This is a genomic window from Streptomyces sp. NPDC048288 (assembly GCF_043201555.1).
GTDB lineage: Bacteria > Actinomycetota > Actinomycetes > Streptomycetales > Streptomycetaceae > Streptomyces.
In genome coordinates, this window is the sequence record NZ_JBICZD010000027.1 from 1 (window position 1) to 57,671 (window position 57,671).

Annotated in this window: 48 protein-coding genes and 2 pseudogenes (1 of these 50 running past the window's edge); 28 read left to right on the plus strand and 22 right to left on the minus strand. The window is 70.3% G+C overall.

All coding sequences use genetic code 11. The features are described 5' to 3' along the window. A pseudogene (locus tag ACGFZS_RS48510) lies at window positions 1-442 on the minus strand (hypothetical protein); the annotation flags it as partial. A 436-nt stretch (window positions 443-878) separates the two neighbouring features. Here ACGFZS_RS48510 and ACGFZS_RS48515 point away from each other — a divergent pair. The 4 genes from ACGFZS_RS48515 to ACGFZS_RS48530 all read left to right on the plus strand — a co-directional run bounded on the left by ACGFZS_RS48515 (window position 879) and on the right by ACGFZS_RS48530 (window position 6,808). Further along, window positions 879-2,618 carry a pyruvate dehydrogenase gene (locus ACGFZS_RS48515; protein WP_393800628.1) on the plus strand — a complete coding sequence of 580 codons (1,740 nt, stop codon included), beginning with the start codon at window positions 879-881 and terminating at the stop codon, window positions 2,616-2,618. A 160-nt stretch (window positions 2,619-2,778) separates the two neighbouring features. Further along, window positions 2,779-5,628, plus strand: coding sequence for an ATP-binding protein (locus ACGFZS_RS48520; protein WP_393800629.1), 2,850 nt, complete (start codon window positions 2,779-2,781; stop codon window positions 5,626-5,628). Between the two features lie 197 nt (window positions 5,629-5,825). Further along, window positions 5,826-6,215: an SsgA family sporulation/cell division regulator gene (locus ACGFZS_RS48525; protein ID WP_393800630.1), complete on the plus strand. Its 390-nt coding sequence runs from the start codon at window positions 5,826-5,828 to the stop codon at window positions 6,213-6,215. A 65-nt stretch (window positions 6,216-6,280) separates the two neighbouring features. Beyond that, on the plus strand, window positions 6,281-6,808 hold the full coding sequence (locus ACGFZS_RS48530; protein WP_393800691.1) for a hypothetical protein: 528 nt from the start codon (window positions 6,281-6,283) through the stop codon (window positions 6,806-6,808). A 52-nt stretch (window positions 6,809-6,860) separates the two neighbouring features. Here ACGFZS_RS48530 and ACGFZS_RS48535 read toward each other — a convergent pair whose 3' ends face one another. The 6 genes from ACGFZS_RS48535 to ACGFZS_RS48560 all read right to left on the minus strand — a co-directional run bounded on the left by ACGFZS_RS48535 (window position 6,861) and on the right by ACGFZS_RS48560 (window position 10,959). Continuing rightward, the gene (locus ACGFZS_RS48535; protein ID WP_393800631.1) at window positions 6,861-7,184 is read right to left on the minus strand and encodes a DoxX family protein; all 324 of its coding nucleotides are present in this window, start codon (window positions 7,182-7,184) and stop codon (window positions 6,861-6,863) included. Window positions 7,185-7,240: 56 nt separating this feature from the next. Continuing rightward, entirely contained in the window at window positions 7,241-7,954 is a 714-nt protein-coding gene (locus ACGFZS_RS48540; protein WP_393800632.1) for an NADPH-dependent F420 reductase, read from the minus strand. 22 nt (window positions 7,955-7,976) lie between these two features. Continuing rightward, window positions 7,977-9,002 (minus strand): LLM class flavin-dependent oxidoreductase, encoded by a 1,026-nt coding sequence (locus ACGFZS_RS48545; RefSeq protein ID WP_393800633.1) that lies wholly within the window; start codon window positions 9,000-9,002, stop codon window positions 7,977-7,979. Between the two features lie 99 nt (window positions 9,003-9,101). Further along, window positions 9,102-10,022 (minus strand): NADP-dependent oxidoreductase, encoded by a 921-nt coding sequence (locus ACGFZS_RS48550; RefSeq protein ID WP_393800634.1) that lies wholly within the window; start codon window positions 10,020-10,022, stop codon window positions 9,102-9,104. Between the two features lie 87 nt (window positions 10,023-10,109). Further along, window positions 10,110-10,529, minus strand: coding sequence for an SsgA family sporulation/cell division regulator (locus ACGFZS_RS48555; protein ID WP_393800635.1), 420 nt, complete (start codon window positions 10,527-10,529; stop codon window positions 10,110-10,112). A gap of 127 nt (window positions 10,530-10,656) precedes the next feature. Beyond that, window positions 10,657-10,959, minus strand: a complete 303-nt coding sequence (locus ACGFZS_RS48560) for a hypothetical protein (RefSeq protein WP_393800636.1) — start codon at window positions 10,957-10,959, stop codon at window positions 10,657-10,659. A gap of 388 nt (window positions 10,960-11,347) precedes the next feature. Between ACGFZS_RS48560 and ACGFZS_RS48565 the strand changes: the two genes are divergently transcribed. Continuing rightward, window positions 11,348-12,298: an NmrA/HSCARG family protein gene (locus tag ACGFZS_RS48565; protein ID WP_393800637.1), complete on the plus strand. Its 951-nt coding sequence runs from the start codon at window positions 11,348-11,350 to the stop codon at window positions 12,296-12,298. Window positions 12,299-12,587: 289 nt separating this feature from the next. On the opposite strand, the gene ACGFZS_RS48570 is transcribed toward ACGFZS_RS48565, so the two are convergent. After that, entirely contained in the window at window positions 12,588-13,313 is a 726-nt protein-coding gene (locus tag ACGFZS_RS48570) for a dienelactone hydrolase family protein (protein WP_393800638.1), read from the minus strand. 167 nt (window positions 13,314-13,480) lie between these two features. On the opposite strand from ACGFZS_RS48570, the gene ACGFZS_RS48575 reads away from it, so the two are divergent. Then, window positions 13,481-13,948 (plus strand): MarR family winged helix-turn-helix transcriptional regulator, encoded by a 468-nt coding sequence (locus tag ACGFZS_RS48575; protein ID WP_393800639.1) that lies wholly within the window; start codon window positions 13,481-13,483, stop codon window positions 13,946-13,948. Window positions 13,949-13,971: 23 nt separating this feature from the next. On the opposite strand, the gene ACGFZS_RS48580 is transcribed toward ACGFZS_RS48575, so the two are convergent. Then, a complete protein-coding gene (locus ACGFZS_RS48580) occupies window positions 13,972-14,463 on the minus strand; it encodes a carboxymuconolactone decarboxylase family protein (protein WP_393800640.1) in 492 nt (163 codons plus the stop codon). 122 nt (window positions 14,464-14,585) lie between these two features. On the opposite strand from ACGFZS_RS48580, the gene ACGFZS_RS48585 reads away from it, so the two are divergent. From ACGFZS_RS48585 to ACGFZS_RS48605, 5 genes are all read left to right on the plus strand, one after another. After that, a complete protein-coding gene (locus ACGFZS_RS48585; RefSeq protein WP_393800641.1) occupies window positions 14,586-15,575 on the plus strand; it encodes a pirin family protein in 990 nt (329 codons plus the stop codon). A 38-nt stretch (window positions 15,576-15,613) separates the two neighbouring features. Continuing rightward, window positions 15,614-15,952, plus strand: a complete 339-nt coding sequence (locus ACGFZS_RS48590) for a GNAT family N-acetyltransferase (RefSeq protein ID WP_393800642.1) — start codon at window positions 15,614-15,616, stop codon at window positions 15,950-15,952. Window positions 15,953-15,961: 9 nt separating this feature from the next. Beyond that, entirely contained in the window at window positions 15,962-16,429 is a 468-nt protein-coding gene (locus ACGFZS_RS48595) for a MarR family winged helix-turn-helix transcriptional regulator (RefSeq protein WP_393800643.1), read from the plus strand. A 97-nt stretch (window positions 16,430-16,526) separates the two neighbouring features. Continuing rightward, window positions 16,527-17,633 carry an LLM class flavin-dependent oxidoreductase gene (locus tag ACGFZS_RS48600; protein ID WP_393800644.1) on the plus strand — a complete coding sequence of 369 codons (1,107 nt, stop codon included), beginning with the start codon at window positions 16,527-16,529 and terminating at the stop codon, window positions 17,631-17,633. 39 nt (window positions 17,634-17,672) lie between these two features. Next, a complete protein-coding gene (locus ACGFZS_RS48605; protein ID WP_359221561.1) occupies window positions 17,673-18,122 on the plus strand; it encodes a tetratricopeptide repeat protein in 450 nt (149 codons plus the stop codon). Window positions 18,123-18,219: 97 nt separating this feature from the next. On the opposite strand, the gene ACGFZS_RS48610 is transcribed toward ACGFZS_RS48605, so the two are convergent. From ACGFZS_RS48610 to ACGFZS_RS48620, 3 genes are all read right to left on the minus strand, one after another. Further along, the gene (locus ACGFZS_RS48610) at window positions 18,220-19,098 is read right to left on the minus strand and encodes an HAD family hydrolase (RefSeq protein ID WP_393800645.1); all 879 of its coding nucleotides are present in this window, start codon (window positions 19,096-19,098) and stop codon (window positions 18,220-18,222) included. 192 nt (window positions 19,099-19,290) lie between these two features. Then, window positions 19,291-19,926, minus strand: a complete 636-nt coding sequence (locus ACGFZS_RS48615; protein WP_393800646.1) for an isochorismatase family protein — start codon at window positions 19,924-19,926, stop codon at window positions 19,291-19,293. A gap of 417 nt (window positions 19,927-20,343) precedes the next feature. Next, window positions 20,344-20,565, minus strand: a complete 222-nt coding sequence (locus ACGFZS_RS48620) for a hypothetical protein (RefSeq protein WP_393800647.1) — start codon at window positions 20,563-20,565, stop codon at window positions 20,344-20,346. A 174-nt stretch (window positions 20,566-20,739) separates the two neighbouring features. On the opposite strand from ACGFZS_RS48620, the gene ACGFZS_RS48625 reads away from it, so the two are divergent. After that, window positions 20,740-22,320 (plus strand): hypothetical protein, encoded by a 1,581-nt coding sequence (locus tag ACGFZS_RS48625; RefSeq protein ID WP_393800648.1) that lies wholly within the window; start codon window positions 20,740-20,742, stop codon window positions 22,318-22,320. Window positions 22,321-22,621: 301 nt separating this feature from the next. Further along, window positions 22,622-23,329: pseudogene (locus tag ACGFZS_RS48630) on the plus strand (IS5 family transposase); the annotation flags it as partial. Between the two features lie 21 nt (window positions 23,330-23,350). Here the strand turns inward: ACGFZS_RS48630 and ACGFZS_RS48635 are convergent. Continuing rightward, entirely contained in the window at window positions 23,351-24,235 is an 885-nt protein-coding gene (locus ACGFZS_RS48635) for an alpha/beta hydrolase (RefSeq protein WP_393800692.1), read from the minus strand. Window positions 24,236-25,220: 985 nt separating this feature from the next. On the opposite strand from ACGFZS_RS48635, the gene ACGFZS_RS48640 reads away from it, so the two are divergent. After that, window positions 25,221-31,301 carry a DNRLRE domain-containing protein gene (locus ACGFZS_RS48640; protein ID WP_393800693.1) on the plus strand — a complete coding sequence of 2,027 codons (6,081 nt, stop codon included), beginning with the start codon at window positions 25,221-25,223 and terminating at the stop codon, window positions 31,299-31,301. A gap of 119 nt (window positions 31,302-31,420) precedes the next feature. Next, on the plus strand, window positions 31,421-31,789 hold the full coding sequence (locus ACGFZS_RS48645; protein WP_393800649.1) for a hypothetical protein: 369 nt from the start codon (window positions 31,421-31,423) through the stop codon (window positions 31,787-31,789). A 164-nt stretch (window positions 31,790-31,953) separates the two neighbouring features. Here ACGFZS_RS48645 and ACGFZS_RS48650 read toward each other — a convergent pair whose 3' ends face one another. Then, on the minus strand, window positions 31,954-34,143 hold the full coding sequence (locus tag ACGFZS_RS48650) for a helix-turn-helix domain-containing protein (RefSeq protein ID WP_393800650.1): 2,190 nt from the start codon (window positions 34,141-34,143) through the stop codon (window positions 31,954-31,956). Window positions 34,144-34,284: 141 nt separating this feature from the next. Continuing rightward, window positions 34,285-35,232 (minus strand): helix-turn-helix domain-containing protein, encoded by a 948-nt coding sequence (locus tag ACGFZS_RS48655; protein WP_393800651.1) that lies wholly within the window; start codon window positions 35,230-35,232, stop codon window positions 34,285-34,287. 154 nt (window positions 35,233-35,386) lie between these two features. On the opposite strand from ACGFZS_RS48655, the gene ACGFZS_RS48660 reads away from it, so the two are divergent. After that, on the plus strand, window positions 35,387-36,085 hold the full coding sequence (locus tag ACGFZS_RS48660) for an alpha/beta hydrolase (RefSeq protein WP_393800652.1): 699 nt from the start codon (window positions 35,387-35,389) through the stop codon (window positions 36,083-36,085). 107 nt (window positions 36,086-36,192) lie between these two features. Beyond that, entirely contained in the window at window positions 36,193-37,038 is an 846-nt protein-coding gene (locus ACGFZS_RS48665; RefSeq protein ID WP_393800653.1) for an alpha/beta fold hydrolase, read from the plus strand. A gap of 55 nt (window positions 37,039-37,093) precedes the next feature. On the opposite strand, the gene ACGFZS_RS48670 is transcribed toward ACGFZS_RS48665, so the two are convergent. Beyond that, window positions 37,094-38,050, minus strand: coding sequence for an Lrp/AsnC family transcriptional regulator (locus ACGFZS_RS48670; protein ID WP_393800654.1), 957 nt, complete (start codon window positions 38,048-38,050; stop codon window positions 37,094-37,096). A 128-nt stretch (window positions 38,051-38,178) separates the two neighbouring features. Here ACGFZS_RS48670 and ACGFZS_RS48675 point away from each other — a divergent pair, with 128 nt between their 5' ends. The 6 genes from ACGFZS_RS48675 to ACGFZS_RS48700 all read left to right on the plus strand — a co-directional run bounded on the left by ACGFZS_RS48675 (window position 38,179) and on the right by ACGFZS_RS48700 (window position 44,652). Beyond that, window positions 38,179-39,540 (plus strand): carboxylesterase/lipase family protein, encoded by a 1,362-nt coding sequence (locus tag ACGFZS_RS48675; protein ID WP_393800655.1) that lies wholly within the window; start codon window positions 38,179-38,181, stop codon window positions 39,538-39,540. 155 nt (window positions 39,541-39,695) lie between these two features. Next, window positions 39,696-40,277: a hypothetical protein gene (locus tag ACGFZS_RS48680; protein ID WP_393800656.1), complete on the plus strand. Its 582-nt coding sequence runs from the start codon at window positions 39,696-39,698 to the stop codon at window positions 40,275-40,277. Between the two features lie 44 nt (window positions 40,278-40,321). Then, complete coding sequence (locus ACGFZS_RS48685; RefSeq protein WP_393800657.1) at window positions 40,322-41,020, plus strand: alpha/beta fold hydrolase; 699 nt, start codon at window positions 40,322-40,324, stop codon at window positions 41,018-41,020. Then, window positions 41,017-42,402 carry a carotenoid oxygenase family protein gene (locus tag ACGFZS_RS48690; protein WP_393800658.1) on the plus strand — a complete coding sequence of 462 codons (1,386 nt, stop codon included), beginning with the start codon at window positions 41,017-41,019 and terminating at the stop codon, window positions 42,400-42,402. The genes ACGFZS_RS48685 and ACGFZS_RS48690 overlap by 4 nt, the downstream gene beginning before the upstream one ends. A gap of 52 nt (window positions 42,403-42,454) precedes the next feature. Then, entirely contained in the window at window positions 42,455-43,423 is a 969-nt protein-coding gene (locus tag ACGFZS_RS48695; protein WP_393800659.1) for an RNA polymerase sigma factor, read from the plus strand. Between the two features lie 251 nt (window positions 43,424-43,674). Beyond that, window positions 43,675-44,652 carry a phosphotriesterase gene (locus ACGFZS_RS48700; RefSeq protein WP_393800660.1) on the plus strand — a complete coding sequence of 326 codons (978 nt, stop codon included), beginning with the start codon at window positions 43,675-43,677 and terminating at the stop codon, window positions 44,650-44,652. A gap of 20 nt (window positions 44,653-44,672) precedes the next feature. On the opposite strand, the gene ACGFZS_RS48705 is transcribed toward ACGFZS_RS48700, so the two are convergent. Together ACGFZS_RS48705 and ACGFZS_RS48710 are read right to left on the minus strand one after the other, a co-directional pair. Further along, complete coding sequence (locus tag ACGFZS_RS48705) at window positions 44,673-45,590, minus strand: AraC family transcriptional regulator (RefSeq protein WP_393800661.1); 918 nt, start codon at window positions 45,588-45,590, stop codon at window positions 44,673-44,675. Window positions 45,591-46,381: 791 nt separating this feature from the next. Then, window positions 46,382-47,002: a helix-turn-helix transcriptional regulator gene (locus ACGFZS_RS48710; protein WP_393800662.1), complete on the minus strand. Its 621-nt coding sequence runs from the start codon at window positions 47,000-47,002 to the stop codon at window positions 46,382-46,384. Window positions 47,003-47,099: 97 nt separating this feature from the next. Between ACGFZS_RS48710 and ACGFZS_RS48715 the strand changes: the two genes are divergently transcribed. The 4 genes from ACGFZS_RS48715 to ACGFZS_RS48730 all read left to right on the plus strand — a co-directional run bounded on the left by ACGFZS_RS48715 (window position 47,100) and on the right by ACGFZS_RS48730 (window position 52,364). Further along, a complete protein-coding gene (locus ACGFZS_RS48715; protein WP_393800663.1) occupies window positions 47,100-47,804 on the plus strand; it encodes an ABC transporter ATP-binding protein in 705 nt (234 codons plus the stop codon). A gap of 5 nt (window positions 47,805-47,809) precedes the next feature. Then, window positions 47,810-50,635 carry an FtsX-like permease family protein gene (locus ACGFZS_RS48720; RefSeq protein ID WP_393800664.1) on the plus strand — a complete coding sequence of 942 codons (2,826 nt, stop codon included), beginning with the start codon at window positions 47,810-47,812 and terminating at the stop codon, window positions 50,633-50,635. 317 nt (window positions 50,636-50,952) lie between these two features. Continuing rightward, window positions 50,953-51,855, plus strand: a complete 903-nt coding sequence (locus ACGFZS_RS48725; RefSeq protein ID WP_393800665.1) for a zinc metalloprotease — start codon at window positions 50,953-50,955, stop codon at window positions 51,853-51,855. 44 nt (window positions 51,856-51,899) lie between these two features. Next, the gene (locus ACGFZS_RS48730) at window positions 51,900-52,364 is read left to right on the plus strand and encodes an acyl-CoA thioesterase (protein WP_393800666.1); all 465 of its coding nucleotides are present in this window, start codon (window positions 51,900-51,902) and stop codon (window positions 52,362-52,364) included. A 384-nt stretch (window positions 52,365-52,748) separates the two neighbouring features. Here ACGFZS_RS48730 and ACGFZS_RS48735 read toward each other — a convergent pair whose 3' ends face one another. The 4 genes from ACGFZS_RS48735 to ACGFZS_RS48750 all read right to left on the minus strand — a co-directional run bounded on the left by ACGFZS_RS48735 (window position 52,749) and on the right by ACGFZS_RS48750 (window position 56,779). Then, window positions 52,749-53,306, minus strand: coding sequence for a YceI family protein (locus tag ACGFZS_RS48735; protein ID WP_393800667.1), 558 nt, complete (start codon window positions 53,304-53,306; stop codon window positions 52,749-52,751). Window positions 53,307-53,909: 603 nt separating this feature from the next. Further along, window positions 53,910-54,665: an MBL fold metallo-hydrolase gene (locus ACGFZS_RS48740; protein WP_393800668.1), complete on the minus strand. Its 756-nt coding sequence runs from the start codon at window positions 54,663-54,665 to the stop codon at window positions 53,910-53,912. Between the two features lie 113 nt (window positions 54,666-54,778). Next, a complete protein-coding gene (locus ACGFZS_RS48745) occupies window positions 54,779-55,825 on the minus strand; it encodes a nuclear transport factor 2 family protein (protein WP_393800669.1) in 1,047 nt (348 codons plus the stop codon). Window positions 55,826-55,978: 153 nt separating this feature from the next. After that, the gene (locus tag ACGFZS_RS48750; RefSeq protein ID WP_393800670.1) at window positions 55,979-56,779 is read right to left on the minus strand and encodes an alpha/beta fold hydrolase; all 801 of its coding nucleotides are present in this window, start codon (window positions 56,777-56,779) and stop codon (window positions 55,979-55,981) included. Window positions 56,780-57,068: 289 nt separating this feature from the next. Between ACGFZS_RS48750 and ACGFZS_RS48755 the strand changes: the two genes are divergently transcribed. Continuing rightward, window positions 57,069-57,671, plus strand: partial view of a GlxA family transcriptional regulator gene (locus ACGFZS_RS48755; RefSeq protein ID WP_393800671.1) — the 5' portion only. Its footprint extends 345 nt past the window's final position; 603 of the gene's 948 nt are visible here — the first part of the coding sequence; its start codon is at window positions 57,069-57,071; the stop codon falls past the right edge of the window.

The following is a 57,671-nucleotide window of genomic DNA, read 5'->3' on the forward strand; positions in this document are numbered from 1 at the left end:
AGGTGAGGGAGTCGATGAGGATGATTCCGCCGGAGGTGAGGATCGCCGTGGCGGACACCCAGCCGACGCTCAGCACCGCGACATCATCGAAGATCATCGTCGGATCCGGCGCATCAGGGTGCGGCGGGGTGAAGCCTGAGGTCAGCGCGGTGACGAGGTCCGTCAGGATCGGGTTGTCGCCGGCCAGTGCGGCGGCCTGGTCGAAGTAGTCCTGCGACGTCGTGCCGCTGCTGCTGGTGCTGGAGGGGGTGATCGAGGGAGTGCTGGACGGCCTGCCCGTGGGCCTGGCCGTCGCGGCCCCGGCAGCGTGCCCCGGAAGGAGGGTCGCCGCGCCGGCGGTGAGCGCGGCGGCGGCGCCGACCTGCCAGAAGCGGCGGCGGGTGAGGGGTTCGCGCTCCGGGGAGACCGCCGGGCGGTTGCTCTCGGCTTGCGGCTCGTTCATGCGTGCGGCTCCTTGCTGGTGAATGCGTCTTTGACTTCCTCGGGCTTGGATTTCCTCAGGCGGCGACGGCGGTCGGCCTGCCGTGCTGCTCGGGGGAGTCTGGCGGCAGGGTCGGCGAGGGCGGCCGGCGGACGATCAGGGGGTGTGGCTGGGCGCGATCCGGTCGATCCTGTGACGCGGCGGGGGTGGGGCATCGACGGAGGCGAGGCGCTGCCTTCGGTGTGCAGGAGCATGAGGGTGACGCCACTCGCGGGCCAATATCGATGGCCACAGCGAATGCGCTCCGGTGGTGTCTGATCCGACATTGCGTCAGGTGCCGCTGTTGGCGAAGGAGACGAGCCTTGGCATCCCACCCCCGCGGTGGACGTATCAACTATATTGAGGCTGTCGAGCGTCATATGAGACAGGTGTGCAGCCCGAGGGGAGAAGTCCGGCGATGCGGAATCTGACCGTGGCCCAGCAGATGGTGGACGTCCTGCGCCAGGCGGGAGTGGAGCGGATCTACGGCGTGGTGGGCGACAGCCTGAACGCGGTGGTCGACGCGGTGCGCCGTACCGACGGCATCGAGTGGGTGCACGTCCGGAACGAGGAGGCCGCCGCCTTCGCCGCCACGGCGGAGGCGCAGCTGACCGGCAGGCTCGCGGTGTGTGCCGGGAGCTGCGGCCCCGGAAACACGCATCTGATCCAGGGGCTGTACGACGCGCACCGCTCCGGTGCGCCCGTGCTGGCACTCGCCTCGCACATCCCGTCCCACCAGATCGGCACCGGCTTCTTCCAGGAGACCCACCCGGAACGGCTGTTCACGGAGTGCAGCGACTACTGCGAGATGATCAGCACCCCCGAGCAGATGCCCCGGGTCCTGCGGATCGCGATGCAGCGGGCTCTCGGCAACAGCGGGGTGTCGGTCCTGGTGATACCGGGCGATGTCGCGCACGGCGAGGCGGCCCACCCGACCGGAAGCAGTGACCTGGTCACCGAGCGCGGCCGGGTCGTCGCGCCGGACACGCGGGTTCGGGCGCTGGCCGAGAAGCTGAACGCGTCACGGAAGGTGATGCTGTTCTGCGGTGCGGGAGTGCGGGACGCGCACGCCGAGGTCATGGCGCTCGCGGAGAAGGCCGCCGCACCCGTCGGGCACACCCTGCGGGGCAAGGAGTGGATCCAGTTCGACAACCCGTACGACGTGGGCATGAGTGGCCTGCTCGGCTACGGCGCCTGCTTCGACGCGATGCACGAGTCCGACCTGGTCGTCCTGCTCGGCACCGACTTCCCGTACAACGACTTCCTGCCGCAGGCGCGCACCGTGCAGATCGACCACGACGCGGGCCGCCTGGGCCGTCGCACCGTGCTGGAACTCGGGGTCCACGGCGATGTCCGGGAGACGCTGCGGGCCGTGCTGCCGTTGGTCGAGGCGAAGCGGGACCGTACCTACCTGGACCGGATGCTGCACCGGCATGCCAAGTCGCTGGAGACGGTGGTCTCCGCCTACACCCGCGACGTCGAGCGGCACACCCCGATCCACCCCGAGTACGCGGCCTCGGTATTGGACGAACTCGCCGCTGACGACGCGGTGTTCACCGTCGACACCGGCATGTCCAACGTCTGGGCGGCGCGCTATCTCACCCCCAACGGGCGGCGCCGGGTGATCGGTTCGTTCCTGCACGGCACCATGGCCAACGCGCTGCCGCACGCCATCGGCGCGCAGTTCGCCTACCCCGGCCGCCAGGTGGTCTCGATGTCGGGTGACGGCGGACTGGGCATGCTGATGGGCGAGTTGCTCACGGTGAAGCTGCACGATCTGCCGGTGAAGACGATCGTCTTCAACAACTCCTCGCTGGGCATGGTGAAGCTGGAGATGCTGGTCGAGGGTCTGCCCGAGCACGAGACCGACCATGAGCCGGTGGACTACGCGGCGATCGCCCGCGGCGCGGGCATCGAGGCGATCCGCATCGAGCGCCCCGGGGATGTCGTCGAGGGGCTCAAGCGGGCGCTCGCCCACGACGGACCGTTCCTGGTCGATCTGGTGACCGACCCCAACGCGCTGTCGATCCCGCCGCACATCTCGGCCGGCCAGGTCAAGGGATTCGCCTTCGCCGCAGGCCGGACCGTGCTCGACGGGGGCGTCGGCAAGATGCTCGACCTGGCCCGCGCCAACCTGCGCAACATCCCCCGCCCCTGAGATCGTCCTCCGCTCCCCGGTTCCGGCGCTTTCCCAGGTGGGAAGGGCGCCGGTGGTCGCGCTCCTCTGCGACGACTACTTTGGGATGCACCTGAGGGGAGGTGTGCCATTCTGAGCCTCAGGTGAAGCGACTCGTTCGCTCCCGCCCCGAGGACCGCCAGTGAAGCCGACCCAGCCGCCGCCCCCGCCGTTCCCCGCCGGCGATGCGCGTCGCCCCCCGGTACGGGGCCGGCTGGAGGAAGGCGCCGTACTCGGCGCTCGGTTCGACGCGCTGGCCCAGGGCCGTGGCGGGGTCGTCTGCGTGCAGGGTCCGCCCGGCAGCGGCAAGACCCGGCTCCTGTCGGAAGCCTGCGCGATGGCAGGGCGCCGTGCGTTCACCGTGTTCCGGGGCGGCGCGGACCCCGACAGCCAGTTCGTGCCGCTGAGCCCGTTGCTGGAGGGCACGCAGACGGACGGGAAACCGCTCTTCGACACGGTCAGACTCCGTGCCCTGGCCACAGCACCCGAGCAGCGCTTCTGGCTCCTGCAGGAACTGCAGGACCAGCTGGAGCGGGCCGCTCTGGACTGTCCCCTGGTCGTGGTCCTGGACGATGTCCAGTGGTGCGACGACCTGACCCTCCTCGCCCTGCGCACGCTCTCGTCCCGGCTGTCCGCCCACGCCATCCTGTGGCTGCTGGCGATACGGGGCGGGAGCAGCGCTCCGGAGGTCCTCACCACACTGGACCGGATGGAACGGGACGGCGCACTCCGGCTCTGCCTCGGTCCGCTCTCCGACGCCGCCGTCGGCGAGGTCGCCCAGGACGTGCTCGGAGCTCCACCGGACACCGCTACCCTGGACGTCGTCCGGCGCGCGGAGGGCGTGCCCCTGCTCCTGGTGGAACTGCTGCACGGCATGACCGCCGAAGGCAGAGTGGTCGTCACCGACGGTGTGGCCCGTCTGGTCGGCCACCGCCTGCCGGCCCGTTTCCAGACCTCCATCCGGCAGCGCCTCTACAGCCTCTCCGAGCCCACCAGGGAGGTCGTCCGCGCGGCCTCCGCCATCGGACACACCCTCACCGTCGAGCTTCTCGCCGAACTCCTCGACCGGCCGGTCGGCGCGCTGGTCGCACCCGTACAGGAGGCCCTCGACTCCGACCTCTTCACCGAACGGGCCGGGAGGCTGGCCTTCCGCCACGACCTCATCCGCGAAGCCGTGGCGGACAGCCTTCCGGAGTCCGTGCGAAAAGCCCTGCGGCGCCATGCGGCAGAGGTCGTGCTGGCCCGTGGAGCATCGCTGAGCGAGGCGGCCTCCCTGGTGATGGACAGCGCGGAACCCGGTGACCAGGCCGCCGTGCGACTGCTGCGGGCCGCCGCCGCGGAGCTTTCGGAGACCGCTCCCTCGGCCGCCGGAGAACTGAGCCGCCAGGCGTTGAACCTCACCCCCGCGCAGGCGCCGGAACGGTCGACGATCATCGCGGAGACGATGGTGCTGCTCTGGCGGGCCGGACGCGCCACACAGGCGCGCGCACTGGGCGCGACGGCCCTGCCCGGCAGCCTGCCCTGCGAGGCCGAGGCGCGGGTGCGCCTCAGCCTCGCCCGCGTGTCCAGCCAGTACGACTTCACGGAGGGAGCGCGCCAGTCCGGCATCGGGGCGGCCCTGCCGGGGATCCCGGAGTGTCTGCGCGCACACCTTCTGGCCCTGTACTGCCTCGACCTGGGGCTAGTGGGCGACTACGGTGCGACGGCCCGGGCGGCGGTGGACGAGGCACTGCGATCCGCGCGGCAGGTGGGGGACAGGGCCGCGTCGGCCACCGCCATGACGGCCCACTCGGCCCTGCTCTACTACGACTACGACTGGGACCGGGCGTTCCAGCGCGCGGACGAGGCCGAGGACATCGCGTCCGAAGCAGGCTTCTCGCGCTCCCTCTGGGTGCCCGAGGCGCTGTGGAAGGCATTCATGCTCAACGCGGCAGGGCGTACGGCGGAGGCACTCGCCGAGTCGGAGAACGGCATCCGGGACACCCAGCGGCAAGGCCAGGCAGCCGCCATGCGTCTGTGGCTCATGAACCGCTCCCGCGTCCTGCTGGACGCGGGCCGGCTGTCGGACGCCAGAGCGGAGGCGGAGGCGGGCGCAGCCATGGCCGACGAACTGGGCATGGGCAACTTCGCCGACGCGACGCTCCTGTACACCCTGCTCCGGGTCGCCCTGCACACCGGCGGCCACGAGGCGGCGAAGGCCTACGCGGCGGAGGTCGGACGGATGGTCGGCGATCCGGCGATCCTCGTCCGCAACGCCGGGTCCTGGCTGCTGGCGCTCATGGCCGATGCGGAGGGCCGCCCGGACCGGGCCATGGCGCTCCTCGACGAGTCGTTCACCACGTTCGAGCAGGTGGGCCCCTCGCTGGCGAGCCCCGACGACCCGGCCGATCTCCCCGTCCTCGTGCGCATGGCGCTGCGGGCGGGTGCCCATGACCGTGCCGCGGCCGCGGTCGCCCAGGCCGAGCACCGGGCCGTCCGCAACCCCGGTTTCCCGATCCTCGCCGCGGCAGCCGCCCACGCCCGGGGCCTGCTCGACAACGACACCGCCCACCTTCTGCACGCCGTGGAGCTGTACGACGGGGTCGAACGGCTCCTGCCGCACGCTTCGGCCCTGGAGGACGCCGGGCGGAAACTGGCCGTGGCCCACCCCGCGGACGCCGTGCCCGTCCTCGGCGCGGCGCTCGACCGTTACAACGAGGCGGACGCCGAGTGCGACGCCGCCCGAGTCCGCCGCCGCCTAAGGGTGCTGGGCGCACCGCGCCGTCGTACGACACCCACCGAGACCGTGACCGCGTGGCCGGAACTGACGGCGTCGGAGGTCGCCGTCGTGCGACTGGTGGCGCAGGGCATGACCAACCGGCAGGTCGCCGAGCACCTCGTGAACTCGCCGCACACCGTCAGTTCCCACCTGCGGCACGCCTTCCTCAAACTCGGTCTGACCTCGCGTACCGAACTGGCGCGGCTGGCGCGCGAGCGCGAACACACGGAGTAACCGCTTCGTATCCCACATCCGCGTACGGAACCGCCGGCTGACATGCGATGACCGGATTCGCCCGATTATGTAACGCTCATCCGTGTAAGTCCCCTTTCACCTCGCGACGGTCGAACACCTCGCGGTGAATCAACTCGCGCCCCCACAGACGGAGGGGTGAAATGAGAAATTCCATTCACACGGTCGTGTACGAAACGATGGCACGAGTGCACGTCAGCGGGGAGCCCGAGGTTTCCCTCCTGGCGGAGCTGCGCTACAGAACCACCGATCCCTACGCTGTCTGCCTTTCACTCGGGACGCCCCTCGCGCCTCCGGTCGACTGGCTCTTCGCCCGCAGTCTGCTCACGGAGGGCCTGCATCTGTCGGCCGGCACGGGAGACGTGCGAGTGATCCCCCGGTGCCGCGGACACCAGGACCGCGTGCGCATCGTGCTCCGGTCGCGGGCCCAGGAGGCGGCCGTCGACGTCGAGACCTCCGTGGTGAGCGCGTTCCTGCTGCGGACCCTCGCACTGGTGCCCGAGGGCGAGGAGGGCGTCCATATCGACCTGGACCGCGCTGTGGCCGACCTTCTCGAAGACGCGGAATGACGTCACGAACGTCCCGGCCTTTCCCACGAGACACGAAAAAAGAACCCCTGGCTTTCGGAGATGCGATGCCGCTCGCGACACATGCCCCCACACGTTCGTACGACCTCGGCTACCTGAGGATCTATGTCCTTCACCCGGACGACCGGTCTGCCCCGGATCCCCCCTGGGCGTCGGACCCGAACGCCGGTGATGCCCTGTACGCGGCGATACACGGGCACGGTTCAGCCGCCTCGATCCAGGAGCGGCAGACCTGCGTGCACGCCGGCGACCTGGTCTTCTGCGATCCGCAGCGGCCGGAATCCACCCGTTGCGGTCGCGCGTGCGCCATGACGGTCCTCCGCGTGCCCCGGCGCAGCCTGGGCATCGCCGAATCCGACCTGCGTCGCATCCACGGGGTGCGTCTGGCCTGCACGGACGGAACACGTGCGCGGGTGACCCACTTCCTCACCGCGCTCGTCTCGGAGGCAGAGTGCCATCGGACGCGGATCGGTGACCGGCTCGCCCGCAGTGCTGTGGACCTGCTGACCGTACTGGTCACGGAGTGGGCACTGACGCGACGGGCTGAGGCGGAGAACGTCGGGGCACAGATGTGATCCCGCCCGGCGAGGAGCCGGACCCGGCGCCGTCGAGCAGGGTCCGCGTCGGTCAGAAGGAGTGCGGTCCGAACCGGCCCCAGGCCACGAAGGCGGCCAGGACCAGCAGGACCAGGTTGACGACGGTCGACTGGAACTCCTTGCGCCGGCCGTGCTCGATCACCGCGCCGATCATGACGAGTGCCAGGCCGGATGCGGACAGAGGCACGAGGATCGTCGCGACGTCCACCGCCGGGGGCAGCACCAACCCGATCCCCCAGGCCATGGTCGGGCCCGAGGCCAGGAACTGCTCCTTCGACTTGGTCAGCTTCACGGTACCGGCGCGGAGAAAAACCAGAGCCAACAAGGCCGCGACGACCCACAACGTGATGTTCACAGAGACCTCTTGTGGCTACCCGCCGGCCGACCTTGTCGGATCGGGCGCTCAGACGCTCAGGCCACGTGCTCCGCGGACTCCGCGGCGGCCCGTGCGCCGAGTACGACCCTTCCGCGCTCCGAGTCCGGAAAGCGCAGGAGCATCGCACGGAGTTCTTCGGCGCCCACGTTGGCACCGAACGGCTCGGTGCCCGGTTCCAGCCGTACCCCTTCGGCCAGGGGGCCGGCGATGACGGGGTCGAAGCCGACCGCGTCGACCATGCGCGCGACGGTGGTGAGGTCGTCCGGATCGTCACCGGCGATCGCGATGGCCTTGCGGCCCCGCGTTCCCGCGCGCTGGGCTCCGTCCTCCAGGTCGTGGTAGCCCATGTGGTTGAACGCCTTGACCACCCGTGAATCCGCCAGGTAGCCCTGAACGATCTCACTGGAGGTGGTGAGCGGGTCGGTCAAGTCCTCGCGGATGCCGTCGACTTCCCACCAGTAGTTCATGGCGTCGATCACGAGCTTGCCGCGCAGTGCGTCGAGGGGAAGGGCGCGGTACTTGCCGAGCGGAAGCGCCAGGACGACGACGTCCGCCGCGCCGGCGGCTTGAGCCGCGGTGACCGGGGACGCGCCCGGGGTGAGGACCTCGACGGTGAGCGCGATCCTGGCGGGATCGCCGGAGCCCGCGATGAGCACCCGGTAGCCGGCGGCCAGGGCCAGCCGCCCCAGCGCCGTGCCGACCTTGCCCGCGCCCAGGATGCCTACGGTGTTCACGGCCGTGGTGGGCATGTCCGTCTCTCCGTTCACGGTGTCAGCTCGCGAGGAGTTCGCGGACCATCGGGATCACCTTGGTGCCGTACAGCTCGACGGCGCGCAGGCGGGCGCTGATCGACTGGTTGCCGTAGATGAGGTCGAAGCGGCCGACGCCGAGTGCCTTGATGGCGTGGGCCATCTTGCGGGCGACCGTCTCCGGGGACCCGACGTAGAGGGAGCCGTGCGCGATCTCCGCGTCGTACTCCTCCTTGCGGAGCGCCGGCCAGCCCCGCAGCGCGCCGATGCGGTCCCGGACTTCCTTGTATCGCGGCCAGTGCAGTTCCCGGGCCTGCTCGTCCGTGTCGGCGATGAAGCCGGGCGAGTGCATGCCGACCGGGTGGGCGGTGGTGCCGAACTGGTCGGTGGCGCGCCGGTAGAGGTCGATGAAGGGGGCGAAGCGTTCCGGGGTGCCGCCGATGATGGCGATCATGAGTGGGAAGCCGTAGTGCGCGGTGCGGATGACCGACTGGGGAGAACCACCGACGCCCACCCAGGTGGTCAGGCGCCCCGACTCGGTCTTGGGAAAGACGTCGGCGTTCTCCAGCGGAGCGCGTTTGGTGCCGCTCCAGGTGACGGGTTTCTCCTCCAGCAGCTTGGCGAAGAGCTCGATCTTCTCCTCGAACAGCACGTCGTAGTCGGCGAGGTCGTAGCCGAAGAGCGGGAACGACTCGGTGAACGAGCCGCGGCCGAGGATGACTTCGGCGCGGCCGTCGGAGAGCGCGTCCACGGTGGCGAAGCGCTGGAAGACCCGGACCGGGTCGTCGGAGCTGAGCACGGTCACGCCGGAGCTCAGCCGGATCCGGCTGGTGCGCGTGGCGATCCCGGCGAGCACGGTCTCCGGCGTGGTGATCGCGTACTCCGGGCGGTGGTGTTCGCCGAGTGCGATGACGTCCACGCCCGTCTCCTCCGCGAGTACGGCCTCCTGGACTACTTGGCGGATGGCCTTCGCGTAGGACACCGGGGCGCCGAGGTCGTCATCCGGTACGTCTCCGAATGTGTCCAGACCGAAGACGAGATCAGACATGGTGTGCTCCTGTGGAAGCCGATCGTTGATCTGTCAATCATCTGCGCATGTGATTGATGTGTCAACTAACGGATGGCGGAGCCAAGCGCCGGACGACCGCTACTCCGTCAACAGGACGATCTTGCCGCTCACATGGCCGCCCCGGCTCGCCTCCAGCGCGGCGGCCGCTTCCGTGAGGTCGTAGGTGCGCGCGACCACTACGCGCAGCCGGCCCTCCTGGATCAGGCCCAGGATCTCGCTCAGAGCGCGAGCGCCCTGCCCGGCCGCGCCGCCCGCATGGATCTGGACACCGGTCCCGGCGGCATCGAAGGCCACCAGTGTGAGAACACGCTCCGGACCTCCCGCCAGCTCGATCGAGTCCGGGATCTCGCCGCGGCCGGACGCGTCGATGACGGCGTCGACGCCGTGGGGCGCAATGGCCCGGACCCGCTCCACCAGCCCGGGCCCGTAGGCGACCGGCAGGGCGCCGAGATCACGCAGCAGCCCATGATTGCGCTCGCCCGCCGTCCCGATGACGCGGGCGCCGCGGGCAACGGCCAGTTGCACCACGAAGGTGCCGACGCCGCCGGCTGCGGCATGGAGCAGCACGGTCTCGCCCTCGGTCACCTTCAGCCGCTCCAGGACCGCCCATGCGGTGCCGCCCGCGCCGGCGAGGGCGCCCGCCGCATGCCACGGCACCGTGCCGGGCCTGGCGATCAGCGCGGCGGGATCGGCCAGTGCGAACTGGGCGTAGGAGGGGGTGAGCGAGGTGCCGAGCACCTCGTCGCCGACCTTCGTCCCGGTCACACCCTCGCCGATGGCGTCGACCACGCCGGCCACGTCGGACCCGAGGCCGGCGGGCAGGGTGAGCGGGATCTGCTCGCGCATCGCTCCCTGGAGAATCTTCCAGTCGACGGGATTGACGCCGGCCGCGCGCACGGCCAGCCGTACCTGGCCCGGCCCGGGATCCGGCGGCGTCACGTCGACGACGCGGAGTTGTTCCGTGGTGCCGTACTCGGAGAACTGCACTGCGAGGGACATGTCCTGGCTCCGACTTCTTCAGTGGATGTACGCGTTCCGACGCCAACAAGAAGATGATGCATCAATCATCTGTCGACGCTGAGGGTCTCAGGCTGCGCCGCGCAGCAGCCGGGAGAGTTCGGCGTCCACGTCCAGTCCCTGGGCTTCCTGGCCGGACGGCACCAACTCGTATGTCCGTCCGAGCCATTGAGCGATCACCCCGAGCGGACCGGCGAGTTGCGCCGTCCCGTGCGGGGAGGACAGGGTCAGCTCGACCTCGGCACCGGGGCCGGATCCGGTCGGCCAAAGGCGTACGTCCCCGTGCCCGGTGGGTCGGCGGAGCCCCTTGGCCACCATGTCTCGGTCCAGGACCCAGCGGACTTGATGGTCGGCGCCGGTGTGGAAAACGAAGACGACGGCAAAGGGGTCCTGTGCGCTGTAGTGCAGAAGGGCCGGCACGGCGAGACGCTCGCCGGACGGGAGGACGAGTTCCATGTGCAGCATCTGATCTATTACATGGTCGGGCATGGCTCGGATCGCTTCCAGAACGTCTGCGCTGCCCGGGAACCCCCGCGCCCCCGTCTGCGGTTCGTGCCCGGGTCCTTGAGGGCGGCTCGGTCGGCACGCGATGCACCTGCCGGGCCATCCTGCGGGGTCAGTCGAAGGTGCGGTGGTCGAAGGTGCGGGAGTCGGTGCTCATGATGCGCCAATCGCCGCGGCCGGTCCGCTCCCACCTGCGGTGACCGTCCCGGTGACTGTCACGGCGGTCGTCTCGGTTGTCGTCGCGCTGATTGCCGTACTCGGTCCGGTCCGAGGAGTGGTGCGCGGTGACCGCGATCTGATCGGTAGCCGAGCTCGGCTCGGCCGAGGCGGTGCCGCCCACGGCCAGCAGGGTGCCGGCGGCAACGGCGAGCGCCGCTGCCGTGGTGGCCGCACGCCGCGTGAAGTGGTGCTTCATGGTGGTTCTCCTTGTTGTTTCCGGAACCTCGGATGGGGGTTCCGCTTGATGGGTGGGGGCCTCGAACGCCTCAGGTGAGAACGTATGTGCATGTAGGTGACGTGTCAAGTAAAAAGGGGCAAAGCGAACCAAGGCGACAATCGACCCGAGGGGTCGCGCTGCAGCACTGGGCGTGTCGGCGGTCGTGACGACCCTGGACGTTGTGCGTGCGCGGATCAGGGCAAGTCGTTCCGGGCTCGGCCGGGTTGGGTGTCCGGTCGGTCGCGATACGCCGTACGGGCGAATCTCGCGGCGGCCATGGCTCAATCTCGCGCCAAAAAGTTGATCCATCAACCGGAATGTGCTTCGGTTGATGCATCAACAATCTCTCGTCGGCAGGGGTAGTGACATGAGTGAGAAGAAGGTCATCGCGGTCGCCGGAGCCACCGGTGCGCAGGGCGGCGGCACCGCGCGGGCGATCCTCGCCGATCCGGACTCGGGGTTCACGGTGCGTGCGCTGACCCGGAACCCCGACTCACCCGCGGCCAAGGAACTCGCCGAGCTCGGTGCGGAGGTCGTGCGGGCGGACTTCCATGACGAGCCGACCGTGCACAAGGCGTTCGAGGGTGCCTACGGCGCCTTCCTCGTCACCAACTTCTGGGCGCACGGTTCGGCGGCCAAGGAGACGGAGGAGATCGAGGTTCTGGCGCGGGCCGCCAAGGATGCCGGACTGCGGCACGTGGTGTGGTCGACGCTCGAGGACACCCGCGAACTGCTGCCGCTGCAGGACGAGCGGATGCCCGTTCTCCAGGAGAAGTACAACGTCCCGCACTTCGACGCCAAGGGCGAGGGCAACGAGCTGTTCCGGCAGGCCGGGGTGCCGACCACCTTCCTGAACACCACCTTCTTCTTCCAGGGCTTCCTGTCGGTGATGGGCCCCCAGCGTGCCGAGGACGGCGTGCTGACGCTGACCCTGCCGCTCGAGGACGGCAAACTGCTGGCCGGCGTGGATGTGAACGACATCGGCCGCACAGCCCTCGCCATCCTCAAGGGCGGCGAGCGGTTCGTCGGCCAGACCGTCGGCCTCGCCGGCGACCACCTGACCGGCGCCCAGTACGCGCAGAAGCTGGGCGCAGCCATCGGCGAGCCGGTGCGCTTCCAGTCGGTGCCGTACGACGTCTTCCGCTCCCTGGGTGTACCGGCGGGCGACGAGATCGCCAACATGTTCCAGTACTACGGCGACTTCGACCAGGAGTTCACCGGCGCCCGCGACCTGGACCTCCTGCGGGAGATCAACCCGGCACTCAAGAGCTTCGACGACTGGCTCGCCGAGAACGCCGCGAACATCCAGGTGGGCTGACTCGCTACCGCCGGCACACCATGCCCGGGGGTTCCGTCCGGCCGACGGACACCCCCGGGCATGCCGGTCGTCACGCGCCTCAGTGGTCGGCTCCGCAACTCCTTCGGGGGTTGATCACGCTGCCGGTGCGGCGGAGGATTCCTCGTGGTGATCGGGGGTGTGCCGGTCGAGTCTGGGCGGCAGATCGTCCGGGTCGCAGGTGGTGAACCTCCAGCCTGCCTCGCCTGCCTTGGCAGTGGAGCCCAGGCATCGCGGCGGTCAGCGGGCGCCCGAGCTTGCACTGACCAGATCACTCCGTCACAGGCAGGCACTCGGCGAGCAGGTCGACGACGTCGCGCCAGGCTCGCTGCGCGTGCCGAGGGTGGTAGCCGACGCCGGGGACCGTGGGGTGGTCGACCGGCGGGTGGTGGAAGGCGTGCAGGGCGCCGCCGTAGACCGTGAGGCGCCAGTCGACGCCCGCGGCCTGCATCTCGGCGGTGAACGCGTCCCGTTGCGCGGGCGGCATGATCGGGTCCTCCGACCCGACCCCGGCCCACACCGGGCAGCGGATGCGCGCCGCCTCGCCCGGTCGGCCCGTGGTCAGCGCGTTGACTGTCCCGATCGCGCGCAGGTCGACGCCGTCGCGCCCGAGTTCCAGCCCGACGGCGCCTCCGGTGCCGTAACCGACGGCGGCGATCCGGTCGGGGTCGGTCCGGGGTTCGGCGCGCAGCACGTCGAGCGCCGCGTGGCCGATGCCCCGCATCCGGTCGGGGTCGGCGAGCAGCGGCAGGCAACGGGCCAGCATCTCCTCGGGGTCACCCAGATAGCGCCCGCCGTGGAGGTCGAAGGCCAGCGCCACGTATCCCAGCTCGGCGAGCGCATCGGCCCGGCGGCGCTCGACGTCGCTGAGCCCCATGCCCTCCGGCCCGAGCAGCACCGCGGGCCGGCGGTCGACACCGGCCGGGAGCGCGAGATGCCCGATCATCGTCAGACCGTCGGCCGGGTACTGGACCGTGCGCTTCGTCATTGTCGTCATGAGACGGGACGGTAGTGATCGTCGAGCCCGGGCGGGCCGGGGTTCTGCCGCCGGCAGAACAGCGCGGATGCCCCTCTGACCTGCCCCGGCCACGGTGCTGGTAGACCGACCTCGTAGGTGCCGTGGCGCCTATTCGGTGAACTGTCAACTACGTTTACACTTGCTCCATGGAGCAGACGGTGCGTTGGTTGACGGAGGAGGAGCAGCATGCGTGGCGGAGCTTCGTCCGCATGCATGAGAGGCTCATGGGCCGCCTGTCTCGCTTGCTGCAGGCAGAGTCCAACGTGTCGCCTGCGGACTTCGCCGTACTGGTCGAGCTGACGGACGTACCGGACGGGCGGCGACGCTTTCTGGACCTCGCCAGGGCGCTGGAGTGGGAGAAGAGCCGGATGTCCCACCACATCGCCCGGATGGTGAAGCGCGGGCTGGTGGTGCGGGACGAGTGTCCCGAGGACGGCCGTGGCGCGTTCGTGGTGATCACGGACGAGGGGCGGGCGATGATCGAGGCCGCCGCCCCGCGCCATGTGGAGGCCGTGCGTGAACTCTTCCTCGACAACGTCACGCCGTCCGAGCTGCGGTTGCTGGCCCGTATCTCCGAGCGCGTGGTGGAGAAGCTGGACGAGGAACCGGCCTGACCTGAAGGGGCCGCCCACCGCCGCTACTCGTCGTGAGGCGGCGGTACCGGGTGCTCGCTCATGATCGACACGCGGTTGAACGCGTCGATGGTGACCGCCACCCAGATCGCGGCTGAGATCTGGTCCTCGGAGAGCACCTCCCGGGCGGCCTCGTAGGCGGATGTCCGGGCCGTGGCGTTCACCGGATCGGCCGTGGCCTCGGCCAGCGCCAGGGCGGCGCGCTCCGCGGGACTGAACAGGCCGGTGTCCCGCCACGCACCCAGGACGCCGAGTCTCCGCGGCGATTCGCCGGCGCGCAGGGCCGCTCCGGTGTGCACATCGAGGCAGTAGGCGCAGCCGTTGATCTGCGACACGCGGAGGTTGATCAGTTCCACGGTGGTGCGGTCGAGCCCGGCCTCGGAAGCTGTCGCTCGCACCACTTCCGACACCTGCACCAGGGCACGGAAGGCCTTGGGGCTCTGTTTGTCGATGAAGATGCTGCGGGCCGGGGAGCCGTGTGCGGTGCGGTTGGTCACGTAGAGCCCTCCTTCGGGCCACGCTCGGGGTGATCTGTGTACGGGCGGGCGCCGTGGCCATCGGCCCACCTCCATGGCATCATAGTTGATGTGACAACCAGATCGTGTGGGAGGTGCTCTCGGTGAGCAACGTGGAAACCGACGCCGCTGTGCTGCGTTGCGGCACGCTCGTCGAGGACGACCGGCCGATCTCCGCGCCCCGGGTCGACGTCCTGCCGCCGCGTGAGGTCCCCCTGGGCGGTCCACGTGCGATGCACGTACGGCGGACGCTGCCCCAGCGGGAGCGCACACTCATCGGCGCCTGGTGCTTCGCCGACCACTACGGCCCGCACCAGGTCACCGCGGCGGGCGGCATGGACCTGCCCCCGCATCCGCACACCGGACTGCAGACGGTGAGCTGGCTGTTCAGCGGTGAGGTCGAACATCGCGACACGCTCGGTACCCACGCCCTGGTCCGGCCCGGCGAGATGAACCTGATGACCGGCGGATACGGCATCGCCCACTCGGAGGTCTCCACCCCGAACACCACCGTCATCCACGGCGTCCAGCTGTGGGTCGCGCTTCCCGAGGAACACCGCGACACGGCCCGGGACTTCCAGCACTACGTACCCGAAGCCGCGCGGGTCGACGGGGCCGAGATCAAGGTCTTTCTGGGCTCGCTCGCCGGCCGGACCTCCCCGGTCCGGGCCTTCACGCCGCTGCTCGGCGCCGAGATCGTCCTCGAGCCCCACGCGACGCTCACCCTCGCCGTGGACGCGGCCTTCGAGCACGGCCTCCTCGTGGACAGCGGGGACGTCCGCCTGATCGACACCGTGCTGCGGCCCGCCGAACTCGCCTACGTCCCTCGCGGCGCGGACACCCTGACGGTGGTGAACGAGACCGACGCCCCGGCGCGGACCGTCCTCCTCGGCGGACCTCCCTTCGGGGAGGAGATCGTCATGTGGTGGAACTTCGTCGGCCGCAGCCACGAGGACATCGTGAAAGCCCGCGAGGACTGGGAGGCCTCCTCCGACCGCTTCGGCGTGATCGAGGACTTTCCCGGCGGCCGCCTTCCCGCACCGGCCCTGCCGAACGCCGTCATCACACCGCGCCGGAACCCACCGTCCCGCTGACCTCCCCCTCTGGCCTCCCCCCTGACGAAAGGCACACCATGACCGAGTCCTCCACCACCACGGCCGTCGAGCGTGTGGACGCCGGCCGCCGGTACGACATCCTGGTCGACGGCCAACGCGCCGGCCTGACCGCGTACCGCGACCGGGGCGCGCAGCGTGTCTTCTTCCACACCGAGATCGACGAGGCTTTCGCGGGCCAGGGGCTGGGCGCACAGCTGGTCCAGCAGGCACTCGACGACGTACGCGCGTCCGGCATGCGGATCGTCCCGGTCTGCCCCTACGTCGCCAAGTTCCTCAAGCGGCACGACGAGTTCGCGGACATCACCGACCCGGTCACCCCCGACGTCCTGCGGTGGCTGGAGGCACAGCTTGGCTGAGTGGTCCGTGTGAACGAGACGCCGGGACGGCTCAGTCCCGCGGAGGGTGACGCCTGGCGCTGTCTGGTCCGCATGCAGGAGAGGCTGCACGGCCGAGTGGCTCGCCGCCTGCAGGCGGACTCCGGCCTGTCCGCCGCCGACTACATCGTCCTCGTTCATCTTACCGAGGCACCCGGCGCCCGTATGCGCTCCGCGGACCTGGCCAAGGCGGTGGAGTGGGAGAAGAGCCGGATGTCGCACCAGATCTCCCGCATGGTGAAGCGCGGGCTGGCCGTCCGGTCGGAGTGCCCCGAGGACGGCCGCGGCGCGTTCGTGGTCGTCACCCCGCTGGGACGGGAGGCGATCGCGGCGGCCGCGCCCGGCCATGTGGCCACGGTCCGCGATCTCTTCGTCGACCTGCTCACGACGGAGGAACTCGGCACGCTCGCCCGGGTCGCGGGCCGCGTCGTCGAGCAGCTGGACAAGCGGTCCGGGTAACCCCGCGCCCGGCGGAAGCGGAATAGCCATCGCTGCGCCCGCGTTCCCACCAGCAGCTGGTAGTTGATGCATCAACCATATGGAAAGGCTGAAGACGATGCAGTTCGGCATCTTCACCGTCGGAGATGTGGCCACCGACCCGAACACGGGTCGTACGCCGACCGAGCACGAACGGATCAAGGCGATGGTCGCCATCGCGCAGAAGGCCGAAGAGGTGGGGCTGGACGTCTTCGCGACCGGGGAGCACCACAACAGGCCGTTCGTGCCGTCCTCCCCGACCACGATGCTGGGCTGGATCGCCGCGCGTACCGAGCGGATCATCCTGTCCACCTCGACCACGCTGATCACCACCAACGACCCGGTGAAGATCGCCGAGGACTACGCGATGCTCCAGCATCTGGCCGACGGCCGCGTCGACCTGATGATGGGCCGGGGCAACACGGGCCCGGTCTACCCGTGGTTCGGCAAGGACATCCGGCAGGGCATCAACCTCGCCGTCGAGAACTACGCGCTGCTGCGCCGGCTGTGGCGGGAGGACGTCGTCGACTGGGAGGGGAAGTTCCGTACCCCGCTGCAGGGCTTCACCTCCACTCCGCGCCCGCTCGACGGTGTCCCGCCGTTCGTGTGGCACGGCTCGATCCGCTCGCCCGAGATGGCCGAGCAGGCCGCCTTCTACGGTGACGGCTTCTTCCACAACAACATCTTCTGGCCCAGGGAACACACGGAGAAGCTGATCGACGTCTACCGGCAGCGCTACGCGCACTACGGCCACGGCAGCCCCGAGCAGGCGATCGTCGGCCTCGGCGGCCATGTCTTCATGCGCCGCAACTCCCAGGACGCCGTACGCGAGTTCCGCCCAGTCTTCGACAACTCACCGGTGATGGGCGGGGGAATCTCCATGGAGGAGTACATGGCGCAGACCCCGCTGACCGTCGGCACCCCCGAGCAGGTCATCGAGAAGACGCTCACCTTCCGCGAGTACGCAGGCAACTACCAGCGTCAGCTGTTCATGGTGGACGGCGGCGGAATCCCGCTGAAGACCGCCCTGGAGCAGATCGACATGCTCGGCGAGGAGGTCGTACCGGTACTGCGCGAGGAATTCGCCGCGAACCGGCCCGCCGACGTCCCCGACGCCCCCACCCACGCCTCGCTGCTCGCCGCCCGCGACGCGGCCGGCACACCGAGCCCCGCACCGGCGACCTGAGACCGCCCCTTCGCACCACGCTCGGAAACGGAGGAAACCATGACCGACAACTTCAACGAGTACCCGGCCACCGACGGAGTGGCGCCCGACCGCTGGGCAAGCGCCCTGCACCTCTTCGACAACGGCGTCGGCGGACCGCACGAGGAGAGCACCACCGAGCGCTGGGAGCGGGCCCAACTGCTGTTCGAGGCCAAGGACTACATCGGCGCGGTACGGCTGCTCACCGATGTCGTCCAAGAGGCCCCGGAACAGACCGGCCCCAGGCTGTTGCTGGCCCGTGCCTACTACCACTCCGCACAACTGCGGCGCGCCGAGGAGCAGTTGCGCCAGATCGTCGAGCGTGACCCGGTCGAGCACTACGCCCACCTGATGCTGGGCCGGACCCTGCAACGCCAGGGCCGCCAGGACGAGGCGCAGCCGTGGCTCCGTATGGCCGCCGCGTTCTCCGGGGAGTTCCCGGACGACGAGGACGGAGCGGCGCGGCGCTGAACGGGTGGAACGGGGTGTCTGCGGGCGGACACCGCCCTTTACGGGCCTGGTGGGCACTGCCTGGTTGCGACGGCCTCAGCCGGATCCAGGACCGTGCTCACCTGTCCCGCAGACACCGACCGGCCTCCGCCGTCGACCGCCCAGCCTGGGCATCGATGAAACCTTCGAGCACCCGTGCCACGCCGTCCTCGTCGTTGGAGGGCGCGCGGAAACGGGCAGCCGCCAGGACGTCCGGGTGGCCGTTGGACATGGCGTAGGACTGCCCGACCGCGCGGAGCATGGGCAGGTCGTTGGGCGTGTCGCCGAAAGCGGCGATGTCATGGTCGGCGATTCCTTGCCGACCGCTCCACGCGACAAGGGTGCTTGCCTTGGTGATGCCAGGCGCGCTGAACTCCACCAGGGACAGCCCGGTGGAGTGCGTGGTCTCGGCGTTCGGTCCGGCGGCGTGCCGTGCGAGCTCGTAGAAGTCGCCCAACGGCAGCGTCGGATGGTGTGCGAGGATCTTGAGCAGAGAGCTGCCCGGGACACGGGCGAGCATCTCCTCGGCCGGGCCGACCAGTTCCACCGCCTCGCCCTCGAACGACCAGTCCGGATAAGCCCGTTCGTGACCGTAGGCCTCCTCGAACTCCACGGCGAACGACACACCGGGTATCGCCGCCCGCACACGTCGTATGAGTCGTACGGCTGCGGGAGACGGGATCGGGAAGGCCTGGACGACTGCCCCGTCCGAGGAATGGACCGTGGCGCCGTTGGCGGCGATGACGACGTGCGGCCCGATGCGCTCCAACAGCGTCGACACGCTCCGCGGAGGCCGGCCCGTGACGAGCGCGACCCGTATCCCGGCCTTCTCCGTCGCCGCCAACGCGGCCTTCGTCCGGGGGGACAGTGTTCCGTCGCTGCGCAGGAGCGTGCCGTCCAGATCGGTGGCGACCAGCTTCGGAGGTGTGGCCGGCGACGGAAACGGCATAGTGGGCATGGACGTTGGCACCTTCGGGTTCGACGGCCGTTAGCTAATCGCAGCAGTAGTGGGACGCGGCACCTGCGGTCATCGTCATGAGGGCGACATAGACGAGGACGGTCACCGCGACGCCCGTGGCCCAGCGACGCAAGCCGCAGCGTGCCCTGTTTCTCCGCTGAGGCCGGGCGGAGGGTGGAAGGGGGTCCGGGGTCATCGGACTGTTTCGCCCGCGGCCTGTGGAGTCATGCCGGGCCCCTGGCCGCGAGCTGGTGAGGCAGGCCTACAGCCAGGCGACCGGGCCGGCAGGGAGCGGACACGCCCCGACGAAGGACACCGAAAGGCCGTCGTCGCTCGCGTCCCGACCGCGTCCGCGGACACGGTGGCCGCCCTCCGGTCCCGCTCGCGCACCCATCCGGCGCCGCCTACCTCCCACGAGACCGGGACGACCCCTGACCGGGCCATGTGCCGCACGATTCCCTCGTGGCTCTCGATCGTCACCCCTCCGCAGGCGTCGGTGACGACGCATACGTCCAGTCCTTCACCGACCGCCCGCAGAGCCGGTATGCACACCGAGGTCTCCGTGTGCATACCGGCCATGATCAGGTTCTTCCGTCCGGTGCAGTCGACAAGCAGTCTGTCGATCGGCTCGTGGTCCGCGAAGATGTCCTGGAGCGGGCGGAGAAGGAGTCCGTTGTCTTCCTCTGCGAGGGTCGTCAGCACCGTCGGAACACCGAGGATTTCGGCCGCCTCGGCCCATCCCTGGAGCGGCTGGTAGTCGATCAGCAGCAGGACACTCGCCTCGGGCGCCGGCAGCGCGACGAGGTCGCGCATGGGTGGCGTGCTCATGGAATCTCCTCGGCCCGTCCCGGGGTTTCCGGTACAGGTAGATGACACATCAGCGATAGGTGAAGTGTCAACTAGTGAGTCGTGTGAACCGGGAGGCCGGGGATGGCGCTGATGGAAGCCGGTGATCGGAGATGTCGACGACACCGTTGTCTCGTGGCAGGACCGCGCCGCTCCGACCGGCTTCGGTCGCAGAGTCCGGACGGACCCGGGCCCGCGTTGCTGTGCGGCAACCGCGCCGGCCGCCGACCTCGGGCTTCATCGGCCGACGACCGGCAGCCGAACTCCGGCTCGTCGCGGTGTGCGTCGAACAGTGCGTTCGTGCAACTACACCTCCGCGGCCACGGCGTCGGCAATCGGCTTGCCCGGTTGGCGGGGGCAGGGTGATCTGGCTCCGCTCATGAGCATGAGGACTACTCCTCATTCGTCCTCCGGCAGGTGAAAGTAGACGGTGCCCGACCGCCAAGGGCCGTGCTCGGTCGGTTCCGACTCGATCACCACGTGCTGGATCTCCGCCGGGCCCAACGCCTCGATGGTGTCTGCCAGCCGCCGCAAGAGAGCCGGAACGCTGTCGCAGCCAGGGCCGGCGGGGTTGGCCTGCGAGAAATGGCGGACGGTCCAATGCGCCGGGGTATCAGTCACGGACTGATCGTAAAACCTGCCGCCACGGCCAGACCTGGAACGGGTTCCTGAACTCCGCCCGGCGGTCCAGGTATTCCGTCGGCCCTGCCGTCCCGGACACCGGCGTGAGTCGGGCTGTGACACCATCCGGCGTCAACCATCCCGTCACTCTGGCGCCATGGCAGAGTAACCGTCGTGCACACGTCGAAGCGGGTCACCGCCAAGTTCCGGCGAATGCCGGGCAGAGGTGCCTCGCGCCCGATCCGGTCCTTCCGGTTGGCGGTCGCGGTGGTGGTTCTCGTCCTCGGCGTGCTGGCAGGGCTCCTCGGCTGCTCGGCCTCGTCGGACACAACCCGTCCCGAGCTCGATGTGCCCTCCGTCTTCTACGTCTCGCGTGATCCCGAGGACAACCCGAGCTCGAGGTTCGGCATCAAGGAGCGGTTCGGGGAGCAAGGATCGGGCCACTACATGGTCGCCTTTGACGCGACGGACCTCAGGGGCGTCGCCGTCCTCAAAACGGGTCAGGACAACTGCCCGGTCCGGCTGCCCACTTTCCGCTGCGGTGGCGAACTGGTCGATCGCCGGCACGGCGGAAGCGGGCAGTCCTTCCGCGTGAGTCCCGCGGACGGGGCCGAGGCGGGCGACTCGGCAGTGCTGCGTTACCGGTTGACCTCGCCGGGCCTGCCGAGCATCACGGCGAGCACCCGCATCGTCGTCGGCAAGCCGACGCTGGCCGTCGAGACTCGGGCGGACCGGGGCGACGTGACGCCGGGCGGACGGGTCGCCGTCTCGCTGACCCTGCGCAACACCGGGGACGTCCCCGCCCGCGGAGTCTCGCTCTTCATCGGTACCCGCGACGGTCTCCGGATAGCGGGCAAGCACCGCAACTGCCTTTACCGCGGCACCACATCGGCCTGGTGCCGATTGCCCGCCGATGATGTCGTCATCCCGCCCGGAGCGTCCTATCACCTCGCCGCTCCGGAGACTTTCACGCTCGCCGACGACGCCACCTACCCGACCGTCACCTTCGAGGCCGCCGTCCTCGGGGACGACTACATCCCGCCGGAAGAGATCGCCTCGCAGTACGAGTCTGGACAGGGATCCACGCTCCGCTACGTCCCCGGAGCCGGCCAGGAGGACGGCAAGGACGCGGGAGCGCCGCAAGCGACGGGCGAGAGCGCAGCGCACCTCCAACTCGCCGTGCGCAGCACCAGCGACCTGGTCGCGCTTGCCGACACCGCGAGGGGGCCCGTCGGCAGCCGGGCCGACGTGCGGGTCGGCGTACGCAACGACGGCCCAGGCGCCCTTCCGGCCAAGGTCAAGGTCAGGGTCGAGTTCGCGGTTCCGGCAGGCACCACCGTTGTGTCGTCGCCGTACGATCCCGAGCGGGACGAGGAGGTGCTCGACCAGGTCTGCCGGGCCCTGGCCGCCAACGGCTCGCCCCTTGCCGAAGCGTCCGTGAGGCAGCCGAGCGCCCGCCGTTACGTGTGTACGGCAGAGGCGGGGAAGGCGGGAGCCACCACGACCTTCCCCTTCACCCTCCGCATCGACAAGGAAATGGCGCATCGTGGCGGGCGGGTCACCGTCGCCGACGGCGACACCCACCACCCGAGCAACGACCCGAAGACCGCCAACGACAGCGCCGACGTCGCCGTGTCCGTATGGCCGGGTCCGGCTTGGGCCACTCCCGGCCTCTGTGCGACTGCCGGTACCGCCCTCGGGGTGTTCGCCCTCGTCACGGCCCTGGTGACCTGGAGGCGCCGGCGCTCACGCTGACCACGAGGAGCGCGACGACTCCCTCATCGCCACCGTCGCCCCGAGCGCCCCGCCCAACGAGGCGTCCCACGCCGTCCCGAGCCCAACGGCGTGGCCTTGGCCGACGCCCCGTTCTCGAGCGCCGAGCAGGTCGTCGGCGACCTGCCCACCACGCACTACAGCGCACTCGCCCAGGCCCCTTCTTCGGCCTAGGGCTTGTCCGACGGGTCGCGTGGCCAAGCGCCGCTGGCTTCGTTCCGGTCGGCGTGGGGCGCGGCGACTTGTCGGATCGGGAGTGGGCCCGGCCTAAGCGGCACTTGCAACAGTTCATGACCGGCATCGCAGGTGGTCGGCCGACCGCACATGGGAGAGGATCCTGCAGGCCGTTCAGGCTGACGCTGCGGCAGAGGGCCGCATCGACTGGTCCGTAGTCGGCGTCGATTCCACATCATGCCGCGCCCATCAGCACGCGGCCGGAGCCCGCCAACGCCCGGCTCGGGTGCCAGGGCGACGCAGACGGCCTGCCTATGACCGGCCCGACGGGGCAATCGGCCGCTCGCGTGCCGGGCTTACCACCAAGATTCATTTGGCGAGCGACGGCGGCTGTCGTCCGCTGGCCGTCCTTGTCACCCCTGGGCAATGGGGCGACGCCCCACAGTTGATTCCGGTCCTGGACGGTATCCGCGTACCGCGCCCGGCCGGCGGGTACCCGAGAACGCGCCCGGACCACGTCTGCGGCGGCAAGGCGTACAGTTCCCGCCGCAACCGCCGTTACCTGCGGCGACAGATCCGGCACACGATCCCCGAGCGCCGGGATCAGCGGGCCAACCGCCACCGCCACCGCCGTCGCGGTGGAAGCCGTGGCGGCCGTCCCACCGGCTTCGACCGGGCCCGGTATGTCCGCAGGAACGAAGCCGAACGGACCGTCAACGCCCTCAAGGGCTTCCGGGCCGTGGCGATGCGGTATGACAAGAGAGCGTATGTCTTCCAGGGCACGGTCACCGTCGCTGCGATTCGGCTGTGGCTGCGAGGGTGGCTCGCCGCACAGTCCTTAGGCGATCAGCCGGTCCAGGATTCCCGCCACGTCCGCCGGTCGCAGGAGGAAGCCGGTGTGGCTGGTGTTCAGGGTGTGCACGTCGTAGGGATTGTCGGGGGTCAGCGCGTCGGCCTCGGCGATCAGGCGGTCCTGCATCGTCACCGGAAGTGTGCGGTCGTCGGTGAGCCGGATGTACGTGCGGGCGATCGTTCCCCAGGTGTCGGCCTGTCCGCGGGCGTCGGCTGTCATCACGGCAAGGGACTCGTCGGGCTGCAGGATATTGAGGAAGGCTCGGAACTGCTCGTCGGTCGCATCTGCCATGACCGCGGCCTTGAGGGCCGTGAGCAGGGTGGGATCGGCCGTGCGGTAGTTGGCCCGCCCGACGCCGAGTCCGGCCGGGTCGCCCACGTTCAACGCCGCCAGCGGGGCCAGCAGGTTGCCGGCGAATTCGGGTTCCTGCATGTACTCGACCGGGTTGGACCGCTGGATGCACGACCATGCGGATATGTAGACGAGCCTGTCCACCAGGTCGGGGATCGTGTTGCCCACCTGCGTGATGGTGGTCCCGCCGAGGCTGGCGCCCACCAGAACCACAGGCCCGTACTCAGCCACCCGGCGGACGACGTCGACCACCATGTCCACGTTGTCCTGCAAGGTGATCTCGGCCAACGTCGAAGGCTCGTCCGCCCAGGCGTCGAGGTCCTGCGGAGCCTGATAGGCCACGGGGTACTGGGCGTCGAACCCGTGGCCCGGCAGGTCGACGGCGAAGCTGCGGTGACCGCGCAACGCCAGCTCCTTCTGGACGGGCGCCCACATGAACGAACTGGTGCCGGACCCGTGCACCAGGACGAACGTAGGACCGGCATGGTGGGTACTCATGGTCCGGATCGTAGTGATCATGTCGCGTCCCAGCCTCTGGTTTTCGGTGGCGCCCTGGTTGACAGAGGCCGGTTCCACCAGCTGGCTGTCCGGCACGGCATTCTGGATGAGCGATCTCACGCTGGTCAGGGTGATCGAGCCTGGCGGACGCGACCCGACACGACCCGACCCGACCCATCGGACACCCCCTAGGCCATCAACATGGTGAAGATTTGTTCTCAGGTCCCGTCGAGGGCCCACATCCGCAGGCGGTGTACTCGCCTCGCCCGTTTCCGTACTTCGCGGGCAGATACACCCACTGCGACCTGCCCTGGCGCATGAAGGCAATCGTGTCGGTCACTTCCCGGTGAGGCCAGCACCGGCCACCCCCCTGAAACACCGGTCCGGTAGTAGCGGCTCAATCCGCGCCCACCGAGCTTCCGTTAACGGCATTGGCCGTCCAGGACGCGTCCGCCGCCGTCGAACTGGTCACCTACGAGCGCCCTCCCGCTGCGAGGACCAGCTCGGTGCGGCCGGGTAAGGCGCCGAATCCGCCCGGGACCTGGTGGAGGATCTCCAGCTGGGCGTGCGACGCAAGTTGCCGCGCGCGGAGCGGCACTGGTCGCCGGCGCGCTGGGTGTTGTAGCCGTCCCGGCGGCCGTGGATGGTCGGGAGCCCATGTGGGCGCGAAGGCGACCTTGGACAGCGCGGCCGGGCTGGTCCGACCGACGGTGACAACACCGCGGGCCTGCGAGCCGGCCTTCGACGGCAGTTCAGGGCATACCGCACCGTCGGGTGACGCAGATCACTATCGCAGTCGGGCAGTACAGGCCCACTTTGCGATCGCTTGACTGTATTTACCTTCTTTTTGCTCAAGGTAGCTTCACAGGGACATCACAGTTGTGATGCGTCGACGAAGTGAAACGACCGGAGAATCATGGTGATTCACGATCCTGCGTCACGTAGACGCAGACGTCTCTGGTCCGGGGGAAGCACTCGCTGGATAGCGGGAAGTCTGTCCCTGGCCCTGGCTGTCACATTGTTGGACGGCGCGTATGCGGCGGCTGCCACGACACCTCGAAGCCCCAAGGCTGACGCGCCGAAGAAGGCGGCGGCCACACAGGCCCCGGACATCCCGTCCGCGCGAGTCGCTGCCCGGCTGTCGGGCAAGCGTGTGGAGGCGCTCTCGGAGCGTACGGAGACCTCCACGACATGGGCGAACAAGGACGGTTCGCTGACCACCGAACTCACCGCCGGTCCCGTCCGGTTCCGGGACGAGGTCACGGGGGAGTGGCGCGACGTCGACCTGGACCTGGTCCAGGAGGAGGGCGGGGCCGTCGAACCCAAGGCACACCCGGGCGGGCTGCGCCTGGCCGGCAGGACCGGGACCCCCGCGAAGTCGTTGAAGGCCGCGCGTGAGGCCAAGGCCACGGACCTGGTGACGCTGGGCGAGGGCGACGAGCGGATCACCCTCCAGTGGAAGGGCGGGCTGCCGAAGCCGGAACTCGACGGGACGCGAGCGGAGTACACCAACGCCGTTCCCGGCGCGGACGTGGTCGTGGAGGCCACGCGGACCGGCTTCGAGCAGTTCGTCGAGATCAGGCAGCGCCCCGCTTCGGGCGACTACTCCTACACGCTGCCGCTGAAGGCGAAGGGCCTCAAGGCCAAGCAACTCGCCGACGGCAGTGTCCTGTTCACCGACAGGAAGAACAAGAAGCGGGCGGTGATGCCCGCACCGGTGATGTGGGACTCCACCGTCGACAAACGGTCCGGTGAGCACACCAACCGAGCCAGGGTCGGCCTGAAGGTCGTTCAGAAGGGCTCGATCGTCGACCTGGTCGTCACCCCGGACGCGAAGTTCCTCACCGCCCCGGACACCCAGTACCCGGTCACCGTCGACCCGTCCACCTCCTCGCTGTCCAACGTCTTCGACACCTACGTGCAGCAGGGCGAGACCGTCGACTGGTCCACGGACACCGAGCTGGATCTGGGCAACCCCGGCACCACGAACGCCGACGGCACCCCGCGTACGGCGCGCTCCTTCATCTCCTGGAACACCACACCCGTCCAGGACGCGCTGGTCCTGGACGCCAAGCTGTCACTGTGGAACTTCCACTCGGGCAACAACACCGACTGCGCGCTCCACCCCTGGGAGGTGTGGTCGACCGGCGCGGCCTCGACGTCCTCGCGCTGGACGGCGCAGCCGTCGTGGACGGCGAAGAAGGCCACCTCCACCGAGACCTGGGGCAACACCGCCTGCACCGCGCAGCCGGACGGCTGGATCAACTCCGACGTGACCACGCTGGTGCAGGAGTGGGCCTCGGCCAAGGCCACCCGCGGCCACCTGGGCCTGCGCGCCACGAGTGAGACCGCGGTGGCGCAGTGGAAGCGGGTCAACTCCGCCAACGCCGCTTCCAACCCGCCCAAGCTGGTGGTGAACTACAACTACCGGCCGCGCACCGGCACCAAGCAGGAGGCCGGCCCGCCGTACTTCTCCTACGGCGGCGCCTACACCGTCAGCACCACCACGCCCACCTTGCGGGACACGTTCGTCGACGCCGACGGTGACAAGGTCAACGGCACCTTCCAGATCTACGACAACGCCACCAATACACAGGTCGGCGACGTCATCGTGTCGAAGTACGTACCCTCCGGGCAGGTCGCCTCGGTGACCGTCCCCTCCGGAGTGCTGGCGAACGGCAAGACGTACAAGTTCCGTACCAGCCCTTACGACGGGGCTCACTACAACACCGGCTGGTCGGCGTGGAAGACCTTCACCGTCGACACCAGCGCCCCCTCCGCCCCCTCGAAGATCACTTCGGCGGACTACCCGTCGAACGCCTGGGTCAAGGGGGCAGGCCAGGCCGGCGCCTTCACGGTCACTCCTCCGGCCGCTGACCACCAGTGGCTGGAATGGTCGCTGGACGGCGTGACGTGGACCAAGGTGACCACCGGCGGATCGAGCGCCGACAAGAGCATCTCCGTCACGCCGCCGCGCGACGGCACCCACACCCTGCAGGTGCGGGCCGTGGACAAGGCGGGCAACGACTCCGAGGCGATCGAGTACACCTTCCACGCCGGTCCGGGCGGCTTCGTCCAGCCCTCCGAGGGCCAGCGCACCGCGCGCCGCCTTCCCCTGGTCGCCGAGGCCGATGCCGGCAAGTACGACAGCGTCTCCTTCTCCTGGCGTCGCTCCGCCGCCGACGCGTGGGTGAAGATCCCGGCCGGCCACGTCACCAAGGACGGTCTGGCACTCTCCGCCTGGCCGGTACCGCTGACCGGCGGCAGGAACGCGGCGCTGGTGTGGAACGCCACCGACACCGTCGATCCGGACGGCAACATCGAGATCAAGGCCGACTTCACCGGCCCCAACTCCGCCTCCGGCAGCACAGAACCGCTGAACGCGGTGGTCGACCGCACCGCGGACGACGCCGCCGCCGAGGAGGTCGGCCCCGGCTCGCTGAACCTGCTCACCGGCGACTACACCCTGAACGCCACCGACGCGTCCGCCTTCGGACTGGCGGTGGAGCGCACCACGTCCTCCCGCACCCCCAACGGGGTACCCGCGGGCCAGGCCCCGATCTTCGGCAAGGAATGGGCGAGCGGCACCGCCGCCGAGCTGTCGGGCTCCGAGTACAGCCATGTGAGCAAGGTGTCCGACACCGCGGTCGACGTGGTGACACTCGACGGTGACGCCATCCACTTCACCGCCAACTCCGACCAGAGCGGGTGGACGGCCGAGCCCGGCGCCGAGGACCGTACGCTGACCGGATCCACCTCGGGCACCTTCACACTCACCGCCGACGACGGCAGCGTCACCGTGTTCACCAAGCCGACCGGAGCCACGACCTGGCAGGTCTCCACCACCAAGAACGACGGCCAGAGCGACTCCACGACGTCCATGGACTCCGAGACGGTCACCGTCGACGGTAAGCAACTGGCCCGCCCCACCTGGGTCTACGCACCCACCTCGGCCACCACCGTGGCGGCCTGCAAGACCGATCACACCACCAAGGGCTGCCGCGCGCTCCAGTTCGTCTACGCCACCTCCACCACCGCCACCGACAGCACCTACGGTGACATCTCCGGGCAGGTGAAGGAGATCCGTCTGTGGTCCACAGCGCCCGGCGCCACCACGGCCACCTCCAAGTCCGTACAGATGTACCTGTACGACGGCTCCGGCCGACTCCGCCAGGCATGGCACCCGCAGATCTCGCCGTCGCTGAAGACCGAGTACGCCTACGACAGCAGCGGCCGTATCACCAAGCTGACCCCGCCCGGCGAACTGCCGTGGACCTTCACCTACGGCAAGGCCGGCTCCAGCAACGCGGCCGGCGAGGGCATGCTGCTCAAGGCATCCCGCCCGGCGCTCGCGCAGGGCAGCGCGGACACCGTGTCCGGCGAGGCGGTCACGTCCGTGGTCTACGACGTACCGCTGACCGGCACCACAGCCCCCAACAGCATGGGCTCGTCCAGCGTCAAGGCATGGGGGCAGAAGGAAGCTCCCACGGACGCGACCGCGGTCTTCCCGGCGGACGCCGTGCCCGCCTCGAACGCCGGCAGCGCACTGACCGCCGCCGACTACAGGCGAGCCACCCTCCACTACCTGGACGCCTCCGGCCGCACCGTGAACACCGCCGCCCCCGGCGGGCACATCGCCACCACCGAGTACGACCAGTTCGGCAACACCGTGCGCGAACTGACGCCCGCCAACCGCGAAGTGGCCATCAGCACCACCGCCGCCGGCGCCGCGGCCCGCGGCGACCTGGGCATCGCGGCCCTGCCGTCCGCCGAACGCGCCCAACTCCTGTCCACCACCCGCACCTTCAGCAGCAAGGGCACCCGCCTGCTGGAGGAGTTCGGCCCGCTGCGCCGGGTCGACCTGACCGCAGACCTGAAATCCGGCACCACCACGCTGGCCGCCGCCGGCGCCTCGGTGACGGCGCGGGCCTGGACGGTCCACGACTACGACGAGGGACGCCCGACCGACGGCAGCGCCGTCATCCGGGACCAGCTCACCAAGGTCACCACCGGCGCCGAGGTCCGTGAGCACCCGGGCGTCCAGGGCGAGACCCGTGCTGTTCAGACGGCCTACGACTGGACCAAGGGCCTGCAGACCAAGACCGTGGAAGACCCGGGCGGCCTGGCCGTCACCACCACGGTCGAATACGACGCACAGGGCCGCGAGACCAAGCGCGTAGCGCCCGGCGCCGGCGCCACCGACGCCACCAGCCGGGTGACCACGTACTGGTCCGCGAGCGGCACCGGCAGCTGCGCCGGCCGCCCCGAGTGGGCCGACCTGGTGTGCTCGACCGGCCCGGCCGGAGCGATCACCGGCGGCGGTTCCAACCCGACACAACTGCCGGCCAGGACCACCGAGTACGACTGGTGGGGGAACCCGGCCAAGACGTCCGAGACCGCGAACAGCTCGACCCGGACCACCACCATCGGCACCGACAACGCCGGCCGCACCACCTCGGTGAAGATCACCGGCGGCGTCGGCACGGCCGCACCGGAAGCCGGCACCACCTACGACACGGCCACCGGCCGGCCGACCAGCACCGTCTCGCCGACCGACGGCACCATCACCACCGGCTACGACAAGCTCGGCCGGGTCATCTCCTACACCGACGCGGACGGCGGCACCACCACCACCGAGTACGACCTGCTCGACCGCCAGGTCAAGCGCGGCAACAACATCCCGTCCACGGTGAACTACACCTACGACCACACAGCCGAACCCCGGGGCCTGGCCACCAAGGTGGTCGACTCGGTGGCCGGTACCTTCCTCGCCTCGTACGACGCGGACGGCAACCTCACCGAGGAAGAGCTACCCGGCGGCTACACCCTGGCCCAGAGCCTCGACGCGGACGGCAACGCACTGGAGCGGACCTACACCCGCGACAGCGACGGCACCCTCGTGCAGTCCGACACCGTCACCCGCTCCATCCACGGCCAGGTCGTCTCGGACGCGCAGATCACGGGGCAGAACTACCGTTACGACGCGATCGGCCGCCTGACCTCGGCCGAGGACACGGCCGAGACGGTGTGCACCAAGCGCACCTACACCTTCGACGCACGCTCCAACCGCAAGAGTCTCACCAGCGCCACCGGTACCCCCGGGACGGACTGCCCCACCTCGGGAGGCACCACCACCAACTACGCCTACGACAGCGCCGACCGGCAGGTCGACACCGGCTACACCTACGACGCCTTCGGCCGCACCACCACCCAGCCGGGCGGCGTGACCCTCGCCTACTACACCAACGACCTGATCCGCCAGGAAACCGTCGGCTCCGAGCGACAGACCTGGCAGCTCGACGCCACCCAGCGCATCCGCTCCTGGACCGTCGAGACGAACAGCGGCGGCACCTGGGGCACCACGGAGTCGAAGGTCAACCACTACGACTGCGGCTGCGACAGCCCCACGTGGATCACGGAGGACAGCCAGGGCACCGTGACCCGCTACGTGGAGTCGCTCGGCGGCGGCCTCGCCGCCACCACCGGCAGGACCGGCGGCACCGTTCTGCAGCTCAGCGACATCCACGGCGACATCTCCGTCCAGCTCCCGCTGGACACCAGCAAGGCTCCCACCGTCCAGGACACCGACGAATACGGCAACGTCCGCGCCAGCAGCGTGCCCGCCCGCTACGGCTGGCTCGGCGCCCAGCAACGCTCCGGCGAGACACTCTCCGGACTCACCCTGATGGGCGCGCGCGTCTACGACTCCACCACCGGCCGATTCCTCCAGCTCGACCCGATCGCCGGCGGCGGCGCGAACGCCTACGGCTACCCTCCGGACCCGGTCACCATGTACGACCTGAACGGCAAGGGCTGGTTCTCCTGGGGCCGGGCCTGGCGGATCACCGTGTGCGTGGGCGCCGTCCTCTGGCTGCTCGGCAGCTCCTACTTCGCCGTCACCAAGATCCGCAGGATCTGGCGCGTCATCAAACGGTGGGGCGGTGTCCGCGCCGCCGTCACCCGCGTGATGAGCGCACGCTCCCGGTACCTGAAGATGGAGCGCCTGGCGACCATGCTTCTCACTGCCAGCGCCACGATCCTGGGCATCGACACCGTCTACGACAAGTGCGTCAAGACCAAGCTGTAGACACCGGGTGCCGTCGGCACTGAAACCGACGGCACCCGCTGCGGCGCCCTTACCCCTGCTACCACAGCCGCTCCGGCCGGGACCGCTCCCGGCCGGAGCGGCTGATGAGGAAAATCCCCATGGACTCACCCACCCCCCTCCTGGTCGTCCCGGCGCTGTTGTGGACCGCGGTCGCCGCGATCTCCCTGATCACGTCGATCGCGCTCTCCGTCCGCGCCAAGCGCCGGAACACCGCCTCCGACGCCTGGAACCCGATCGACACGAACTTCCCCGCTGTCGCCACTGGCGCGATCGCCGGATACGCCCTCGCCGCTCTCATCGCCGGCCAGTTCTCACCCGGCTCCGCCGCCTTCAGCATCCTGTGGCCGGCCATGGCCGGATCGGCCCTCACCTACGCCGCAGCAAGACGCACCCGCTCCTGGCCCCACTGGGCCGGCGCCGCCTTCGCCGCCGCCGGTGCCGCACTGTACGGCTCCCTGCCGACGTGACAGCCCGGCCGGGCAACGCGTTCCGTTGCCTTGCACACCACGAGCCCCACTCAAGTCCTCCAATGGGGAACGTCCCTGCCCCTGGACAGCCACCGGACACGCCAACAGAACCCGGACCGCGCACTACCAGCCGCGCCCTCGTCGGCAATGACCACGGTCAGTGGTCAGACGGCCGCTTCGCAGCGCAGGCTCCCTGCCTCGTCGCCGATCTGCCGGTAGGTCCGCGCGGCGCGCTCGTAGTAGGGACGGCCGTCGTCGTCCAGGAGGGCTCCCAGGGTCTCCAGGGCTTCGGCCTGCCGGAAGTTCGGCTGGAGAGCGTCCATCAGGTCCACTGCTTCGAGGAGTGCGGTGACCGCCTCGGCGCGGCGGTCGAGGCCCGCCAGGCACTGTCCGATGCGCATCAGCGCGTACGGTCGGCACTGGGCGGCGATGGTCGGCGTCATCCCTGACCGCTCGTCGTCGATCAGTTCGAGTGTCGTGCGGTACTGGTGAAGGGCTTCAGCGAGGCGTCCCTCTGTCCGGCGGCAGTGGCCGATCTGTGAGACGACCTGTACGTAGGCGTCGATGTCGCCGACGACCTGGAACATCCCTGCCGCCACGGCCGCGGAGGCGGCGGCCTCCGCCGGTCGATCGAGTGCGAGCAGGGCGCGTGAGGTGTAGTCGTGTGCCGCGGCGACCTGGGCCGTGGCGCCGCTGCTCTCGGCCAGCTCCAGGGCCTGCGCGGTGCAGCGGAGCATGGCATCCGGGTCGCTGGGCGGCACCCAGTTGACCCAGGCGAGGTAGTTCAGCTGCGTCGCCTGCTGTGCCGGGTCGGCGAGGGCGACGGCGGCCTGCGCGCCGAGGCCGAAGACCTCGCGCCAGTGGGGGGCGTGCGTCCAGCGGTCGGAGAACCAGTGCATCGACTCGGCGCAGTCCAGGACGAGGGAGTGCTGCCCGGCGGCTGTCCCGGACCGCAGCGCCCCGAGCCAGTTCTCCAGGTTCGCCTGCAGCCAGTCCTCGGCTTCCTCCGGGCTGCCGAGGGCGGGGAACTCCGGGTCGGGGCGGCCGTATCCGGGTTCGAACCAGCGCCCGGCGGCCGTCGCCGTCCGCAGCAGCCACACTGTCACCCGTTCCCGTACGGCCGAGGCGTCGTCGCCCTCCTCCGCTTGGAGCCGGTCGCGGGCGAAGAGCCGGACGAGGTCGTGGAACCGGTACCTTCCCGCCCCAGCGTCCTGGAGGAGACCGAGGTCCACGAGATCGTCCAGCGCCTCCCAGGCGTCCCCGAGCGGGAGTCCGCCGGCGACCGAGGCCAGTGCGGCGTCGAAGTCCCGCCCGGGTGCGGCCGCCAGTCTTCGGAAGACCTGCTGTGCGGAGGGGGCGAGATGGTCGTAGGACATCATGAAGGCGCCGGCGATCCGCAGGTCTCCCGCTCTGAACTGGTCCAGGCGGTGTTCTTCGGCGGCGAGGCGGGCGGCGAGTTCGGCGGCGTCCCAGTCGGGTCGGCTGAGCAGTCGGTTGCCGATGATCCGCAGGGCGAGGGGGAGGCCGCCGCACAGGTCGGCGAGGTGGGTGAGGGCCGTGTCGTCGACGGCGCGTCCGTTCAGGATCCCGGCCAACAGGTGGGTGGACTCCGTCAGTTGGAGCGGCCCGAGGGCCAGTCTGCGCACGCCTTCCAGCCCGGCCAGCAGTCGCCGGGTGGTGACCAGGACCCGGCTCGGGCCTCCGCCCGGCAGCAGCGGGCGCACCTGTTCCTCGGATCCGGCGTTGTCGAGGACGATCAGCATGCGGCGGTCCCGCATCAGCGAACGGTAGAGCGCGGCCCGCTCATGGGTGCCCGGCGGGATCCGCTGGGCGGGCACACCCAGGGCGCGCAGCAACGCTCGCAGGGCGTCGGGGACGGGCAGTGGGTGTGGCGAGAGGCCGAACAGGTCGAGGAGGACGGCGCCGTCGGGGAAGCTCGGCAGTAAGGTGTGGGCCGCGCGGACGGCCAGCGTGGTCTTGCCCAGGCCCGCGGAACCGGTGATCACCCCGACGACCCCGACGCCCGGTGCGCTTTCCGAGTACACCAGATCGCTCAACCAGATCAGCTCCCGCGAGCGACCGGTGAAGTCCGCCACCCCGCAGGGCAGTTCGTGGAGTCCGGAGGCCGGACGGTTCCAGTGGTCCTCGAGCCTGCCGTCGCGGGCCAGCTCCAGGAAACGGGTACGGGTGTCGCCGTCGAGCGCCAGGGCGTCGGCCAGCGCGGTGACGGTCCGGTGCTGTGGTCCTCTGCTCCGGCCGCGCTCGATGTCCGACAGCGTGCGGGCGCTCACCCCCGACGCCTCGGCCAGCTGTTCGAGCGTCAGGCGCGCCGCACGCCGATGGCCGCGGAGCACTGCGGCGAAGCCGTTCTCTGTGGTGATGGGTCACTCCTGCCGGGCACCTGCGCGACAACGGGCTCCCATGATGGAAGGCCCACAACCGCGCGGACACGGACGGCAGCGCACCCCGGCCGGGACCGGAGCGCACCCCGGCGGCTACCCGCCCTGTCGCAGTTCCCGGGGGCTGACCCCGTACTTGGCCTTGAACGCCCGGTTGAAGCCGCTGAGGTCACCGAAGCCCGCGTCGAACGCGAGGGCCGAGATCGGCCGGTCGGCGAGGCGCGCGTCCAGGAGCCGCAGCCTGACCTGTTCGAGCCGCCGGTCGCGGATGTAGTGGGCCACCGTCTCCCGCTCGGGCCGGAAGACCTTGTGCAGATACCGGGTGGAGATACCGAAGGCGGCCGCCACCTGGACCGGATCGAGTCCCGGGTCGGCCAGGTTCCGGTCGATGTGGTCCTTGATCCGTACCGGCAGGGTCCGCTGCAGGGAGCCGGCCAGCTGCCGGCTCTCGGCCAACGGCCCGCCGAGCAGCGTGACCAGCAGATCGTTCGCCAGCGCGAGTGCACCGGAGTCCGGCGACCGGCTCAGGTCGTCGGCGTTCCTGGCCAGATCCAGCAGCGCACGGCGGGAGACCCCGGCCAGCCCGCTGCGGCCGTCCACCCGCCGGGCGGCGAGCCGCCGTTGATCCTCCTCGCCGAGCCGCACCAGGTGCTGCGGAAACGCGAACACCCACAGGTTGAAGGAGTCGGTGAAGTCCAACTCGAATCCGCGGCGCGACTCCAGGATCACGCAGTCACCCGGATCGAGCCGGATCCGGCTGTCGCCCTGCGTGATCCCGCCCGTCCCCTGCACCTGCATGCCGAGCAGCACGTAGTGGGCATCGGCCTCGTCCACGAGCCGCTGCGTGCGCGTCATCGACTGCGCGGTCGCCGCTATGTCGCCCACGGCCAGTCCGTCGACCTCATAGGCCCGGACTCTGCCCCCGATCGCCGCGCCCGGCTTTCCCGAGGGCTCGACGCCTACGAAGGTCCGGGTGCAGGCATCACGCCAGAACTCGGCCCGGTCACCCGCGACAACGCCCTCGAAGCTCAGAATGCCCGGCATGCCGCGAAGTGTACGTCCGCCCGAGCCGGACGCCGCCCGGGCCGTGAACGAACCCCGGTTCTGCGTGCTGTTCTGCGTGTTCACCCGCGCTCCGGATGACTTTGATGGGCGCACCGGACAGGCGCGACGCCTGTCCATCCGGTCAGGAGAGACCATGACGACAATCAGGAACGTCGTGCTCGTGCACGGCGGTTTCGTGGACGGATCGGGCTGGCAGGGGGTCTACGACCACCTCAGCGCCGACGGCTACCAGGTGGCCGTCGTCCAGAACCCCACGCTGTCGCTGGCCGGCGATGTCGCCGCCACCCGGCAGATCCTCGACGCCCTCGACGGCCCGGCCGTCCTGGTCGGTCATTCCTACGGCGGGGCCGTCATCACGGAGGCCGGCAACCACCCGAACGTCGCGGCACTCGCCTACATCACGGCGTTCGCCCCGGACAAGGGCGAGTCGGTCAGCACCCTGATCGCCGACCCGCCGCCGGGCGCACCGGTCCCGCCGATCCTGCCTCCCCGGGACGGGTTCCTGTTCCTGGACCGCGAGAGGTTCGCCGCCTCCTTCGCGGCCGACGTGCCCGAGAAGGAGGCGGCGTTCATGGCCGACTCCCAGGTCCCGTGGGGCGTCGACGCGCTCGACGGCGCGGTCACCCAGCCCGCCTGGCAGACCAGGCCGTCCTGGTACCTGGTCGCCACCGACGACCACATGATCCCCCCGGCCGCGCAGCGCGCCATGGCCCAGCGAGCCGGGGCGACCGTCTCCGAGACACCCGGCAGCCACGCCGTCTACGTGTCCCGGCCGGCCGTCGTGGCCGCCGTCATCGCCCAAGCGGCACAAGGACCCGACGAACAGTCGTGACACGCGGGGCGGGTCGCGCCGCCGCGCCCCGTCACCCACGGCCGGGCCCACGCCAGGCTGTTCGCCCATCACCCCGCACACGACACCCGACAACCACAGGAGCGCCCATGAGTTCCGACCTCACCCACCGTCCCACCCGCCGTACCGTGCTCGCCACCGGTGCCGCCGTCGCAGGCGCGGCCACGCTGACCGGACCGTTCGCCCGGACCGCGTCCGCGGCCGACCGCCACACCTCCGAAGCCAAGCCGACCATCGTGCTGGTGCACGGCGGCTACGCCGATTCGTCGTGCTGGAACGGGGTCGTCCAGAACCTGCAGAGGAAGGGGTACACCACGATCGCCGGGTCGAACCCGCTGCGGGGCATCCCCACCGACGCCCCGTACATCGCGAGCCTGCTGGACTCCGTCAGCGGCCCTGTCGTGCTGGTCGCGCACTCCATGGGCGGAACCGTCATCACCAACGCCGCCGCCGGAAAGAGCAACGTCAAGGCGCTGGTCTACATCGCGGCGTTCGTGCCCGACGTGGGCGAGACCCAGGGGGAGCTCATCGACAAGTTCCCGGGCAGCGAGGTCCTGCCCGTGAGCGTGCCGGTCCCCTACACGAAGCCCGACGGCGCCACCGGAACCGACCTGTACCTGAGCAAGGACGGCCAGGCCGCCTTCGCCGCCGACATACCGGCCGCCGCGTTCCGCGTCCTGCAGGCCACCCAGCGGCCCTTCGACGCCGACTCCTTCACCTACCCGACGAAGGCCGCCGCGTGGCGGACCATCCCGTCGTGGGGGCTGGTCGCCGGCCAGGACAAGGCGATTCCGCCCGCGGCCGAACGCTGGATGTACAGCCGGGCGAACTTCCGCAAGGTCGTCGAAGTGCCGACCTCGTCCCACGTCGCCATGATCAGCCACCCGGACATCACCACCCGCCTCATCGAGGACGCCGCCCGGGCCACCTGCTGACACCGCGCCACGGTGACCGTGACGGTGACGTTGCGGAAGGCCGCCTGCGGCAGGCTCAGAGGCTGCCCGGGCGGACCAGGCCGGTTCTCTTGACGCCGGTCAGGATGGGGGTGACGTCGATGGTGGTGACGTGGGGGAGGGCGCCGATGGTCTCGCTCAGGAAGAGGTAGAGCGCGTCGAGGTCGGCTGCGGCCACGGCCACGAGGAGGTTGGCGGGGCCGGTGACGGCGGAGGCGAAGCGGACCTGCGGGTGGCGGCTGAGCTGCCGGCCGGTGTCCTCCAGGCCGCCGGGGGCGACGGTGATCCACAGGAGTGCCTCGGCGCGGATGCCGAGCCGGGCGAGGTCGACCTCGGTCGCGAGCCGCAGGATCTGGCCGGCGGTCAGTGCTTCGAGGCGGCGGCGGGCGGTGAGGGCGGTGGTGTCGGCGCGGTGGGCGAGGTCGGTGTAGGAGGCGCGTCCGTCCTCGACGAGTGCGGTGATCAGCTGGTGGTCGAGGGGCTGGAGGGACGGCCGGGCGGCTGCCGGGGGCATGTCGGGCCGTAGAGCGGCCAGTTCGGTCTCCGTCAGCAGGCCGCCGCTCCAGTCGAAGGCGGCCGGGAAGACCCGCAGCAGGACGTGCGAGGTCCAGGACTGGACGGCGGGGGTGGCGGGGAGGTCGCGCAGCAGCAGGTTGTTGCGGGCGTCCGGGCCGTCCAGGAAAAGGATGGTGCAGATCTCGTCGCCGCCGCCGAGGACGTCCACCCAGACCGTGTCGGGGCGGCGGGCGAGGGTGGCGGCGATGGCGCTGATCCGGTTGGGCTTGCAGCGGATGCGCAGGGCCAGCGGGATCAGGTCGGGGAAGTGCACGGGGTTGCGGACGGCCGTGGCCCGCAGGGTCCCGTCACCGAACAGCGGTGCCGCACGGCGTACGACGGTGCGCTCCGAGATACCGAGGACGCGGCCGACCGTGCGCCAGGAGGCACGTGGAGCGGCCATCATCGCGGCGGCGATCCGACTGTCCGTCTCATCCAATCGATGGCGCGCTTTATCCATACTTCAGGATCCTATGTCCTTCTTTCTCGATTCGAGCGGGCATCTCTGGCTCAGATGTCGATGCCCGCCTAGAAAAGTCCCGGAGCAACCGAGACGAGAGAGAGCAGGTGAGCACGGTGACCGGTATCGAGCGCGTGGTCGTGGAAACCGGCCGGGGCAGGGTCAGGGGAGTCGTGGAGGGCGGGGCGGTCTCCTTCCGGGGCATCCCGTACGCCGCGTCGCCGGTGGGGGAGCTGCGGTTCGCGCCGCCGCGGTCGCACCGGAGCTGGACGGATGTGCGGGACGCGGCGCAGGCCGGACCGTCCGTGCCGCAGGCGGCCTCCCGGCTGGAGAAGGTACAGGGCAAGCGGGTACCGGACTGGAACGAGGACGGCAGCCTGACCGCCAACGTCTTCGCTCCGCGACGGGCACCGGCGGACGGCGCGGCCCGCCCGGTCCTGGTCTGGTGGCACGGCGGCGGCTTCACCAGCGGCTCCGGCGGCTGGGACTGGTACGACGGTGCCCGGCTGGCCGCCCTGGGCGACATCGTGGTCGTCACCGCCAACTACCGTGTGGGACCGCTGGGTTACCTCTACCTGCCGCACATCGGCGCGGCCAACCTCGGCGCCCAGGACCAGGCCGCCGTACTGCGCTGGGTGCAGGACAACATCGCCTCCTTCGGCGGTGATCCGCGCACCGTGACCGTCGGCGGGCAGTCGGCGGGGGCCTACTCCTCCCTGATGCTGGCCCTCGACCCCGCGACGAACGGGTCCGTCACCCGGGTGCTGCTGCAGAGCGGCCCCTTCGGCCTGCACCCGCAGGATCCCCACCAGGCCGCCGAGCACGCCGCCGCCTACCTGCGGCTGCTGGGCGTCCCGGACGGCACGGACACCGCGAGGGCCCTGCGTGCGCTGCCCGCCGAGCAGTTGCTGGACGCCTACGGCCGCCTCTCCGCCCAGCTCGCCGTGCCGGGCAACGCGGCCCCGCCGATGTACCCGGTCCTCGGCGCCCCAGGCCTGCCCCGCACCCGGCAACAGGCCCTCGCGGACGGCGCCCTGGAGGGCAAGCCCCTGCTGATCGGCACCACCCGCGACGAGGCCACCGCCTTCACCGCCTTCGACCCCGGCGTCCAGAACCTCACCGCGGTGCAGACCGACAGTCTGTTCCGCGACGGCTCGCTGGAGATCGCCGACCACCACGCGGCCGGCGGCAACACCACCTACGTCTACCAGTTCGACCACGCCCCCGCCGAGGACCCGTACGGCCTGGGCGCCACCCACTGCGCCGAACTGCCCTTCCTCTTCCACACCTTCGACGCCTACCCCGAAAGCCCCGTCCTCGCCGGAGCCGGAGCCGGTGCCGCCGACGCCCAGCGAGCCCTGGGCCACGCATTCGCGACCGCAGTCGCCGAGTTCGTCGCCACCGGAAACGCCGGCGACTGGCTGCCCTACGCCCCCGCGACCGCGGCCCGCATCCGCCACTTCGGCTGAGAGGTGGCAGGGGGCGCGCGTCCGCTCCCCCCACCCTGGCGTCCATCGGGGTGCCACATGTGACGGGCGCCACATGCCCGTGTTCGAACTTCCCTGCCCGCCCTGCATCTAGTCCGCGTCGACCACGTTCGTTCTGGCTCACCAAGGAAGACTCAATGGGTTACTTTCGGGGATTCATCCCCTGGATCGTCGCCGGCTTCGTGTCGGGCTTCGTCGACTGGCGCTGGGGTGCGGTCAGCGGTTTCGTCTCGGGGCTGCTGCTCCTGCTCCAGGACCGCCGTCGCGGGGTCGACCTCGACGCGCTGATCCTGGAGGCCAGCACCATCGTGTACTTCGCCGTGGTCGGTGCCGTCGCCCTCGCGAGGCCGCACTCGTCCCTGTCGCACCACACCGACGTCCTCTCCTTCGCCTGGCTCGCGGCCACGGCCTGGGGAACGCTGGCGATCCGCCGCCCCTTCACGCTGGGCATCGCCAAGCGCCAGACGCCACGCGAGTTCTGGGACATGCCGGAGTTCGTCCGGGTCAACAACCACATCACCGCCGCCTGGGGGACCGGCTTCACGTTCATCGGCGTCAGCCTGGCCGTCGCGGGCGCGGTGGACGCCCCCGCCTGGGTGGGCATCGCCGCTCACGTCGTCGGCCTCGTCGGGCCCGCCGTCTTCACGAAGGTCTATCCCGCCCGCGCCCAGGCCCGGCTGTTGGCCGCCCAGCCGCCGGTCACGGTCCTGCCGCAGTAGTCCACCCGGGCATCAGCTCACCCATCCAAGAGGAGTGCGTACACATGAGTGCTGAAGCAAGGAACGTCGTCCTGGTCCACGGCGGGTTCGTCGACGGTTCGGGTTGGAAGGGGGTCTACGACCTGCTGACCGCCGACGGCTACACCGTCACCGTCGTCCAGAACCCCACCCTCTCCCTGGACGGCGACGTCGCCGCCACCAGGATGGTCCTCGACGCCCAGGACGGCCCGACCGTGCTCGTCGGCCACTCCTACGGCGGCGCGGTGATCTCCGAGGCGGGCAACCACGAGAAGGTGAGCGCGCTCGTGTACGTCACGGCGTTCGCGCCCGACAAGGACGAGTCCGTCAACACGCTGATCGCCGACCCGCCGCCCGGCGCGCCCGTCCCGCCGATCCTGCCGCCCCGCGACGGTTTCCTCTTCCTGGACCGGGAGAAGTTCGCCGCGTCCTTCGCCGCCGACCTGCCCGCCGACGAGGCCCGGTTCCTGGCCGACGCCCAGGTGCCCTGGGGCGTGGCCGCGCTGGGCGGGACCGTCACCCACCCCGCGTGGCGGGACAGGCCGAGCTTCTACCTGGTCGCCACCGAGGACCGTATGATCCCGCCGCCGGCCCAGCGCGCCATGGCCGAACGGGCGGGGGCGGCGGTGACCGAGACGAGCGGCAGCCACGCCGTGTACGTGTCCAAGCCCGCCGAGGTCGCCTCGCTGGTCAGGAAGGCCGCGTCGCCCGGACCGCGGGCATGACGGAAGGCGTGCCGGAAGGCGTGACCGAGGGCATGCCCGCTGGGTCGTCCCTTCCTCGTCACCTCCGGGGCCGGTTCGCGCCGGTCCCGGAGGAGCGTGCGGCGGCCGGCCTGACCGTGCGGGGTGCGCTGCCGCCCGAGTTGGACGGCCGCTATCTGCGCAACGGTCCCAACCCGCCGCCCGGTGAGGTCTCCGGGCACTGGTTCACCGGCTCCGGCATGCTGCACGGCATCCGGCTGCGCGGCGGGCGTGCCGAGTGGTACCGCAACCGGTGGGTGCGCACCCGGGAGTTGGCGGGGCACCCGTTCATCCGCGAGGACCGCACCGTCGACCTGGCGGCGACGCCCGCCAACACGCACGTGATCCGGCACGCCGGAATGGTGCTGGCCCTGTGCGAGGCGGGCCTGCCCTACTGGGTCACCGACGAGTTGGAGACCGTCGGGCCCTACGACTTCGGCGGGCGCCTGCGGACTGCGATGACCGCGCACCCCAAACAGGACCCGGTCACGGGCGAACTCCACCTGTTCGGCACCGGGTTCGCCCCGCCGTACCTCACCTACCACCGGGTCACCGCACAGGGTGAACTCCTCGACAGCCGGCCGGTCGAGGTGCCGGGGCCGACGATGATGCACGACTTCGCCGTCACCGCGCACCACATCGTGTGGCTGGACCTCCCCGTCGTCCTCGACCCCGTCCTCGCCGGACGCGGCGGCATGCCCTACCGGTGGGACGACGAGTACGGCGCCCGGCTCGGGATCATGTCCCGCGCACTCGGCGGCACCGACGTGCGCTGGTACGACATCGATCCCTGCTACGTCTTCCACGTGGGCAACGCCTACGAGGACACCCACGGCCGGATCGTGCTGGACGCGGTACGCCACGCCCCCGCGAGCTTCCGCCACGACTGGTCCGGCATGGGCGGCTCGGTCGCGGTACGGGAACCGAGCGGCTCCTCGGCCGCCGCCCCCTCCGTCCTGCACCGCTGGACCCTGGACCCGGCCACCGGTCACGTCACCGAGTCCCAACTCGACGACCATGAAGCCGAGTTCCCCACCCGCAACGAGGCTCTGACCGGGCACCCCCACCGCTACCTCTACACGGCCTGCGGCGACGGCATCGCCAAACACGATCTCAAGGCCGACACCCGGCACCTGCACAAGACACCCGGCGGCCGCCATGCCGGCGAGGCGGTCTTCGTACCGGCGGCCGAGGGCACCGGCGAGGACGACGGCTGGCTGCTGTCGCTCGTCTCGGACGACCGAGGCCAGGCGGGCGAGCTGCTCGTGCTCGACGCCCGGGAGCTCGCCGTCCAGGCGGTGGTGGAGCTGCCCTACCCCGTCCCGGCTGGTTTCCACGGCAGCTGGCTGCCGGAACCGTCCTGACCGGAGCATGATGCGTTACCGAACCACGTCCCCACGGAGGCGTCCACCCACCATGACAGCGATCGACCCGCCCACGGACGAGGAACTCACCCGCCGGGCCCAGGCCGGGGAGACCGCGGCGCTCGGCCTGCTGCTCGCCCGCCACCAGGCACCGATGCGGGCGGTGGCGCTGAGCCTGCTCGGCTACGGCCCCGACGCGGAGGACGCGGTGCAGGACGCCGCACTCACCGCGCTGCGCCGCATCGGCGACGTACGCGACCCCGCGGCCGTGGGCGCCTGGCTGCGGGCGATCGTGCGCAACAGTTCCCGCATGCGGCTGCGCGCCGACCGGGACACACCGGCTCGTCTGGAAAGCCTCGACCGCCTGCACACGTGCGACGACGGGCTGTCGTATCCCCCATATTCCACTTCCACGCAGCTCATGCATCCCGAGCGGGTCGTGGACCAGCACGCGATGCGCGACTGGATCTGGGACGCGCTGGAGCAGCTGCCCGAGCCGCTGCGGCTGGTGCTGATGCTGCGCCACTTCAGCGGCATCACGTCGTACGGGGAGATCGCCCGTGCCTGCGAGATCCCGGTCGGTACGGTGCGCAGCCGCCTCAGCCAGGCCCGTGCCAAGCTCGCGCAGGTCCTGCTGACGACCGCCACGCACGTGCACGACGACGCCGCCCGGCTGACCGAGGACAGCCGGCAGGAGGCCGAGGTCACGCTGGAGGGCGCCCGGCGCGGCCATCAGCCCAGGGAGATCCTGGAGCTCTGGCCGGCCGAGACCGAACTGGTCGGTGTCCTGAGCACGCCGGGCGAACGCTGCCATCCCATCCCGGCCATGCGAAGGAACCGCGAGAAAGGCGTGACCCAGCATCTGCGCCATGTGGTGGCCAGCCGTACCGTCACCATCTGGGAAATGGACGTCACCAACCCCGCCGGCAGCACCGATCCCTGCCCGCCGACCCTCGCCTGGCTCATGCTCCGTCGCAACAGGCGGGTCCAGACCCTCCGCGTGGTCTTCCCCGAGCTGTGACCGGCGCCATTGTGGCGTCGGGTGTGCTCGAACGGACTGCGCCGGCGCGCAAGCACTCTGCGCCGACGCGAAAGACCGTCCTCGCCCCGCGTTGCAGAGTGGGCATCGTACGGACGGCCCGGTCCGCACCCCGCCGCATGTGCCGGGCACGTCGGCGCATCGGATCGTCGGCTCCGCCCGATCCCGTCCCCCCTGCTGCATTCGATCAAGCCGGTGCCCCTGAGGCGACGGCGCAAGCCCGAAGGACCCACATGACCCCGCCCGCACAAGTGCAGACCGTCCGCGGCCCCGTGGAGGTCGGCGACCTCGGCACCGTCCTGATGCACGAGCACGTGTTCGTGCTGAGCGAGGAGTTCCGGCAGAGCCTCCCCGAGACCTGGGACGAGCAGCAGCGTGTCAGTGACGCGGTGACCCGGCTCAAGGCCCTGGCCGCGACGGGCGTCAGCACGATCGTGGACCCGACGGTGATCGGCCTGGGACGCGACGTCAGCCGGGTCGCCCTGGTGAACCAGCAGGTCGACCTGAACATCGTCGCGGCCACGGGCATCTACACGCTGGCCGACGTCCCGGACTTCTTCCGCTACCACGGGCCCGGCACACTGCTCGGCGGCCCCGAGGGCATGACCGAACTCTTCGTCCGTGAACTCACCGAAGGCATCGCCGACACCGGGATCAGGGCCGCGTTCCTGAAGTGCGCGATCGAGGACCAGCTCACCCCCGGAGTGGAACGGGTGATGCGGGCGGTGGCGCAGGCCCACCTGCGCACCGGAGCCCCGATCACCGTGCACACCAACGCCACCGCGCGCACCGGTCTGGTCGCGCAGGAAGTCCTGCGCAGTGAGGGCGCGGACCTCGGCGCCGTCGTCATCGGGCACAGCGGGGACACCACCGACCTGGAGTACCTGCGCCGGCTCATCGACAACGGGTCGTACGTCGGCATGGACCGCTTCGGCCTCGACCTCCTGCTGCCGGGCGACCAGCGGGTGGCGACCGTCGCGGCCCTCGCCCGGGAAGGGCTGGCCGAGCGGATGGTCCTGTCGCACGACGCTTCCTGCCACATCGACTGGTTCCCGCCCGGTGTCCGCGAGCAGATCGCCCCGAACTGGCACCACACCCACCTGCACGACAACGTACTGCCCGCGCTGCGGGAGGCAGGCGTAACCGAGGAACAGCTCACCACCATGCTGGTCGACAACCCGCGCCGGTACTTCGGCTCAACCGTCGGCTGACCCGTCGCCGAAGAACATGCTCACCCCGGGTCCCCAGGCTGCGGAAGGGCATCGGGCCTGGCGTCTCGGGGCGACATGCCGAACTCCTTGCGGAACGCCGTGCTGAACGACGCATGGCTGCCGAAACCGCAGGAGTGGGCGACCTGTGCGATGGAATGCCCGGCCCAGCCGGCACTGGCCAGCCGGGTCCGGGCGAGGTGCAGCCGCTCCCTGCGGATGAGATCGCGCGAGGTGGTGCCGGCCGCCTGCAGCACCTGCTGGATGTAGCGGGCCGACCAGCCCAACGCCCGCGCGATGCCGACCACATCGAGGTCGTCGTCGCAGGCGTGGCGACGGACGTAGCGCCGGATCTCGGCCTCGACCGTCGCCCGCTGTCCGGCCGGCGCCGAGTCGCCCGCGCCCTCGGCGGCCAGGCACAGCAGGTCGAGAAGACGATCGCAGGCAAGGTCGAAGGACGCTTCGGAGAGTTGCTCGCGCTCCTCCTGCAACGTGCTGACCATCGTGCGGATCACCCGCCCCAGGCCGCTGCCCCCGTCGATCACCTGCGGCTCGCGGGCTACGGCCACACTTCGACCGGCAACGCCCGATCCCGGCACGATCAACGAGATCGAGCGGAAATCGTCGTCGTGCGCGAAGGACAGCGGCCGGTCGATGTCGCACAGCGCCATGACACCCGGGCGGATCTCGCCCGACGAGGCCCCCTGCTCCACCCAGGCCGTACCTGCCAGAGGCACCAGCAGCTCGTAGGTGCCACGTGGATCAGCCTTGATGTGCCGGGTGTCCCGGATGACCCTTTCCTGGCCACCGCTGCACAGCGCCATGCCGTAGGTCCGCGACCGCTGGGAGACAAGACGTCCTGTCCACGGTGCGGTGCGATCGGTCACGGTGATGCGGCTCGCGCCGTGCAGGCCGGTGAACGCGTCGTTCCAGTCGCCCACCGAAAGCACGGGGTGGGATGGAGACCAGTGATACACGCGTCACCTCTGCTCGTTAGTACCCCGGCGGCACGGTGATCCTCGCCTGCGGCGGAGGGGATGCGCCCACCATACGACCTGGCCCGTACAGAAGGTGTGTGGCGGGAGGACGGCGAATCGCACCGGCGATGCCGCACGGTGAGCGACAACGCCCGCTTCTGCGTGCTGTTCTGCATGGTCCGGCTCCGGCCACGGAAGTCGACTGGGCGGCACCGGACAGGCGCAGGGCCTGCCCCGCTCCGACAGGGGTGACCATGGTGACCCGCAGGGAGCACGCTGGTCGGCCACTTGCACGGCGGCGCCGTCACATTCCACACCCCTGCTGTGCAGACTCCGCTGTAGCGCCACCTGTGTCATCGACCTGGCCCCGGCTTCGGTTCCGGGGACGCTGCACCGCTGGGGCCTTGCAGGAGTCGAAGCTGTCCCTCCGTCTGTGCGTGTTCGTCGCCGACGACGACTTCGACGCGTGCTGGGCCATCCACGCCAGGCGTGAACGCCAGCGGTTCTGTCCCAGGCCCGGCCGGAACGGTTGCATGCTGACCGCCTGATCCACGGCCTTCACTTCAAAAGAGCCGCACCCCGGCTTCTTTTGGTCTTGCCGATGCCTGTAGCAGGCCCGCGATCTTTTCGGCAGGTCGCGCATACCCGTGGTTCAGACTCCTGAAGTCGCTCTGTCCGGTGTCCCGTTGAACCGGCTGCACACGGGGCCGGAGGCCATCCCGGACTTCATCAGGCTTCTTCCGGGCGCGAGTCGGTTAGGCGGACTCTGTCCGGTCTCCTCTCGTCCCGTCGTGGCTGCGGCGGTGATCCTGTGCCTGTGGCTGTGGACGCTGCGGTGCCTGCGTGCCGTGTTCCGTGGCGAGCGGTCCCAGGTGCTGTGCGGCGCTGTCCAGCAGTCCGAGGTCGGCCTTGGTATGGGCGATGGCGGCGTCGATCAGGACGGCGACCAGCGGCTCGCCGGCGTGGGCCCGGCGCTGCCGGGCCAGGCCCGCGAGTTCGGAGAGGTAGGTCTGCCGTTGTGACTCGATCAGCGTGGTGAGGGCCTGCGGGCCGAGGGCGGAGGCGCCGAGGAGCTTCAGGAAGAGTTCGTCGCGGAAGCCGCCGACCCGCACCCAGGCGGTGGTCGCCCAGGAGCGCAGTTCGGCCTCGCCCGTCTCGGTGAGCGTGTAGAGGTTCTTGTCGGGCCGGTCGGTCTGGGTGACCTGCGAGCGTGAGACGTAGCCGTCCCGGACCAGCCGTTCGAGGATCTGGTAGAGGTGGCCGATGTTCAGGCCGCCCCACTGGGGGCCGATGGCCTCCTCGAAGCGGGCCTTGAGTTCGTATCCGTGGTTCGGTCGCCGGGTCAGCAGCGCGAGCACGGCGTGGTGGAGCGGCATGCATATCCCTTCTACATTGTGACAACATACCCGTGCATTGCCACAATGTAGGTGCGGCAGCGTATGTGCCGCGATGTATGAGGGCGAGGCTGCATCAATGGCTGTGAGCGTGGCGTTGCGCGGGGTGAGCCGCCGGTATCCCGGCCTGACCGCGCTGGACGGGATCGACCTGGAGGTCGCGGCCGGCGAAGTGGTGATGCTGACCGGGCCTTCCGGTGCCGGCAAGTCCACCGTGCTGCACGTGACGGGCGGCATGGACCGGCCCGACGAGGGGCACGTCGAGATCGACGGCACGGAGCTGCTGCGCCGGGACCTGGACCGGCACCGCAGGCGGATCGGTTTCGTCTTCCAGCGCTTCCATCTGCTGCCCGCGCTGACCGTGCTGGACAACGTGCTCGCCCCGGTCCTGCCGCGCAGGGTGGACTTCGACCGGCGGGCGCGCGGCATGGAACTGCTCGAAGCGGTCGGCCTGGACCAGCGCGCCGACGCCCTGCCCTCGCAGTTGTCGGGCGGCCAGCAGCAACGCGTAGCCGTCGCCCGCGCGTTGGTCAACCGGCCCGGGCTGCTGCTGGCCGACGAGCCCACGGGCAACCTGGACAGCGTCATCGGGCGGGAGATCATCGACCTGCTGATGTCGCTGCGCGAGCGGTACGGGATGACGATGCTGGTCGCCACCCACGACGCGGAGGTCGCCGCCAACGGCGACCGGGTGGTGCGTCTGCAGGACGGCAGGATCATCTCGGACCAGCGGGTCACGCCGGCCGGCGATGTGCTGCACCGGCTGGGGGGCCTGCGCCCGTGATAGGGATGATCCTCGATCAGCTCCGGCGCAGACGCGGGCGCGCGTCGGCCCTGGCCGCCGGGATCCTGGTGGCGGCGACCAGCTTCACCCTGCTGACCGCGACGGTGAGCACGAGCCAGGCGACCACCGTGGGCACGGTAAAGAAGAACGCCCGGTCCGCGTACGACGTCCTGGTCCGCCCGCCCGACTCGCAGACGGCCGTGGAGCGGCAGAGCGGCCTGGTCACGCCGAACTTCCTGTCCGGCACGTTCGGCGGCATCACCATGGACCAGTACCGCCGCATCGGCGGCATGGCCGGGGTCGACGTGGCCGCGCCGGTCGCCAACATCGGGTACCTCCTGGTGGCGAGCACCGTCACCGTCGACGTGTCCCGCTTCCTGGACAGCGGGGCGTCCCGCCAGATCCTGCGCATCAGCCCGACGCTCACGTCCGGGCTGGGCACCTACCGGACCTCGGACGAGTACGTCTACCTCACCCGCTCCCCCCTGACGTCGGGGTCGGAGTCGGACCACCTGTTCGAGTCCGACACCCTGGAGACGGGCGCGGTGGACAAGGGCACCCAGCGGTACCGGATCAAGGGGAAGTACGACGTCTGCTTCTACTTCAACCGGGACAAGACCGAGCAGACCGAGTTCAACCTGCAACTGCCGCTGAAGCCGAACATCATCGCCGAGGACCTCAGGGACAGGTCGCCGTTCGACCCGGACCTGAGTTCACGGATGAACTGCCAGTCCGGCCGGGACAAGGCCACCGTCGACGTCCCGGTCAGCTACCCCGTGCTGCTGTCGGCCATCGACCCGGTGGCCGAGGACAAGCTGGTGGGCCTGGGCTCCACCATCACCTCGGGCCGGATGCTCACCGAGCGGGACAGGCCGTGGCGGGTGTCGTCCGCCAAGAGCGTCCACGGACAGCACGACTCCTACATCCCGGCGCTGCTCAGCAGCAGCCCGCTGACCGCCGGAACGCTCGATGCCACCGTCGAGCGGCTCGACGTCGGCGACCCGGACGGGCTGCCCTCGAAACTGGGCAACCCGACGGCCGACAGCTACGTCCGGGGCCTGCACGGCACCACGGTGGGCAGGACCCGGATCGACCTGGGCAAGGGCTACCGGAAGGCACTGGACGAGGACTCGTTCGACACCGGGAGCTACTGGACGGTCGGCCCGGTCACCTACCGCCGGAACTCCGACGGCGACCTCACCGTGCGGACGCGGGCGCCGCAGAAGCCCGGCCTGTGGGTCACCAACTCGAACCAGCAGCCGTTCTCCTACGTCCCCGAGGAGAACCACCAGGGCACCCAGTACCGGAAGGTGACCAGCCACGCCGCCACGGACTGCATCGGGCTGGGTACCTGCGACGGCGTCGACTCCGGGCGCCTGCCCAACCCCTTCGTCCGCCTGGTCGGCCGCTACGACACCGGCAGACTGCCCGGCTTCTCGCCCCTGTCCGACGCCCCGCTGGAGACCTACCGGCCGCCGCAGGTCAGCGGCGCGGACGACGCGACCCGCGCGAAACTCCACGGCGAGCCGCTGCGGCCCGACCGCAACCTGGGCGGCTATGTCAGCCCGCCGCCCACCATGCTGACGACGATGGACTCCATCACCGCGCTCACCAAAAGCCGCCGGGTCCCGGGCCTCCAGGACAAGGCGCCGGTGAGCGCGATCAGGATCCGGGTGGCCGGGGTGACCGGCGTCGACACCGCCTCCCGGGCGCGGGTGAACGCCGTGGCCGGGGCGATCCGGGCCGCCTACCCCCGGCTCCAGGTCGACGTCACCGTCGGCAGCTCGCCCGCCCCGCAGACGGTCGCGCTGAGCGGCTCGGCGCGGGTGACGGAGCGCTGGGTCGCCAAGGGCGTGGCCCTGCGCATCCTGCGGGCCGTGGACACCAAGAGCGCGGTGCTCTTCGTGCTGGTCCTCGTCGTGTGCGCGCTCTTCCTCGGCCAGGCGGCGCTGGCCTCGGTGCGCTCGCGCCGTACCGAGATCGGCACGCTGCGCTGTCTGGGCTGGAGCGGCGGCGAGGTGCTCCGCCTGGTCCTCGGCGAGCTGGCGCTGATCGGCCTCGCCGCCGGGACCGCGGGCGCGGTGCTCGCGTACGTGCTGGGCCGGATGCTGGGACAGCCCGAGGCCGGCGCCAAGTCGCTCCTCGTGCTCCCGGTGGCGCTCCTGCTGGCCACGGCGGCGGGCCTGATCCCCGCCTGGCTCGCCACCCGGCTGGGCCCGATGGAAGCGGTCCGGCCCCCGGTGACGGCCGCCCGCCGCGCCCGCCCGGTGCGTTCGGTGGCCGGACTGGCCCTGCTCAACCTGCTGCGGGTGCGCGGCCGGACGCTGCTGGGCGCGGCGGGGCTGGCGCTGGGCGTGGCCGCCTTCACGGTGCTGCTCGCCCTGACGCTGGCCTTCCGGGGCGAGGTGGCCGGGTCGCTGCTCGGCAGCGCCGTGGTGGCGCAGGCGCGCGGGGCCGACTACCTCAGCGTCGCGCTGTCCCTGCTGCTGGGCGCCGCCGGCGCCATCGACGTCCTGGTGATCTCGCAGCGCGAGCGCGCCGCCGACCTCGCGGTGCTGCGGGCGACCGGCTGGACCAACCGCGAGCTTGCGATGCTGACCCTCTACGAGGGGATCGGGCTGGCTCTGCTGGGCGGCCTGTCCGGCGCGGTGGCCGGTCTGGCCGGGGTGCTGGCACTCGGCCGGGGCGTGCTGCACGGACACCTGTTCACCGTCGCCGGCGCCGCGCTGCTGGCCACGCTCGCCGCGACCGCCCTGGTGGTGGCGGCTCTGACGGTACCGATCCGGGGGCTGTCCCGGATCGCCCCCGCCCACCTGCTCGCCGCCGACTGAGGAAGGCGGTGGGGAGCAGGTGGGCGGGGCGGAAGGGGCCGGCTGGTTAAGGCGGTCGGCGGCGGTGCCCAGGACGGTCCGGAGGCCATGGCTTCCGTAGTGCCTGTTTCACATATCCGTGATCAGTGACCTTGAGGTCGAGCTGTCCCGTTCGGGCCGGAGGGACGGTTCGCTGTTCGGCGCGCCACAGGGTGGTCCTTTCTTCCCGGGCGCTTCCGTTGCACAGGGGTTCACGCACTCGGCGGAGTGCCCAGGGGGGGCGACCCACCTGAGAATGATCACGGAAGGAAACCGGGTCAACACCGAAGGTGATCAAAATGAGTGTGTCGAAGGCACTTCGGCGCGGGCTGGCCCTGTCCGGGCTGCTGGCCGCCGGCCTGGTCGTCCCGGCCGGTGCCGGCGCGGCCCCCGCCCACGCCGCCTGTGTCACCCGTCCCGCAGCGAACACCGCCGCAATCCCCGGCACCGCGGCCGTCAGCAGGGCGACGGCCGCAGCCGTGCAGCGCGACCTCCGCCAGCGGGAGCAAACCCACCCGGCACACAAGTCGAAGGCGCCCTTCACCGTCGGGGTCGTCTGGAACGTCTTCTACGACCAGGCCACGGGCGAGGGGAACCTCTCCGACGCGGCTCTGCAGCGGCAGATCGATGTGGTGAACCAGGCCTTCAGCCCGGTGGGGCTGTCTTTCCGGACGTACCAGGTGTACCGCTACGGCGTGTCCCACGCGGTGCTCCACGGCGTCGCCGAAGGCAACCAGAACGAGGCTTACCTCAAGCAGACTCACAAGTACAACCAGCAGTACCTCAACCTCTTCACGGCCCGCCCCGATGACAGCCGGGGCTGGGCCACCTTCCCCTGGGACTACGCCTCCCGGCCCGGGTACGACGGTGTGGTGCTCAACTCCGACACCATGCCCGGCGGCACCCGCCCCGACTACGACGAGGGCAAGACGGCGGTCAACCTGATCGGCCACTGGACCGGCTTGTGGAGTACCTACCAGGGCGGATGTTCAGGCGAAGGCGACTACGTCGCCGACACCCCGGCCGAAGCCTCACCCGCAGTGGGCTGCCCCACCGGCCGTGACACCTGCCCCGCTGCCGGCACGGACCCGATCCACAACTACATGGACGACTCCACCGACCACTGCCGCGTCCAGTTCACGCACGGCCAACTCCAGCGCGTGATCGGGACGCTGGCCCAATACCGCGGCATCAACCTGTAACCCCCGTGCGAGTGACAGACAGAGGCAACGGCGTTGATCAGCGCATGAAGACCACTGATCCCGCGTCCCGCGAAGGCGGCGCCACGGATCCCCAGCCGCACCGGTACTTCGCGGGAATCAGGACCGCCGACATCGACCTGCGGGTACACATCAACAACGTCCGACTGATCGAATACATCCAAGACGCCCATGCCGCACTGCTCGACATCGACTGCGCAGAGCCTCACCCCGACCGCGTCGGCACGGTCTTCTTCGTGGGCGAGCACCATGTCCGCTATCTGAAGCCCTTGACATTCCGTCAGGAGCCTGTCGAGATCTCCACCACCGTGGCTGAGCTGGGCAACTCGAAGGTCACGCTCGACAGCGTCATCCGTGATGGCACCACAAGCTACGTGCAGGCGAGCACCACCTGGGTGGCATTCGACTTGCGCTCGTCAAAGGTTCGTAGGCTGACCGAGGCTGAGCGGTGTCGACTGCGCCGTCATCAGCTCGCTGCCCGTCAGGCTTGATCATCGATGCTGCGGCGGTCACTCGTCCGGGTGACCGCCAGGCGTGGCCGCGGCCTTCTCGCGCTCCTTCGGGCTACCTGAGTGCCTGTTTCGCATTTCGGTGAGCGGTCTTGAGGGTGGCGCGTGTTGTTACGTGGAGTTGCTGACAGCACTGGAGGGTGTCGCATCACACTCCATGCACTCAGTGATCACGCGTGTGCGGCAGCGGGTGGGCGGGACGGGCGAGGGCCCCACGATTCGAACGCGCCAGGTCCTGTGGGTTTCTCGGCCCTGCACCCGCACGGCGTGGCCGGTACGCGTGCAGGGGGGCTGTGCCCCGGGTGCCGTGGTCTGTTCCGTGTGATCACATGCTCGGGGTGTCGATCAGGTGCGGTGCGGGTGGTGCTAGCTCTTCTTGATCGCGGAGATGTCGAACTCCAGGACGACCTTGTCGCTGACCAGGACGCCGCCGCCTTCGAGGGCGGCGTTCCAGGTGACGCCGTAGTCCTTGCGGGAGATGGCGACCGATCCCTCCAGGCCGACGCGGAGGTTGCCGAAGGGGTCGACGGCGTTGCCGGTGTACTCGAAGTCGATGGAGACCGGCTTGGTGGTGTTCTTGATGGTGAGGTCGCCGGTGACCCGGTACTCCTCGTCGGAGACCGTCTCGATCTTGGTGGTGCGGAAGGTGATGTCGGGGAAGTTGGGGGTGTCGAGGAAGTCGTTGGTGCGCAGGTGCTCATCGCGCTTTTCGACGCCGGTGTCGATGCTCTCGGTCTTGATCACGATCCGGGCGGTGGAGCGGGACGGGTCGGTGCCGTCGAGGTGGGCGGTGCCCTCGAACTGGTGGAAGGCGCCGCGGACCTTGGTCACCATGGCGTGGCGGGCGACGAACCCGATCCGGGTGTGGCTGGGGTCGAGGACATAGTCGCCGGTGAGCTCGGCGAGGGCGGTGGTCGTGGTCAAGGGTGCCTCCGTGCGGCTGGGATCCCGGCGGCGGTATGCCTGGATCGTTGCGGGCCCACGCTAGGGCGCGGAGGGCTCGGGGCCCTGGTGGGACGCACGGGGTGGCCGCACAGTGCACTCGCACCGGCTATCGCAGGGCCACCGGTGTCCCGCCGTCGGCCTTCTGCGAGACCGTCGCCTGCCGGTGTGCGAACAACTCCGCGGTGAGGCGGCGCCGAAGCGGGGTATCTGCCGTCCGGCGCTCGTGAGCCGGGCCGGGTGGGCCCGCACTGACGACGCCCCGGAGCGTGACCTCGTGAACTGGGTCGACCGGGAGATCTTCTCCTCACGCGGGCACGTCGAATGCGTTCCATGGAGCTGGTGGCGTCTCGTTCTTTGCGGATTCCGTCACCCGGATTGTTGGCTCGTCGGGCTGGCACGTTCATCCTGTGGTCAGAGCAGGGGTTGGTTCGGGTTCGCAGACGACTTCCTATGGTGGAAAACCGGCAGTCGGGGGAGTCGTAGCGCTGGGGCGGGCGTGTAGTGCTGTGGCCGTTTGCGGCGTGGGTAATGACGTCGTGAGGTGCCGGCCGGATCTGGCGGTCCGGCCTGGGGCCCCGGTGGTCATGTTGCGGGCTTTTCCCTGGTGCGCAGGCGTCCCTTGGTCGCGAGGCGGTCCAGGCGTTGCTGTTCGGCGGTTGCCCAGCGGTTCACGCGTTGGGGGTCGAGGGGCGCGCCGTGGCCGATGTGGAGTGTGGTGGGGCCGAGGGCCAGCATCTGGCGCAGGCTTGCCAGGTTGGCGAGCCGGTCGTCGTGGAAGGGCGGGTTGGCGGGCCGTCCCGTGCCGAAGCCCAGGAACGGGGTGGCCACGAGGTCTCCGGCCACCAGGTGGCCGTTGTCGGTGAGGACGGAGACGGAGCCGGCGGTGTGGCCGGGTGTGGGCATGATGCGGGCCTCGGTGCCGAAGTCCGAGAGGTGTGTCTCGCCTCGGATGAGTATGTCGGGCTCGAAGCCCTCGGTGGCTGCGCGGACCCGTGAGGTGCGGGCGAGGAGCCGCCCGAACAGCCCGATGGGCAGGTACGGTTCACTGACCCGGCCCGCTCGGTAGACGGCGAGGTCGGCGATGTGGCCGGCGATGGGTGCGCCGGTGAGGCGGCTGAGTTCTGCGGCGGAGCCGAAGTGGTCGATGTGTCCGTGGGTGACGACGATCAGGCGGACGTCTGCGGGGTCGACGCCGTGGGCGGTGACGTGGTCGTGGATCAGCTGGGCGCTGCCGGGTGTTCCGGCGTCGATGATGATCGGTTCTCTGCCGAGCAGCAGGTAGGCGTTGACGGCGTGCCGGCCGAGCACCGGCAGGGCGACGACCTTGGTTTGCGGCATTGGCGTACTCCGTGGCAGGTAGAGAGGGGGCGTCGCAGGGTCACCGGGGATGCCCTCCGCGCCTGGGGAGGGCGGGTGGCCCGCGCGGGAGTGCGCAGGCCACCCGGGGGCGGTCAGCTGAAGAACGGGTCGTCCACGACGTGGACCCAGCCGCCGCCGGGCTGGCGTCGCAGGATCTCGGTGGTGATGGAGGTCACCGGCTGCGGTCCGAGCCCGGTGAGGGTGGCGTTGTTCGAGACCAGGGCGACGTCGCCGACCTGCCGGATGTCGCGCAGTTCGAGGGTGAGGCGGGCGCCGCTGTCGACCATGTGCCGCATTGCCCCGCGGATGGCGTCCGTTCCCACCAGGTGGTTCCCGGGGGTGGGGACGAAGTGGGCGTGCGGCTCGTAGAGGGAGACCAGGCCCTCGACGTCGCCGGCCTCCAGGTACTCCATGAACAGGGCACCCACCTGCTGAGGCGTCTCGGCGTGGCGCCGGGCGGTGACGCCGACGGGCTTGTCGCCCCAGCCTGCCGCGGCGATCAGGTCGTACCAGCCGGGGTGGGCGCCGTAGGGGAGATGGCGGCGCAGCAGTTCGCCGGGGAAGGTGATCGGGGACGCCTTGTGGGGCTTGGCCAGGGCCTGAGTGACGATGGCGTCGCTGAGCCCGTAGGCGAGGTCCTGACGCGGGAGCAGGGCGTGCACCTGGTCGGCGAGACCGGGCGGGAGGTTCTCACGCTGCGTGCCGAGGATGTCGGTGGCGATGCCCTCCTGGGACAGCGCCACCACGGTGCCCTTGCGCTCGGCGATGCCCTGCGAGGTGTGCAGGGCGATGGCGTCCCAGGCGACGGCGATGCGCGGTTCCTCGACACCGCGCTCGCGCAGGAACGCCGCCGCGGTGTCGGCGCCGTCGACCTCGAAACGCTGGTCGCCGTTGCCTTCCTCGCTCAGTCCGATGTCGTGCAGGACGCAGGCGGCGAACAGCAGCTCGTCGTCGTAGTCGGTCCCGGCGCGCAGGCCCTTGTTGCGGGCATGGGCGCGGGCGAAGACGTAGGAACGGACGCTGTGATGGAAGACGAAGGCGGGCGTGACCCGTGCCGCGTAGGCGTAGGCGTCCCGGCTGAGGCCCGTGTCGGGGAGGCCGAGCTGTTCGAAGACGGACGGCTGTGCGTCGGTGGTCAAGGTGTGTCTCTTTCGTCGGGGCCCCGGTCCGGGGCCCGTCGCTACGGTGACCGGCAGCGCGCTTTCGCGTGCCGGGGTATGGGGGGTGGGGCCGCACGGCTCGTGGCGCGACGGGTGGTCGCTCCTCGGGGGTGTGCGGCCGGGGCGCCGCGGTTACAGCTGGGCGATGAACGCGCCGACGTGGGCGGCGACTTGGTCGGGCACCTCAAGGGGCGAGAGATGGCCGGTGTTCTTGAGGACGGTCAGCGTGGCGGTCGGGATCAGGGGCAGCAGGTGGTCGGCGAGCACGGCCGGCGGGTCGACCTTGTCGTGGCTGCCCGCGAGGACCAGCACCGGCACGTCGATGGCTGAGAGGCTGGCCGACACGTCCTGGACCAGGCCCTGGCGCGGCCACGTGAGGCGGGCCTGCTCGCCGCCGCGCAGACTGTCCTCGACGACCTGCCGACGCAGCTCGGGAGCCAGCTCGCCGTGGGTCAGCACCAGCTCGACGCTCCGGAGTACCGCCTCCTCGTTGTCGTAGGCGTGGGACAACGCCTCCTGCGCCTTCTCGCTCACCCCGACCGGCGCGGGCGGCGCGGGCGCCACGAGGACGGCACCTCTGAGGCCCTCGGGCTTGCGTGCGGCCAGAATCTGGGCCACTTTGCCGCCCATGGAGTGCCCGACGAGCACGTAGCCGGAGTGCCCGAGGGCGTCGATCACGCGCTGCGCGTCGTCCGCGAGCTGCTCCAGGCCGTAGGGTCCCGGCACGCTCGCGGAGTCGCCCCATCCGCGGTGGTCGTAGGCCACGAAGCCCTGCCCGGGCTCCAGACGTTGCAGCACCGGGATCCAGGTGCGCCGTGAGCCTCCCCAGTAGTGCAGGAAGACCAGCGCCGGACCGTCACCCTCGCGGACGTGGGCGTACACCTGTCCGTCCCGCACGTCGAAGAAGCGGCCTGCCACGTTCTGCGCAGTCATGATCGGTTCTCCTCGGCCACGGCCGGGGCTCTCGGACCGCTCCACCGGTGTGTGGAGCCGGTGCCCCGTACTCGTATCCGATCCTGCTCCGGTGCATCCCTTCCGAGCCACGGCTCATATGCCAGCATCCGAACTTTTTGGGCCAGGACGCTGCAGATGGGTCATCGCTTTCCGGCCGTGTGTGATGCGGTCTGAACTGCGTTTTTGTACTGCTGACGGCTCTTCTGGCAGAGAGCGGCGGCTCACTGGCACTCCCTGCGATATAGGCGCCGGGCGTAACATTGCGGCCATGGACACGCACCGGGTCATGGTTCTGGCGGTCGACGGCGTACTGCCCATGGACCTGGGGATCCCCACGCAGATCTTCAACGCCCGTCCGAACACCCCCTACGAGCTCACCGTGTGCGGGGACACCGAGGAGCCCGTGACCACCAGTGCCGGATTCACCCTCGGGCTGACCGCGGGACTCGAAGCGCTCGCCGACGCGGACACGATCATCGTCCCGGGGTTCGAGGACTTCCGGCGCCCTCCGCTCCCACGGGTGAGGGCCGCGCTCAGGCTCGCCGGCCGCGCGGGAATCCGTATCGCCTCCATCTGCACCGGCGCCTTCGCGGTCGCCTCCGCCGGGCTGTTGGACGACCGCACCGTGACCACCCACTGGGCCAGCGCGGACGACCTCGAAGAGCTCTACCCCCGGCTGCGCGTCGACCGGAACGTCCTCTACATCGACAACGACACGATCCTGACCTCCGCGGGCGTCACGGCCGGCATCGACCTGTGCCTGCACCTGGTCCGCAAGGACCTCGGCGCGGCCGTCGCGAACGACATCGCCCGGGAGATCGTCGCCGCCCCGCACCGCGACGGCGGACAGGCCCAATACATCATGACCAGC

Bases quoted from the DNA above. Each gene is read 5' to 3' on its own strand.
- ACGFZS_RS48515 (WP_393800628.1), top strand. From the start codon at position 879: ATGCGGAATCTGACCGTGGCCCAGCAGATGGTGGACGTCCTGCGCCAG.
- ACGFZS_RS48525 (WP_393800630.1), top strand. From the start codon at position 5,826: ATGGCACGAGTGCACGTCAGCGGGGAGCCCGAGGTTTCCCTCCTGGCG.
- ACGFZS_RS48530 (WP_393800691.1), top strand. From the start codon at position 6,281: ATGCCGCTCGCGACACATGCCCCCACACGTTCGTACGACCTCGGCTAC.
- ACGFZS_RS48540 (WP_393800632.1), bottom strand. From the start codon at position 7,954: ATGCCCACCACGGCCGTGAACACCGTAGGCATCCTGGGCGCGGGCAAG.
- ACGFZS_RS48545 (WP_393800633.1), bottom strand. From the start codon at position 9,002: ATGTCTGATCTCGTCTTCGGTCTGGACACATTCGGAGACGTACCGGAT.
- ACGFZS_RS48550 (WP_393800634.1), bottom strand. From the start codon at position 10,022: ATGTCCCTCGCAGTGCAGTTCTCCGAGTACGGCACCACGGAACAACTC.
- ACGFZS_RS48555 (WP_393800635.1), bottom strand. From the start codon at position 10,529: ATGCCCGACCATGTAATAGATCAGATGCTGCACATGGAACTCGTCCTC.
- ACGFZS_RS48560 (WP_393800636.1), bottom strand. From the start codon at position 10,959: ATGAAGCACCACTTCACGCGGCGTGCGGCCACCACGGCAGCGGCGCTC.
- ACGFZS_RS48565 (WP_393800637.1), top strand. From the start codon at position 11,348: ATGAGTGAGAAGAAGGTCATCGCGGTCGCCGGAGCCACCGGTGCGCAG.
- ACGFZS_RS48570 (WP_393800638.1), bottom strand. From the start codon at position 13,313: ATGACGACAATGACGAAGCGCACGGTCCAGTACCCGGCCGACGGTCTG.
- ACGFZS_RS48575 (WP_393800639.1), top strand. From the start codon at position 13,481: ATGGAGCAGACGGTGCGTTGGTTGACGGAGGAGGAGCAGCATGCGTGG.
- ACGFZS_RS48590 (WP_393800642.1), top strand. From the start codon at position 15,614: ATGACCGAGTCCTCCACCACCACGGCCGTCGAGCGTGTGGACGCCGGC.
- ACGFZS_RS48600 (WP_393800644.1), top strand. From the start codon at position 16,527: ATGCAGTTCGGCATCTTCACCGTCGGAGATGTGGCCACCGACCCGAAC.
- ACGFZS_RS48605 (WP_359221561.1), top strand. From the start codon at position 17,673: ATGACCGACAACTTCAACGAGTACCCGGCCACCGACGGAGTGGCGCCC.
- ACGFZS_RS48610 (WP_393800645.1), bottom strand. From the start codon at position 19,098: ATGCCCACTATGCCGTTTCCGTCGCCGGCCACACCTCCGAAGCTGGTC.
- ACGFZS_RS48615 (WP_393800646.1), bottom strand. From the start codon at position 19,926: ATGAGCACGCCACCCATGCGCGACCTCGTCGCGCTGCCGGCGCCCGAG.
- ACGFZS_RS48635 (WP_393800692.1), bottom strand. From the start codon at position 24,235: ATGATCACTACGATCCGGACCATGAGTACCCACCATGCCGGTCCTACG.
- ACGFZS_RS48645 (WP_393800649.1), top strand. From the start codon at position 31,421: ATGGACTCACCCACCCCCCTCCTGGTCGTCCCGGCGCTGTTGTGGACC.
- ACGFZS_RS48655 (WP_393800651.1), bottom strand. From the start codon at position 35,232: ATGCCGGGCATTCTGAGCTTCGAGGGCGTTGTCGCGGGTGACCGGGCC.
- ACGFZS_RS48660 (WP_393800652.1), top strand. From the start codon at position 35,387: ATGACGACAATCAGGAACGTCGTGCTCGTGCACGGCGGTTTCGTGGAC.
- ACGFZS_RS48665 (WP_393800653.1), top strand. From the start codon at position 36,193: ATGAGTTCCGACCTCACCCACCGTCCCACCCGCCGTACCGTGCTCGCC.
- ACGFZS_RS48680 (WP_393800656.1), top strand. From the start codon at position 39,696: ATGGGTTACTTTCGGGGATTCATCCCCTGGATCGTCGCCGGCTTCGTG.
- ACGFZS_RS48685 (WP_393800657.1), top strand. From the start codon at position 40,322: ATGAGTGCTGAAGCAAGGAACGTCGTCCTGGTCCACGGCGGGTTCGTC.
- ACGFZS_RS48690 (WP_393800658.1), top strand. From the start codon at position 41,017: ATGACGGAAGGCGTGCCGGAAGGCGTGACCGAGGGCATGCCCGCTGGG.
- ACGFZS_RS48695 (WP_393800659.1), top strand. From the start codon at position 42,455: ATGACAGCGATCGACCCGCCCACGGACGAGGAACTCACCCGCCGGGCC.
- ACGFZS_RS48700 (WP_393800660.1), top strand. From the start codon at position 43,675: ATGACCCCGCCCGCACAAGTGCAGACCGTCCGCGGCCCCGTGGAGGTC.
- ACGFZS_RS48710 (WP_393800662.1), bottom strand. From the start codon at position 47,002: ATGCCGCTCCACCACGCCGTGCTCGCGCTGCTGACCCGGCGACCGAAC.
- ACGFZS_RS48715 (WP_393800663.1), top strand. From the start codon at position 47,100: ATGGCTGTGAGCGTGGCGTTGCGCGGGGTGAGCCGCCGGTATCCCGGC.
- ACGFZS_RS48720 (WP_393800664.1), top strand. From the start codon at position 47,810: ATGATCCTCGATCAGCTCCGGCGCAGACGCGGGCGCGCGTCGGCCCTG.
- ACGFZS_RS48725 (WP_393800665.1), top strand. From the start codon at position 50,953: ATGAGTGTGTCGAAGGCACTTCGGCGCGGGCTGGCCCTGTCCGGGCTG.
- ACGFZS_RS48730 (WP_393800666.1), top strand. From the start codon at position 51,900: ATGAAGACCACTGATCCCGCGTCCCGCGAAGGCGGCGCCACGGATCCC.
- ACGFZS_RS48740 (WP_393800668.1), bottom strand. From the start codon at position 54,665: ATGCCGCAAACCAAGGTCGTCGCCCTGCCGGTGCTCGGCCGGCACGCC.
- ACGFZS_RS48750 (WP_393800670.1), bottom strand. From the start codon at position 56,779: ATGACTGCGCAGAACGTGGCAGGCCGCTTCTTCGACGTGCGGGACGGA.